This window comes from Bacillus sp. FSL R5-0439 (assembly GCF_038008805.1).
Lineage (GTDB): Bacteria > Bacillota > Bacilli > Bacillales > Bacillaceae > Bacillus > Bacillus safensis.
Genome location: NZ_JBBOZW010000001.1, coordinates 3,684,782 through 3,725,245 on the forward strand (window position 1 = coordinate 3,684,782; position 40,464 = coordinate 3,725,245).

A 40,464-nucleotide genomic window follows, 5' to 3' on the forward strand; every position below is an offset into this window, starting at 1 on the left:
TCCGAAAAGTGTTCAGCCTGAACTCCATGTCACAGCTTCAACCGATCAACAAATTGAGAGTCAGTTAAACGAAGCCATTCGCTATAGCTTTAAAATTGAAGAAGAACCTGCACTGCGAGCAGAGTTATTCACGCTTGATGCAAACCGATCCGTCCTGCTTCTATTGCTGCATCATATCGCTGGTGATGGCTGGTCACTTGCACCATTGACGCGAGACTTAGCTGCTGCTTACGAAGCCCGTATACAAGGAAAATCCATCTCCTTGCCAGCAGAACCTGTTCAATATGCTGACTATGCTATTTGGCAGCAGAAGCTGTTGGGTAGTGAAGAAGAGACGGATAGTCTATTTGCCAAGCAGCTCAGCTATTGGAAAGGTGCCTTACATGACTTGCCTGAAGAACTTGAACTTCCCTATGACTTCCCGCGTCCACAGGAAGGAAGCTTCAACGGTGCGACGATAGACTTTACGATTGAACCCGCTTTACATCAGAACCTCCTTGAGCTTGCCAAGCAGCATCAAGTGAGTTTGTTCATGGTGCTTCAAGCATCACTTGCAGCATTAATGACACGCCTTGGAGCAGGGACAGATATCCCAATCGGCAGTCCGATTGCTGGACGCAATGACGATGCACTTGACGATATTGTGGGCTTGTTTGTGAACACACTAGTATTACGTACCAATACAGATGGTAATCCAACCTTTAGTGAGCTATTGAAGCGAGTGCGAGACGTTGACTTAGCAGCCTATGAGCATCAGGATCTGCCATTTGAACGGCTAGTCGAAATCCTAAATCCTACCCGATCCAGATCACGAAATCCATTGTTCCAAGTCATGCTTGCCTTCCAAAATACACCGAAGGCAGAAATGAAGCTGACACAGCTTGACTCAGACCTTTACGTGAAACCAGTAGGGTCAGCTAAATTTGATCTGACCATCGAATTGACAGAACAAAGAACTGAAACTGGATCAGCAGCAGGATTAACAGGTTTGTTTGAATTCAGTACAGATGTGTTTAAAGAAAGCACCATTCGAGCAATCGCTGACAGAATGAAGCGCTTTTTAACTGAAGTGACTGAGCGCCCACACGTGCCGATTGGCCAAGTGAACATTTTATCAGATAAAGAACGGCAAACATTTCTCCCTGATAAAAAGACATTCGCTCAGTTAGATCAAGCACATAGTCTCCCAGCCTTATTTGAAAAAACGGCACAGCAATATCCTGATCGAGTGGCTGTAACGTATGGCAATAAGCAGCTTACCTATGGTGAGTTAAACTACAAAGCCAATCGTCTTGCTCATTTATTAATACAAAGAGGCGTTGGACCAGAACAGTTCGTTGCACTTGCCCTGCCTAGATCAATCGACATGCTCGTAAGCTTATTAGCCGTTCATAAAGCAGGCGCAGCCTATGTTCCGCTTGATCCTGACTATCCAGCAGACAGGCTGGCATACATGATACAAGATGCCAAACCAGTTTGCAGCATCACAACAAAAACAGATGCAGTGCATCTCCCTGCTGATTGCGATTTGATTTTGTTAGACGAAAAAGAAACGAGCGATCAATTGCTGACTATGCCAAATCATAATCCGGCTGATATAGACAGAATTGAACCGCTATCTTCTCTGCATCCGGCCTATATTATTTATACATCCGGTTCTACAGGGAAACCAAAAGGAGTGGTCATCCCACATCAAAATGTCATCCGTCTTCTGACATCTACTGAACATTGGTTCCATTTTGATGAAGAGGATGTTTGGACAATGTTCCATTCATATGCCTTTGATTTTTCAGTATGGGAAATATGGGGACCACTTTTATATGGCGGCAGGCTTGTCATTGTACCTCATACCATCTCTCGCTCTCCTGAAGAGATGCTGCAGCTTCTAGTCGAGGAAGGTGTGACTGTGCTTAATCAAACACCTTCTGCCTTCTATCAGCTCATGCAGATAGACAAGGAACAACAAACACTAGGCCAAGCATTATCACTCCGCTATGTCATCTTTGGCGGTGAAGCATTAGAGCTTAGCAGATTAGAAGATTGGTACAGCCGTCACTCAGACTGTAAGCCAAAGCTAATTAACATGTACGGCATTACAGAAACCACCGTACACGTTACGTACAATGAACTCAATCGAGATATGATCACAAAGAACTCCAGCAGTTTAATAGGTGAACCGATTCCTGATTTACACGTTTACGTACTTGATGAATACCTGCAGCCTGTTCCCCCTGGGACAACAGGTGAAATGTATGTAGCTGGAGCTGGCCTTGCAAGAGGTTATCTAGGCAGACCTGACCTGACATCAGATCGATTCCCTGCCGATCCATATGGAGCACCTGGCACAAGGATGTATCGTACCGGCGACCTTGCGCGCTGGACAGAAGAAGGGGCGCTTGATTACATTGGCAGAGCTGATCATCAAATTAAAATACGCGGATTCCGTATTGAACTTGGAGAAATCGAAGCCGTTCTGGCACGCCATGATGCAGTTGCACAAGTGGCCGTCATAATGCGAGAGGATCAGCCTGGCGACAAGCGCTTAGTCGCATATATCGTCACAACGGAAGAAGACCATTTCGATACTGAAGCCCTTCGTCATTTTGCAGCAGCCAGTCTTCCTGATTACATGGTGCCCGCAGCATATGTACAGATTGACGCCATGCCGCTTACAGCAAACGGGAAGCTTGATCAAAAATCACTGCCGGCCCCTCAATTGCATTTACAGCAAGCGGATGGGCGCGGCCCAAGAAATCCGAAAGAGGAAATCCTATGTCATCTCTTTGAAGAGGTGCTTGATTTGCCTAAAATCAGCATAGACGATCGCTTTTTTGACATTGGCGGACATTCACTGCTTGCGGTTCGTTTAATCAGCCGCATTCGTGATGCACTTGGTGTCAAACTAAGTATCGGAACATTGTTTGAAGCACCAAATGTAGCAAGTTTAGCAGAGAAACTAGAAACAGGAAGCGATGAAAATGCACTAGAAATCTTACTGCCGCTGCGAACAAATGGAGAAAGGTATCCTCTCTTCTGTGTTCACCCAGCAGGTGGTCTTAGCTGGTGCTATGCCGGCCTCTTGAATACATTAGAGAAAGACATCCCTATTTATGGATTACAGGCACGAGGAATCGCAAGAAAAGATGACTACCCGCACACACTAGATGATATGGCTGCGGATTACATCAAGCACATCCAAACAATTCAGCCAAAAGGCCCTTATCATCTTCTTGGCTGGTCATTAGGTGGAAACGTTGTACAAGCAATGGCTACACAGCTCCAGCAGCAAGGTGAAGAAATCGCACTCGTTGCGATGCTGGATGCCTATCCGAACCATTTCTTACCGATTAAAGAAGCACCTGATGAAGAAGAAGCACTAATCGCTCTTCTTGCGCTCGGCGGTTATGATCCAGATACCTTAACAGGTGAACCGCTCACGATGAAAAGTGCCGTCGACATTTTGAAAAAAGATGGCAGTGCACTAGCAAGCTTAAGTGAAGATGCCATTAGAAATCTAAAAGAAACCTATGTGAATTCAGTTCGATTGCTCGGAGAATATCAGCCAAAAACTTATCAGGGAGACATATTATTCTTTAGATCTACCATTATCCCAGATTGGTTTACACCAATTGATCCCGAAGCATGGGCACCTTATATCAACGGAACAATCGAACAGCACGACATTCATTGCCGGCACAAAGACATGTGCCAGCCTAAACCCCTAGCAGAAATTGGTGTCATCTTAGACAACGCACTGCATCGGGTCAAACAAAAGCACTAAGAATAAAGGAGAGATGACAAATGACAAATCCCTTTGATCGTGAAGACGGTGTATTTCTTGTGCTGGTCAATGAACAAGGACAGCATTCACTTTGGCCATCATTTGCACCAGTGCCAGATGGATGGGAAAAGGTCTTTGGTGAAGACACTAGAAATGCCTGCATCGATTATATCCAGACACACTGGCAGGACTTGCGGCCATTAAGCTTAACAAAAGAACCTGCACTAGCACATGGAAAAACGGAATAAATCATTGCACCCTGATCTCCATCAGGGTGCTTTTTTGACAGAATAAACATCACCATCTTTCAGCTCTTTCTGCTACAATTTAATTGAGAATGTTTATCAATCAATAAGAGATCAGGTGGTTTTATGGGAAACAACAATCAATTACGTACATTGGCAAATGCCGAACAATTCATCTATCGATTAACATATACTGAAAAAATAAATAATGCAGAGCTTCCACATACAGAGCAGCAGCTATCAGATACATTCTGCCTCCTCTTCAGCATAAGCGGCAGCGGTTTACTCACATTGAACGATCAAAAATGGCGATTGAAACATCTGACACTCTATACGATCATGCCTGGGGAAACATTTATGTTGAAAACAGAGCCTTATCAAAAACACGAGCTCTATCTGTTTCGCTTTCAGCTCTACACGCTGCAAGATCAAAACATAGGAGAAGTATCAACGGAACATGCCCGTTCTTTACTGAATAAATGGCAATTTATCGATATTAGTTCGATTGAACAAATTCATTCTTTACTGTCCGATATGACAGAGGAATGGCAAAGACCTGAATCCATTAGCTTTTTTAGAAGCCAAACTCTTTTTCAGCAGCTCATTATGCAGCTTTTCACACTGCATAAAGAAGATATTTGTGACACGGCACATGCCCTTTTCAAAACAAAACAATATATCGATCAACATTCCGAAGAACCTCTCAGCCTGACAAGTCTATCTCATATGGCTGGCATCAGCTCTAATCATTACAGTGAGCTATTTAAAAAGCATTTTGATGTGAGTGTCACTGATTATATCACCAAGAAAAGGATGGCTAGAGCGAAACAATTAATGGCAAAGGGCAACGCAAAGCTCAAAGACATTGCACTTGAAATCGGCTATCAAGATCCGTATTACTTCAGCCGCATCTTTAAGAAAAAAACGGGAATGACCCCTTCTACTTATATGAAAAGCCGGCAGCGGAAAATTGCAGCCTATGGCCATTCCATACTCGGCCAGCTCACACCCATTCATATCATCCCATATGCTGCCCCTCTTCACCCTAAATGGACAGCACATGATTTTGAGCATTATGCAGAAGAAATTCCGATTCACCTGAGTGCACATCGGATCAACGAGCACGCTGAAGCCAATTTACAGCTATTAAAGGAAACAAAGCCTGAGCTGATCATTGCCAATGATCATGTGACAGAGGAAGAAAAACAAGTGTTAAAAACCATCTGTCCTGTTCACTTTGTTCCATTCACACAATTGGATTGGCGCACTCAATTCAGACAAACAGCTATGTTCCTAAACGAAGCGAAGGAAGCAGAAGAATGGCTGATTCATTACGAGGAACTCGTCATTCAAGCGAAAAAGGCATGCCTTTTTGATCATCCACCAAAAACCGTCCTGCCTCTTCGTATCTTTCAAGATCAGCTCTATTTGTCTGTGAATCGCACCATGTCAGAAGTGATTTTTCAAGACATTGGTCTTCAGCCAGCTTTTCAGAATGACGGCCAGCTAATAGAAAAAGAAATCAGCATTCGATCTATACAACAGCTAGATCCAGATACCATCTTCCTTTTCCTGCATAAGGAACCAAAAACCATTGCTTTTTATCAAAAATTAAAGCAGCAGGAGGCTTGGCAAAATCTCAAAGCTGTTACGCAGCAAGCAGTCTATCCACTTACGTCTGACCCTTGGCGTGAATACACAGCAGCCAGTCATCAACGAGTCATTCAGGACCTTTTATCTTTTTTTCCGTAAAAAGTCCATCATTTGACAGATCATTGTCTATGGATAAAAGGACGAAAGACTACTACAATCTTTAATTGAGAACAATTATCAGTTAAAGGAGAAAACAAATGAAAAAATGGTTCGCATTGCTTATCCTTTGTATCATGACGATCATCGCAGCAGCCTGTGGTGCTTCAGAAAATAAACCTGCTTCAAACACAACCAAAGGCAAGTCAGCTGAAGCAGCTGAAACAAACATCAAATACTTAGAACAAACGTACAAACTCAAAACACCAGTGAAACGAATCGTCATTGCTGGAAGCCTAGAATCAATGGAAGATGCAAAATTACTTGGTATCGAGCCTATTGGTGCTTCTACTGTAGGCGGCACTTTCCCTGAATTATTTAAAGACATCACAGCAAAAACTGAAGGCATCGGGGAAAAAACAGAACCGAACCTAGAAAAAATCCTAAAACTAAAACCAGATGTGATACTTGGATCAACCAAGTTCCCGCCTGCAACAATTAAAAAACTAGATAAAGTCCAAAAGACGATCCCAGTATCACATGTCTCTTCCGACTGGGAAAGCAATCTTTTATTACTCGGTGAACTGACTGGAAAAAGTAAAGAAGCCAAAACCATCATCTCTGATTATCAGAAAGATCTTAAACACGCGAAAGAAACCCTGAAAGACAAAAGCAGCAACAAAACAGCTGTCATTTTACGCATTAGACAGGGCGACCTGTACGTATACCCTGAAGACGTATACTTCAACTCTACTTTATATGGAGACTTAGGTTTTACAGCACCAAGTGATATCAAAAAAGCCAAAGCACAAGCATTGATTTCATTGGAGCGCCTAGGAGAACTCAATCCTGACTATATTTTTGTTCAGTTCTCTAAAGAGGAAAACTCATCGAATCCGAACGCATTGAAGGACTTAGAGAAAAATAAAATTTGGACAAGCCTAAAAGCTGTGAAAAATGGGCACATCAATGAAAATGCCGTTGACCCTATGCTTCAAGGAGGAACAGCACTAAGCAAGACAACCTTCCTTGATAAGGCCGTGAAATGGTTAGATCAAAACAACTAAAAAAGATGTGACGAATGACAAAGGGCTAAAATGATCTTTATTTTTAGCCCTTTGTCTTCTTTTCAGCGGAGCTTGAAAACTTGGAGGAGAGATGACACATGAACGGAACGTTTCTATATGACGAGTTTAACGGGCGTCAGCTTGATATTTACCTACCACCGGACACCTCTATTCATGTTCCAGCTGTCTTTGTACAAGATGGCTCTTCTTTGTTTAGAACACACCTGCTAGAAATCGAAAGAATGATCGAAACCAAAACCATCTCGCCAATCATCATTGTCGGCATACATCCCTTCAATCGTCTTGACGAATATACCCCATGGAAGGCGTCATCACTGCGATCTGGGTTCCCTGACTTTAAAGGCGAGGCACAGACGTATGTGTCATTTTTAACGAATGACTTGCTCCCATATATCAAAAGAGAATACCCAGTTCAAGAGACCTGTCATGAGCATAGCCACGTAGGTGCTTCATTAGGCGGGCTATTTGCTATTTATACTTTATTCATGCACCCTGATCTTTTTAAAAATATCGCATCGATCTCCGGGTCATTTTGGTATGAAGATTTTCTACCGTTTGCTAAACAACAAAGCATTCAGTTTGTGGATCACCTTGTCTATTTGTCTGTAGGCAGTGAAGAAGGGAAAGGCAAAACATCGGTTCAACAGCACATGCCGTTATTCACCAAACAACTGCATGATCTTGTATTACAGAAAGGGATGCAGGAATCGCAGCTGCACTATTACATTGAACAAGGAGAGGGCCATCATCTGAAACAATTTCAAAAAAATTTCTTATCGGCTCTAATGTGGTTTTATAAAAGAGAATGCTAATTTTTTATCAGCATGGCACATCCGATATGATATATTGGAACGTATAGATTGAAAGGGAGGGATTTGCGCATGAGACCTTTACAAATCTCAGCCGATACCGCACAAAAGCTTGCTGCATCACTCAATGTACCGTTAGAACAAATTATGCATATGCCGCAGCATATCTTATTAGCTAAATTAGCGGAGCTTGAACAGAAGAAAGATCGTTCTTCTTAAAGACATAAAGGAGTTTACATTCATGGAACAACAACTAGAAAAATCAACATTACATCCTCGCAGTACAGGACAAACCATCCTGCTGATTGCTGGGATTTTGCTCATTGCATTTAATCTGCGGCCTGCCATTACGTCCGTTGGCCCTGTTATCGGCGCGATTCGTTCCGATTTACAGCTTTCAAATGGACTGGCAGGTTTTCTTACGACATTACCACTGCTTTCATTCGCATTGCTTTCTCCAATTGCACCTAAAATCGGAAAACGCCTTGGCAATGAACGAACCCTCTGGCTTGGACTTGCTGTCCTTCTGTTTGGGATTGTGATTCGCTCGTTTGGCACCATCACCTTCTTAATGATTGGAACGGCGCTAGTCGGCGTCGGAATTGCGATTTGTAATGTGCTCTTACCGGGGCTTGTGAAGCATAAATTTCCTGCACATGCAGGTTTGATGACAAGTGTATACACGACTTCAATGTCCGTCTTCGCTGCACTTGCATCAGGTGTCAGTGTTCCGCTTAGTCATACGATGCCTGGCGGCTGGAATACATCATTCCTTGTATGGGCTGGACTTGCCCTTCTCGCCATGATGGTTTGGGCGCCGCAGCTTCTTCATCAGAATACAGCGGCCGTCAAAACCATTTCTCTTACAGAGCAGCCAATATGGCGCTCACGTGTCGCATGGCAAGTGACCTTTTTTATGGGCTTGCAATCATTCCTTTTCTATAGCAGCATCGCTTGGTTTCCTGATATCTTAACATCACATGGAATGAACCTATCAACAGCTGGATGGATGCTGTCCATTATGCAGTTCGCTGGTCTGCCATCCACCTTCTTAACGCCCGTTCTTGCAGAAAAATTAAAAACGCAAAGACCGCTTGTCGCCGGCCTTGTCCTTGTGTATTTACTAGGCATGATTGGACTTCTTCTCGGAGGATCGACACCTATTCTTGTCATCTCTGTCCTATTGATCGGCATTGGACAAGGTGCTAGTATCAGTCTAGCGCTCACCTTCATTGGATTGCGGACAAGACATATGGAACAAGCAGCTGCCCTCTCTGGAATGGCGCAGTCACTCGGTTATTTATTAGCTGCTGTTGGTCCATTCATGATCGGTATCCTTTTTGATTTCACACATACATGGACACCAGCAATTATCATCTTTATCATCATCCTATTTTTCATGTTTTTATCCGGTATGCGTGCCGGACGCAGCGTCTATATTTCAGATCCTTCATAAAAAAGAACCCGCCTCCTCGTGAGACGGGTTCTTTTCTGCTTATGCCTGCTCTGTCACATGTACCTTTAACGTTGCTTGTACCTCTGGATGAAGCTTTACCGGTACATTTGTGTAACCTAATGCACGGATGGCATCATTCAGCTCGATTTTGCGCTTATCGAGTTTAATTTGATGATCTTTTTGCAATTTATCAGCGATTTGTTTGCTTGTAATGGAGCCAAACAAACGGCCGCCTTCACCTGATTTTGCAGTGAGTTCCACTGTTAACGCCTCAAGTGTTTCTTTTAATTGTTTTGCTTGTTCAAGCTCTTGGATGGCATTCTTTTTCTCTTTGTTTTTCTGCCCTTCCAATGCACTTAGGTTCGTTGGAGTTGCTTCAACAGCTAACCCTTGTTTGATGAGAAAGTTGTGAGCGTATCCGTCAGCTACATTCTTGACTTCGCCTTTTTTCCCTTTGCCTTTTACGTCTTTTAGAAAGATGACTTTCATCTTTGAACCCCTCCTTCGAAATATTCGTCTATGGCAGCCTTTAACTTCCCTACCGCTTCTTCAATGGTTATACCATAAATCTGGGTAGCAGCGTTAGTCAAATGACCGCCGCCGTCTAGTGCTTCCATAATAATTTGAACGTTGATATCCCCTAATGATCTGGCACTAATGCATACCGTATCGTCATCTCGTCTAGCGACAGCAAATGACGCTTCTACTTCACTCATTGACAACAGGGAATCAGCCGTCTGGGCAATCGTAATTTGATCATAATACTCCGACCTATCAGACGGTAATGAAGCAATGGCCACCTGATTTTGATACAGCTCTGTATGCTGAATGAGTTTTGCCCGTTTGATGTAATGATCGACTGTTTCTTTTAAAAACTTTTGCACAAGGACAGGATCTGCTCCCTTTGCACGAAGGTAAGATGCTGCATCGAACGTTCTTGACCCCGTTCTCAGAGAGAAACTCTTCGTATCCACGATGATCCCAGCAAGAAGCGCAGTCGCCTCAATCATGTTAATCCGCAATTTCTTCGGCTGATACTCTAAGAGCTCTGTCACAAGCTCTGCTGTAGATGAAGCATACGGCTCCATATAAACAAGTAAAGGATCACGGATAAATTCCTCGCCTCGTCTATGATGGTCAATGACCACGACGTTTTCAATCTTATTCAGTAGTCGTTCCTCCATGACGAGAGACGGTTTATGTGTATCCACGACGACAAGCAATGTGTCATCCTTTGCAAGCTCCATTGCTTCCTCTGGCGTGATAAAACGTGACCAAAGCTCTTCATAATTTTTAATTTCACTAATTAAGCGTTGAACACTGTCGCCAATCTGGTTGGCATCAATGACAATATAGCCTTCTTTTCCATTGGCCTGAGCGACCTTTAAAATCCCGATGGATGCACCGATTGAGTCCATGTCTGGGAACTTATGACCCATGATCATGACATTACCGCTTTCAGATACAATTTCTTTTAAAGCATGAGAAATGACCCGTGCGCGTACGCGTGTCCGTTTCTCCATTGGGTTCGTTTTTCCACCGTAGAACTTCACTTTTCCATTCGGCTGTTTAATGGCGACCTGATCCCCGCCTCGTCCGAGGGCAAGGTCAAGACTCGACTGCGCTAGTGCTCCAAGCTCTTTCAAAGAAGGAACGGACGCACCAATCCCGATACTCAAAGTAAGCGTCGCACTATGTGCCCCTGTTTTCTCACGGACCTCGTCTAAAATGGAGAATTTCGACGCCTCAAGCTCAGCTAAAATGCTCTCATTTAGGACCGCCATAAATCGTTCAGACGAAATTCTCTTCAGGAAAATTCCGTATTCTTGTGCCCAATTGTTGAGCAGAGACGTCACTTCACTATTAATCGCGCTGCGCACTTGATCATCAAGGCCCTGCGTGACATCGTCGTAGTTGTCTAAAAAGATATAAGATAACACCGTTCGTTCATTTTCGTACTGTCGTTCAATCTGCACCTGTTCCGTGACATCAAAGAAATATAAAAGGCGCTCTGATCGTTTAATAATGACTTTGAATTTCCGGTCATTCAGCGTTACATTTTCGGTCTCGACCTCTTGTTTAATAAGAGGCACAATGGACTCGAATGTATCGTACAAGGATCTGCCGACAAGTGTGCTTTCATGAAAGCATGAAGCGAGAAATGGATTCGTCCATTCGATATAATACTGGTCATTAAACAGCATAATACCAATTGGCATCTCCATTAATGCTTCTTCTCCAACCTTTTTGACTCGATAGGATAATGTTGAAATATATGAATCAATCTCTTTCTGCACTTGCGTATCTGCCCACTTTAAGAAGTAGAGCACACCTGCAAGGACGAAAAGACCAACCGCTCCTATGATCCAATTAAAATAAAGGTTGAGGAGGACTGTGACCACCGCAAGGACAATTAACGCGATGATCGGATACTTGATGACAGGTTTTCTATAGAAGCTTGGCACTGATATCAACTCCTCAACATTCAGAGTGAATTATTTGTTTTTTACTTTTTCTCTTAAATCAAAGCCTATGTCAGCAATCCCTATAATTCGTACAATCACACCGATCGGTGGAAAGAAAACCGTTAACACGACAGCGAAAATGGGTACCGCTTTTGAGATGTTTTTTTCGTGGCAATAATAGAAGAGAAAAGAAAATCCCTGAATAAGCACCAGTATAAATAAAATTTGAAACGCACTCGTTTGAACGAGCCATAAAAAGCTGCCTTTTTCCGTCTGAATCAGCATCAAAAGCAATGTGAGTAAATAATACCATACCATGCTTTTTGGCAGCCGCATATCCTTAAATTTCTTCAAAACCGGCATGTCTGAAACAAACCGTTTGAGCAAAGGCCGAACGAACCAATGATTCACAAAAGCCATCAGCGTGACCAAAATCAATAACGCTATAGGTAAAGCACTTAATGCCGTATCCTGCAACTCTCTGAACTGCTTCAGCTGCTTCGCAATGTCCTTCTCAGACGCGCCGGATTGCTTTAAAGTACTCTCTACCATCGGCATCATTTGCTCAATCGACTCTTTCGCAATATTCATAATATCGATTTGAAAGAGCTGAACACTGACAACAAAGGAGATGAGAAAACTGAATAAATAAATCAGCGCACCTGTTATGATGGCATTCCCGGGCTGCCTTCTGCTGTAGAAAACACCCATGCCTAATCCGGCGGCAATCAATATTGGTGCAGTCATAAGACCATTTATAGACCCAATTAAAAAGCTGATCACTATGCCAATAGCGCCAGCAACAATTCCTTTTTTCAAGCCGTGTCTAATTGTATAGAGGATGATCGGAATCGGAGCAGATAGAAAAAAAATAATGGATAATAGCGGCACATACAAATAAAACAACGTCATGACCGCGAAAATACTCATCATGATTGCGCCCTCTACTAACGCTTTTGTTTGTTTCACACCTTCACCTCTATCCAATCCTTTTGTCTATATCTTGCTCAATGTGTACTTCTATGTATACGTATGATGTCAGCTCCATCATGTCTTGCCCCAACCTTTATTTTACCATAGCGGCAAATCTCAAGTAAAATGCAGGCTATTCTGGGAGCGTTTCACGTGGAACACCGATATGGAATCGTACATGCAAGTTTTCAAACAGCATGTTACAATTTTTAAGATAATTCTTAGCTATAAACCCTGAATTCAAGGTCAAAAGCTGTTAGAATAGAAACATCATCAATAAAAGTAAGAAGGAGAATTCACATGGGAAAAACACTCGTATTCGGACACAAAAATCCTGACACAGACACGATTTGTTCTGCTATTGCTTACGCTGATCTGAAAAACAAAATCGGCGTTCAGGCAGAAGCCGTCAGACTTGGAGAAATCAATGGAGAAACACAATACGCATTAGATTTCTTTAAACAAGAAGCACCTCGTTTCATTGAAACGGCTGCAAATGAAACAAAGCAAGTCATTCTTGTTGATCACAACGAATTCCAGCAAAGTGTAAGCGACATTGATCAAGTACAAGTAACTGAGGTCATTGACCATCACCGTATTGCCAACTTTGAAACAAGTGAACCTCTTTACTATCGTGCTGAGCCTGTAGGCTGTACAGCAACGATCTTAAACAAAATGTATAAAGAAAACCAAGTGACGATTGAAAAGGAAATCGCTGGTTTGCTTTTATCTGCGATCATTTCTGATTCCTTACTATTCAAATCCCCAACATGCACACAGCAAGATATTGATGCTGCGCATGAGCTTGCAAAAATCGCAGGGGTAGATCCAGAAGTTTATGGCCTAGACATGCTGAAAGCAGGCGCTGATTTAAGCCAAAAAACGGTTCAAGAATTAATTACACTTGATGCAAAAGAATTCGCACTAGGCAAAAGCAAAGTGGAAATTGCGCAAGTCAATACAGTAGATATCGCTGAAGTGACAGCAAGACAGGCTGACATTGAAGCGAAAATCAATGAAGTCATTGCAGCAAAAGGTCTTGATCTATTTGTTTTAGTCATCACAGACATTTTAGAAAATGACTCCCTTGCTCTTGCACTCGGTGCAGAAGCAGCAAAAGTAGAAAAAGCATTTAACGTCACGCTTGAAAACAACACAGCTTTACTAAAAGGTGTTGTATCAAGAAAGAAACAAGTCGTACCTGCATTAACAGACGCACTTTCTTAATAAAACAAGACAAGACTGCTGAATCATTCAGCAGTCTTTTTTGTCTGTCTTCTTTTTAATGAATGTACGTATCACTCACGAGAATATCCTTTAACACACTTGTTGGAATCGTGAATTCAACTACGCCCATGTAACCAGGTGCCACATCATATTCATTAAAGGAAATCACCAGTTTGCCTTTTGAATTGATATAGAAATTTTGATCCGGCTTAATTTTCTTAAATGGATCCGCCATATCTTGCTTGCCAATCCAATATATTTTGTTTGAATCCTCTTTCATCTGTTTCTTCATCTGCTCTTTAATATTTTCACTAATCACATCTATATACTGGTTATCTTTAAACAGACTTGGCAATGTAATGAGGACATGATTTTTCTTATCCACCGTATCATATGTCATTTCCTCTGCCGCAGAAGCCTGAGTCGTCACCTTGTATCGACCTAGTGAAAGAACTTGGTCATTGTTTGTTTTTACTTCATATCCGCTCTCTACACTCAAATGACCATTTTTATAACCCTTTGTTTCCTTTTCAAAATCTTGATACAGCTTTTTGTTTTCAGCTAAATATTTTTCATTCAGGCTGTCTTGTAATGTTCCGTCCCCAAGTCCTGAAACGTGTGGTGTTTTAAGATCAATATTCGTTCCTTGATCGCTCTTTTTAAATTCTGTAAACGTCACGACTTTCACCAGCTCGCCAATGATAGGTACTTCTGAAATCGCTCTTGCTGCCTGTGGACTGACATTAACAGTTGTGACAAAAAGAGCAGCCGCTGCAACAAGTCCGATGGTCCATTGCTGAAAATGAGGTTTTTTGTTTTTTCTTTTTAACGTTCGTTCAATCATCGCATCATATTCCGGTGGTATAGGGATTTCTAAATATTCATCTTTTAAATGTTCCAAATACTTATCCATTTATATTTCCTCCTGTGATAATTCTACTTTTAAAAGCCGCAGCGCCTTATATAATCTTGTTTTAATGGTGTTTTCATTTTCATCGAGAATCTGGGCGATGTCCTCTAATTTTAGATCTTCAAAGAATCTCAAAATAATGATGACTCGATACATCTCAGGCAAATCTTCTATAGCCCGTTTGACGTCTTGATCCTCGTATACATCTGATTCGCCCTGTGATAAGAATTCAAGCGTATCATCATCTGTCACCTGCACCCGCTTCTTCTTTCGTAAAAAGTCTAGGGCAGCGTTCACCACGATTTTATAAAACCAGCTATGCATCTTGCTCGTATCCTCTAATCGATGAACAGATTTGAGTGCTTTATGAATAGCCTCCTGAACAACATCCATAGCATCTTCTGGGTTTTTGACATAACTATAGGACAACCGATAAAAACTGTGTTTATGCTCCATGACGTAATCCGCAAATTGATCGTCTATTTTTCGTTTCTTCATTTTACAAAGAGCTCCTTTATCTTAAATGCGCATCTGTTATTTCTTACATTGGATAGACGCGCGCCTTTTAAAAATAGTTTGCGCTCGGTTATTTTTTTAACATGTCATCGCATTTGCATTCCTATACAAAAAGAGCGAACCTGATGGGTTCACTCTTTCCAAGCGGATAGTGTTTGATGGACAAACTGTTTTAGTGGAGAAAGCGGATGAATGATAGGAACGCCTGTCTCCCGCTCCATCTGCTGTGCCGCATGAACCATCGAAAGCTGCATCACACAAATATCTCTGCCTTTTTGCTTCATACATTTTCTCAGCTGCTCCATGATTTGTTCATCATAGGCTTGCATATCACCGTTTAGGCAAAGATGAAAGACATCCTCCATCACAACCATTTCTACTTCAACCTGTTTACCCCGCTCTGTTGCATATGATTCAAGCCGCTGCATCGTTCCCTCCACTGTATTTGGGTTGGAAAACACAAGCTGAAGAGGCCCTTTTTTCTCACAAATCAGCTCAAATAACGGTTCATCGATCGGAACAATCGGTTGTTTAAAAAGGTGCTGCTGATCACCTAGAGCAGCAATGTATTGTGTACACGTGAGCAGAATGAGATCGGCTTCACTTTCTTGCTTTAATCTGTTGATAGCATACGTTTGCTGCTTGTGTTGATCAAACGAGGGATCTTGAGTGGCGCGTTCTATAAATGATGAATCGACTGTGTGATGCAAATCAACATCTGTATCACCAAAAACATCTTCTATATATGACTGATTGGACGGATGGGCGTGAAGGCAGTGTAATCGAATCATCAGGCTCTCTCCTCATGAAAGTTTTCAATCATTATATCAATCCTTGTATGAAATAGGGAGCAGCATGACCATATTGTTAAGGAGATATTGAAGGAGGGATTTGAATTGAAAGAAGATCAACAGCCTAAACCATCTTCAGAGTCAGAAGAAACCTTAACGAATCGGCAAGGTCATCCCGTCACAGACAATCAAAATATGAGAACTGTTGGGAATAGAGGACCCACTACACTTGAAAACTACGATTTCCTAGAGAAAATCAGTCATTTTGATCGTGAACGCATCCCTGAACGTGTTGTGCATGCACGTGGTGCCGGAGCTCACGGTTATTTTGAAGCCTATGGAACATTCGGCGATGAACCGATCTCCACCTATACGAGAGCGAAATTGTTTCAGGAGAAAGGAAAAAAAACGCCTGTTTTCGTTCGTTTTTCTTCTGTGATTCACGGCGGGCATTCGCCAGAAACATTACGCGATCCGAGAGGGTTTGCAATTAAATTTTATACAGAAGAAGGCAACTGGGATCTCGTGGGGAACAACCTGAAAATTTTCTTTATCCGTGATGCTTTAAAATTCCCTGATTTGGTTCATGCCTTTAAACCAGACCCCGTCACCAATCGTCAGGACGGCGAGCGTATCTTTGATTTTGTCTCACAATCACCTGAAGCGACGCATATGGTGACATTTCTCTTTTCACCGTGGGGCATCCCAGCAACATACCGGCATATGCAAGGCTCAGGTGTCCATGCGTACAAATGGGTGAATCATGAAGGAAAAGCGGTGCTGGTTAAATATCATTTTGAACCGAAACAAGGCATTCGCAATCTGACCCAAGAACAGGCGCAAGCGATTCAGGGAGAAAATTTTAACCATGCCACACAGGATTTATATGAAGCCATTGAGCAAGGAGATTATCCTGAATGGGAGGTATATGCACAGATCATGGAAGATGATGCCCACCCTCACCTCGACTTTGACCCGCTTGATCCGACAAAGCTTTGGTACAAGGATGACTATCCATGGAAACCAATCGGACGGATGGTATTAAACAAAAATCCAGAAAACTATTTCGCAGAAGTCGAGCAGGTTGCCTTTGGGACTGGTGTACTCGTAGATGGTTTGGATTTCTCAGATGATAAATTGCTTCAAGGCCGTACCTTCTCCTACTCTGACACACAGCGATATCGTGTAGGACCAAACTATTTACAGCTGCCGATCAATGCACCGAAAAAGCAAGTCGCCACCAATCAGAGAGACGGCCAAATGGAATACCATGTCGATCAAGGCAAAGGGCAAAATCCCCATGTGAATTATGAACCATCGATCCTCGGGGGATTAAAAGAAGCCAAACAGGATGGAAAGGATCATACGCCTTTTGTAGAGGGTGAAGTCAAACGAGAAGCCATTGACCGCCCAAACAACTTCGGACAAGCGGGAGAAACGTATCGCCGTTTTAATGATTGGGAGCGAGAGGAACTGATTAAGAACTTAGTCAACACCCTTGCGACATGTCAAAAGGACATTCAAGACCAAATGATCGAAAACTTTACAAAAGCAGACCCTGATTACGGAAAGCGTGTCGCTGACGGTTTAAAAGCCTTTAAACAAGAGCAGCCAAGCGGACCTATCGGCTCTACAGGCGCTGCTCAAGCCGTGGACGAAGCCATCAACAACAGCACACCATCAGATCCTTATTAATGAAAAAAAGAATGCAGCGGCGAGGCTGCATTCTTTTTGTATACATCTATTAAGCGTTTTGACCTTTTTTGATCCATTCTGCCACATTCACTGTACGTTTTGCCTGATGTTTCACAGCTGCTTCTGCATCCTCTTGGATTTTTCCATTTTGGTCAACGGTCACACTCACACCGTAAGGGTTGCCCCCTGCACCGTATAAGGAATCATCTGTGTATCCAGGAGCGGCAATAATTGCTCCCCAGTGGAACATTGTCGTATAAAGGCTGAGAACCGTCTGCTCCTGTCCGCCATTTGCATTTTGAGCTGAAGTCATCGCACTGACTGCTTTGTTTGCCAATTTACCTTGGAACCACAAGCCGCCTGTCGTATCTAAGAACTGCTTCATTTGAGCTGGCAGGTTACCGAAACGTGTCGGCATGCTAAAGATGATGGCATCTGCCCACTCTAAATCACTTAATTGAACCTCTGGCACATCCTTTGTTTCGTCTAAATGTGCTTTCCATGCTGGATTTGAAGCTACAACTGCTTCTGGTGCCAATTCAGCAACCTTTAATACTTTAACTTCTGCGCCAGCTTCTTTTGCTCCAGCTTCAGCCCATTTCGCCATCTGATAGTTTGTACCTGTTGAACTATAATAAATAATCGCTAATTTTACGTTTTCCATTTGATCCATCTCCTTTTGTTTGTTTTGCCCAAAAAGCTTCTGTAAAAATCCCACCTGTATTCCCCACCTTATTTAAAATTGACGACGATACCATAAAGCCGCAGCATCGACTTCTTCTCTCGTTAACTGATGTCCGCGATTTTCCCAATGAAGTGTAACCGATGCGCCTGCACCCTGCAGCAATTGCTCCAGCTCCTGCGATTCCTCTGGACGGCACATTGGGTCATTTTCACCAGCTGCTATAAAGACTTGTTTCCCCGCTAATGAAGGCAATGAAACCCCGCGTCTTGGAACCATTGGGTGATGCAGGATGGCTCCTTTTAAAGCATCCCCATAATGGAATAACAAGCTTCCAGCAATGTTTGCCCCATTGGAATATCCGATAGCCACCACATTGTGACGATCAAACCCATATTCATCGGCTGCTTCTCCGATAAATGTATACAGCTCCTCTGTACGAGCAATCAAATCCTGCTCATCAAATACGCCCTCTGCCAAACGTCTGAAAAACCGCGGCATGCCGTTTTCTAATACATTCCCTCTCACACTAAGAACAGATGCGTCAGGATCTACTATCTGTGCAAGCGGCAATAAATCTTCTTCCGTCCCGCCAGTTCCATGCAGTAATAGCAGAACAGGTCTTTGTTCATTCTTTCCTTTTCGAAAAAGATGCTTCATCATGAATCTCCTTTCCCTTTAACTTCTCTCACTTCAATTGGCAGTACAATTTGTTCAATCTGACTGCGCTGCGCCTCATATTGCGGTGGCAGTTTCAATGCTTCACCCATTGTTTCCACTGATTCGTCATGTGCAAACCCTGGAGGATCAGTGGCAATCTCAAATAATATGCCCCCAAGTTCTCTAAAATAAATGGCATTGAAGTAATTTCGGTCTTGCACAGGTGTCACTTGATACCCACTTTGTGCAATATGCCTTTGCCAATCTAATTGGTCTTGATCATCTGTTGCTCTCCATGCAATATGGTGCACAACTCCAACACCCATACGTCCTCGTGGAACAGGTGTGATGTTCACATCAATGACATTGCCTATTTCGCCAAACGAACGGAATCTCACATAGTCTCCTTCTGCTCCGACTCTTTCAAGTCCCATCGTTTGCTCTAGCAGCTGCATCGTTTGTTCCGGCTGCGAAGTTAATAAAACAGCTCCGCCAAAACCTTTAATCGCTACATCTGGTGTGACACCGTTAAATGTCCACTCGTTTTGCTTTCCTTCCGCACGCTCTACTAGCTCAATCAATAAGCCGTGTGGATCTTCAAATGAGAGAAAAGCTTCACCAAAACGTTCAACCATTTCATAAGAAACATTAAACTGCTCAAGACGATCCTTCCAGAAAGAGAAAGCGCCTGTCGGTACGACATATGTCGTCACGCCCACTTGACCTGCACCAATTTGACCTTTTTGTGCTCCCGGCCAAGGGAAAAATGTAATAATGGTCCCTGGAGAGCCGCCTTCATTTCCAAAATATAAATGATATGTGCCCGGATCATCAAAATTCACGGTCTTCTTCACGAGACGAAGCCCTAAAACACCTGCATAAAAATCAACGTTCTCCTGAGGATGACCCACAATAGCTGTAATATGGTGAATTCCTTCTGTTTTTTTCACTTCTAATGACCTCCTAATCATGAAGTAATAAACCTCTATTCATTATGTCTTTACTGACGTCTTTATATTATCTCGAATTCGAGATATTAAATCAAAAAAATATATTTATCTCGAATTAAGGATATGATGTTTTTAAGTAAATGTCAATGATTTTTGTTTTTTCTTTTAAAAAAGCAGAGCTGCTTTGCCATAAACAGCCCTGCTTTGCCTTGATTATTGCAGCAATTTTTTCTTTTTTAAATAGGCTTTCGCTACCTGAAATGCATCCTTCCCCTTCACATTGACTTCATAATTCATTTCTCTCATCTCATCGTCTGTGATTTGACCCGCAAGTTTATTGAGAGAGGTCTCAATCTCAGGGAATTCAGTTAATGTCTCCTGCCTGAGCAGCGGTGCTCCTTGATATGGCGGGAAAACATGCTGATCATCATCAAGCACCTTTAATTTGTATTGTCTCAATTCACTATCTGTCGAATACGCATCGACCAAATTGATATCTCCTTTCCGAATTGCTCGATAACGAAGCTTTGGCTCCATCGTCACGACATCATCAAAAGAAAATTGATAGGCTTTTTGAATGCCGCGATACCCATCCTGACGATCAGAAAACTCTAAGGTGAATCCAGCTTTTATACGGTTTTTGATCTTACCTAGATCTGAAATGTTGGACACCTTATATTGATCAGCCAGTGACTGCGGCACGGCTAAAGCATACGTATTGTTGTATGACATGGGCTCAAGAAGGCGGAGCTGAAAGGATGTTTCCAATCCGCGTCGAGCTTGCTCATACACTTTTCTTTTATCTGTGCTTTTTGCTGTTTCCTTGAGGAATTCAGAAATCGCTGTACCCGTAAACTCAGGATAAATGTCAATATCACCAGAGCGTAAAGCCTGGAAAACAAAGGACGTCTTACCAAGACCGGGCTTCAGGTTCACTTGAATATCTGTATCCTGTTCAATTAAAAGCTTATACATCGAGATCAAAATCTCAGGCTCTGAACCTAACTTTCCGCCAATGGTGATTTCTTTCTTTTCTTGCTGAAACAGCACGGGGGAAGCGACAACTGCTCCTGCAATCAGAGCAAAAACAGTCACAGAGATCACCGTCTTTTTAAAGGAAATCTTCTCAAAGGTTCGCAGCACCACATCAAATAAGAGTGCGAGTAAGGCAGCTGGTATCGCGCCAATGACAATGAGCGACATATCATTTCGATCAATTCCCAGCAGGATTAAGCTTCCTAATCCCCCAGCCCCGATCAGTGCTGCCAGAGTGGCGGTTCCCACAATGAGAACCATCCCGGTTCGGATACCCGCCATGATTACTGGCATCGCAAGAGGGAGCTCCACCTTTAATAACCGTTTGCGATGATTCATCCCCATAGCAAGCGCCGCTTCTCTCAGGGAAGGATCAACCTCCTGAATGCCTGTATATGTATTTCTTAAAATAGGGAGTAAGGCATAGACCACAAGCGCAATAATCGCAGGCACTTGCCCAATCCCCACGAGAGGAATCAGCAAGCCAAGCAGTGCGAGCGACGGAATTGTTTGCAAGACAGCCGTCACCCCGATGACCCACTCCGCTAGCTTTGGAACCCTTGTTAAATAGATACCTAATGGAATGGCAATCAAAATCGCTAAAAATAAAGCAATAAAAGAAATTTGAATATGCTCAAGTAAGGCGTGTCCCAATTGTTCTTTTCGTTCCCATAACACATGGGTCCAATCATTCATGTGAATCGCCCCTCTCTCTAGGAGAATCAGCTAAAAACTGAATCACTGCTTGACGGTTCACTAGACCTATCCGATCTCCATTCTTTTCTACAGCCAATTCCTCGTGCCTTGCCAATTGAGATAAGACTTCATCCAGTGTGGCATGTGCTGAGACCGCCTCATAGGATAAAAGAGCTTCGTGAGCCATCGGTTGCGCCAAGGTTTCCAGCTCAAATGCTTGATGTCCTACATGATGGGCAGCCCCTGAGACAAACTCCTGTACAAAGGCATTGGCTGGTTGCTGAACCAATTCCTCAGGACGTCCGATCTGCACTACTTTTCCTTCATTCATCACACAAATTCGATCACCCAGCTTCATAGCTTCCTGCATATCATGCGTCACAAAAACAATGGTTTTTTGAATACGACGCTGCAAATCGAGCAGATCATCCTGCAATTTCTCCCTCGTTAGTGGATCTAACGCACTAAAAGGCTCATCCATCAGGACAATCTCAGGATCAGCTGCAAGTGCCCGTGCCACACCGACACGCTGCTGCTGGCCACCAGAAAGCTCTGCTGGCTTTCGATGACGATACTTAGCAGGATCAAGCCCGACCATCAACATGAGTTCATCGACACGCTGATTGGTCTCATTCCGGCTCCATTGTTTAAGCTCTGGCACCACAGCAATATTTTCTTCTATGGTCATATGAGGAAAAAGCGCAATTTGCTGCAAAACATAACCGATATCCCAGCGCAGCTCATACATATCATAATCACTTATTTTTTGACCTTTTATGTAAATCTCACCTTCTGTTGAAGAAATGAGACGATTGATCATTTTCAATGTCGTCGTTTTCCCGCTGCCACTAGGTCCAATCAATACAAAAAACTCACCTTGCTGAATCTCCAAATCAACAGATTGAACGGCATAGCGCTCATCAGAAAATTGCATCGATACCTTTTTAAATTCAATCATCTTCCCACGCCCTGACTGCAATTATTTTCTAGACTACCAATATGACAGATCAACCTCATATTTGTATAGAATAAACTGTCACTTTAACATACTTCCCCTCGGTTGACTGCAAAAAACAGTTCTAGCAAAAATAGATGAGGTTCTTAGTGAGGCAAATAAAAAAAGCGAAGAGCTCGGGGCTCTCCGCTTTTTAAGTCAACGACTTACTCACCAGTAACGTATGGAAGTAATGCCATTTGACGTGATCTTTTGATCGCTAATGTCAATTTACGTTGATACTTAGCGCTAGTTCCTGTTACACGACGAGGTAAAATTTTACCACGCTCAGAAACAAACTTTCTAAGAAGATCAACATCTTTGTAATCGATGTGCGTGATACCGTTAGAAGTAAAGAAACATACTTTACGACGTTTCGCACGACCGCCTCTGCGTCCACCTGCCATTTGTTTTCACACCTTTCCTTTAGTCATTTTTTCAGATCAATTAGAATGGCAAATCATCATCGGAGATGTCAATCGGTTTACCATCGTTCGCAAATGGGTCATCATTGAAGCTATTTCCCTGATTACGATTTTGGTTGTTTTGATTGCCATATGGATTTTGACTTGGTTCATTTCCAAATGGATTCTGATCGTTTTGGCTGCCGCCATAATACTGGCCTCCGCTATTGCCACCGCCGCTGTATCCACCTGAACCAGCACCGCCGCTCTTAGGCTCAAGAAATTGAACACTTTCAGCTTGAACTTCTGTCACGAAGACACGCTGTCCTTGCTGATTTTCATAGTTTCTTGTCTGCAAACGACCGTCTACACCGGCAAGACTTCCTTTTTTCAAGAAATTAGCCACGTTCTCGGCTTGTCTTCTCCAAGTAACACAGTTAATGAAATCGGCTTCACGCTCTCCAGATTGATTCGTAAACGTACGATTCACAGCTAGAGTAAACGTGGCTACAGCCGCACCATTAGGCGTGTAGCGAAGCTCAGGGTCTTTTGTTAGTCTTCCGACCAATACAACACGGTTTAGCATATTGAAAGACCACCTTTAAATATATATTTCAATGATTTATACTTCTTCTTTAACAACAATGTGGCGAATGATATCGTCACTGATCTTAGCTAAGCGGTCAAATTCTTGAACTGCTGCAGCGTCAGATTGAACGTTTACGATTTGGTAGAAACCGTCACGGAAATCGTTGATTTCGTATGCAAGACGACGTTTACCCCAATCCTTTGTTCCAGTGATCTCCGCACCGTTAGAAGTTAACACGTTATTGAAACGCTCGATAACTGCTTTTTTAGCCTCATCGTCAACTGTTGGGCGGATGATGTACATAACTTCGTACTTTCTCATCTGATTGCACCTCCTTTTGGTCTAAGCGGCCCTAAACGGGCAAGGAGCAATAAATTATATTACTCACAATTGTATATTATAACAAATCACTTGGCCTATGACAAGAACCTATACGTTAAAACGGAAATGAATGACGTCTCCATCTTTCACTACATATTCTTTACCTTCTAGACGAACTTTCCCTGCTTCTTTAGCAGCAGACATGCTTCCGCCAGCTAGTAAATCCTCATACGCAACCGTTTCAGCACGAATAAATCCACGCTCGAAGTCTGTGTGGATGATTCCAGCACATTCTGGCGCTTTCATTCCTTTTTTAAATGTCCAAGCACGTACCTCTTGCTCACCTGCTGTGAAATACGTAGCTAATCCTAGAAGAGAATAAGATGCTCTAATTAGCTGATCAAGCCCAGACTCATTAATACCAAGCTCTTCAAGGAACATTTGCTTCTCTTCTCCTTCAAGCTCTGCAATTTCAGACTCGATCTTCGCACAAACGACGATGACTTCAGCGTTTTCACCAGAAGCAAACTCACGGATTTGCTGCACATATTCGTTGCCGTCATGATCCGCTACTTCATCCTCACTCACGTTTGCTACATAAAGAACTGGTTTAGATGTGAGTAAATGGAGCTGTTTCACAAGCTTTTGCTGCTCATCTGTAAATTCTACAGATCTTGCCGATTTCCCAGCTTCAAACGCGGTCATTAGCTTCGACAAAATCTCAAATTCAGCTACTGCTTCCTTGTCCTTTTGTTTTGCAAGCTTGCTCACACGAGCTAAACGCTTTTCAACTGTTTCTAAATCAGCCAAAATCAATTCGAGATTAATCGTTTCAATATCTGCAACAGGATCAACCTTACCAGCTACGTGTGTAATGTTATCGTCTGCAAAAGCTCTGACCACGTGACAAATCGCATCTACTTGACGAATATGAGAAAGGAATTTATTCCCTAAACCTTCACCTTTAGATGCACCTTTGACAATACCCGCAATATCAGTGAATTCGAAAGCAGTGGGAACTGTCTTTTTCGGCTGCACCAATTCTGTTAGCTTTTGTAAACGCTCGTCTGGAACTTCTACAATTCCGACGTTTGGATCAATGGTACAAAACGGATAGTTAGCAGACTCCGCTCCAGCCTGTGTAATTGCATTAAATAGCGTTGACTTCCCGACGTTAGGTAAGCCAACAATACCAGCTGTTAAAGCCATTCTTTCATCTCCTCTATATCAAACGTGCTCGTTATACTGCGTAATATGAACCTAGAGCAATTATAAGTAGGTTTACATGAAAAGACAAGCTAACCATCATGCATTTTCAATAGAAGAAACATCGTCAAAAAGAATAAATCAATGCTTCAAAACGGGAAATTGCACCTGGCTTTGCTGTAAAAAAGACAAATTTAATAAAAAAAAGCATGAGGCCTACTTACGCAGTTGGCTCCTCATGCTTGACGAGAATTTTCTTCATTTTTCGTTCAAAATCTCTTCTTGGGATCATCACGCTGTGTCCACAGCCTTCACATTTAATACGGATATCCATGCCCAAACGAATGACCTTCCACCGATTGGCACCACATGGATGGGGCTTTTTCATTTCAACAACATCATGTAACCCAAACACTTTGTCTGCCATCAGCCTTCACCTCTCTTGCTCACTTCATTGCATCTATTGTACAAAAAAACGGCGATGGAGGGCAATGCACAAAACAAAGAGTCTCTTTCAATCGTTCATCCTATTCTTTTTTAAAGAAAAAACCCTTCTTTTAGATCATTTTATTTGTGACCAATAGTTACTTAAATTCCGCTTTTTTTCAATATTGTCACAAACACTGTAGGTCAAAAGGTTTTTATTGGTAGAACGCGGTGGTTTTTCCATATTTTTTGATTTATGATATCTGCATAAATGTTATGTGAGGGAGCAGGTACGATGGTCAATCGAAAGGATAGATTAACTGATAAAGAATATAAAATCATATCCGATCATGCTGGAAATATCGACAATTACCAGCAGCACCATACGATAGAAATAGGTCAGCAAACACTCACTGTCCACGATTTTCTAAAAATCGATCAAAAATTATATGGTTTAACGATGCAGCCGGAACAATCAGACGAATTCATTGTCGCTTTTCACTGTCCGCTGCCACATCAAATGACGGTGACATCTAAGCAAGATGTACACAACGCTGCACAGTCATTGCTCAAAACAGATTATGCCTATCCAATTGAAAGAAAGTCCCTTGACAGCAATCAAGAACATGTCTTTTTTAAAGGGAAGGAATACATAGAGAAAGTCTGTCAGAAGCATCCGAATGCAGGTATACATCTCACTGGACAAGCACTTGCCGGTGCTGTTTGTGCTTATGTTGCAACAGAACAGCCAGCTGTCAAAAAAGCCGTCACTTTTGACAGCCCAAATATATGGAGCAGTCTATCGCCTTCGATTCAGCAAAAGGCGCAGCAAGGTCAATATACACACATGTTGACTGAATATATTCAGCCTAGTCATTACGTCGGTTTACTCAATCGTCATGATCAAGGGGTTGGACAAGTCAAGTACACCGTACCGCCAAAGCAGCAAGGCTCAGTCCAAGAATCCGTTAAATACAAAAAAAGAGAAATAGACACCTTTTTAAAATCAGCTTTTGCATCTATGAATATAGAATGGAACGAATCCTTTGATACAAATGCTTTTTTAGCTCTCGTTTCAGGAGAATTTAAAGAAAATGGATATTCATTCCATCCGAATGGATCTGCCCGTATTTTAGATGAACAGCTGGATCATAATACAAGTTTTACAGCCATGCTGCTGCAAGAAATTCATTCTGGACGTGCATATGCACAAAGCGGACTTGAAATTATCATAAAATCCCATTTATTGAAAAATTCATCCTATGATCTGCAAAGTATTATTGAACATGAAGTACACACTGTATTTGAAAAAATCGATGGAATTGATGAAAGCGTAAAAGACGCCGTTCATCATGTAAAACAAGAGCTCAAAGGACTCGTCGGCTTTGGCCACTATGATTTATTAAGTCATAGTGATGTGGAAGCACTCGTAGAGGAAGTGAGAATGGAACAGACCCATTCCTCCTTTTATTCACACGAAAAACAACTGAATGCCTTGTACACCCTGAGAGATTACGAACAAGAGCTTTCTACCCTTTCAAGACATATGTACACAATGGGTGATGACTACGCCAAGGCAGATAGACGCCTTGCGGTGCAAATGGGTATTCATTAAGAAAGGAGTCATCGCATGATCAATCAAAATAAACCTCCTAGTGACGCCCAGCGTTTCTTGCAAAATGTGAGTGCCCGCCGCTCCATGTCTGTATTTGAAAATCAATCGGCACCACACACACAAACACAGTCTCCTGAAGAAATTGCCGCCATTCAGGCCATGCGCAGAGAAGGCCAGCGTAAGGATTTAAAACGGCTGCTCAAAATGCGGCTGCACGACGAATTAGCAAATACACGCGTGCACTTGGAGTATCAGTTGGCTAAAACAGAAGACATGATAAACCAGACGACCATTGTCAAACAACACATTTCCCAGCATTTAAAGGGACAGGCCATTTCTGAATTAGAGGATCGCCTCCAGCGTCTTAAACAAATGCCTGTCTACGATGACATCAAAGAAGCTATTGATTCAATTCAGATCAAATAAGCACAGCTCTTAAAAAGAGAGGTGCTTATTTTATTTTATCAATATAATTTTTAGGGCGAGAAAATATCTTTTTACTTAAAATCGGATACAGCATTAAACAGACGAGCAAATAAAGATTCAACAAACTATAAATTGGATACAAGAAAGCAATCAAATCAGCAAATCCAAGAGATGTTAAAGGTGCCATCAAAAGAAGCATTACCAATACAACCAGCCAGCGGGGTATTCGTACAAAAGAAAGCATCCGGCTGGATAATCCAAATAAACCTGCTGCCGTCGTCGTATAAATGGCTAGACAAAGGACAACCGTCATAAACACAAACAAAGACGCCGGCGCCCCTTCTAATACTGTAAACAAAGGAATTCCCTCTGCTGAAAGGCTTCCAGAAATATCAACCAGTATTTCGTTATACACATACGAGATGACACCAAAAATGAGACCGCTTAATATACTCGCCACTTTGGCTTCCCCAAGCCCCTTCATTTCTTTCCCAACCGAAGACAGCACTGCCACAACGGATAATATATTCAAAGAAGCAAAGACAATGCTGGCAGGCCAATTGTACTGCTGTCCAAAATCAATCCGCCACATATGATCATGGTTCATATAATAAAAAACAAACGCATAGATGAGCCCTGCCACCAAAATTGGTATAATGAAAGCATTCACAGATAAAAGCCCTTTCACATCCCAGAAAAAAATCATAAACGAAAACAAACAGAACGCGCCGATGCCAATCCAAAAAGGCACATGATACATCTCAAGAGTCACCCCGCCGCCGGCAATCATGACCGTCGTTGTCGTGAATAAATAAAGGACAATTAACACGTCATACACCTTAGCCAGCCATGGACCGACAAGCCGCTCCAGCACTGGCACAAAGTGATCGGCACGCACCTCATAACTGATTTTTAACACCACATAGGTAGACAGCATAAACATCAATGTAAACAGTAGAATGGCTAGTCCGCTATCAATGCCAAAAAACTGCCAAATTTCCTGGCCGGAAGCATATCCCGCTCCTATTAAGCTTCCTAAAATTAAAAGCGTCCACCTTGAACCAGCCTTCCACACAATCATCACCTCATAGGTATAGAATTAAGCTTGTTTCCGTATACTGTTACTAACTACTATGACAAGGAAGTGAGACCTATGAATAGCAAGAACGGTCTTTTTTTTAGAAATAGGGTGAAAGAATACGTGTCCCATACGGATACAAATGCCATTCAACAGCTTAAAAGTATTTTATTCTCGCATCTTCAGAAAGCAGGAAAAAGACCCGTTGCCATCGTTTGTATTGGAACAGACCGCTCAACCGGCGACTCTCTAGGTCCACTTGTTGGTACAAAGCTTTCAGGTCTGAATTTGAAAAAGCTTCATGTATATGGAACACTCTCTGATCCAGTGCATGCAGTCAATTTAAAAGAAAAACTCGCTGAAATTGAACAAGCTCATAAACACCCGTTTATTGTAGCGGTTGATGCCTGTTTAGGAAGAGTGAAAAGTGTCGGTTCCTTCCAAATTGGAGATGGACCGTTAAAGCCCGGGGCTGGTGTGCAAAAAGAACTGCCAGAGGTAGGAGATATTCATATTAATGGAATCGTCAATGTGAGTGGTTTCATGGAATACTTCGTTCTCCAAAACACACGTCTTCATCTAGTCATGTCTATGGCCAATACACTTTCTGAAAGTCTATCTCACATTGACCAAATGGATTGGACAAGAGAAAAAAGCCGGTCTCTTTTCACCCCTATTCAAAATATCACTGGGCGAATATAAAAAAGACCATCCTGTATCAAGATGGTCACTCTGATGATTCCCTCGTAGAAAGCAATTCAAGGATTCTTTCTAAATCTTCATTGGAGAGAAATTCAATCTCAATTTTCCCTTTTTTCTTCTGTTTCTTGATCGTCACGGAAGTACCAAAGTAGTTCTGTAAGAAAGACTCTCTTTCTTTCAACACTCGATCCTTTGGTGCTTCTTTTTTCTTTGTTTCACGTGGAACATTTTCGTTTAACTGCTGCACAAGCTTCTCAACCTGGCGTACGTTTAATCCCTCATCCACGATTTTCTTTACTAAAGGCGCAAGCTTCTTTTTGTTTTTTAAGCTAAGCAATGTCCGGCCATGTCCCATTGATAACGTTCCATTTGCAATCAGCTTTTGTATGTCATCCGGTAAAGTCAACAGACGGAGATGGTTCGCAATATGCGGTCTGCTTTTCCCTAATCGCTTCGCTAATTCCTCTTGCGTCACACTTAGATGATCCAGCAAGGAAGCATACGCTTCGGCTTCCTCTAGTGGAGATAGATCCTCGCGCTGCAGGTTTTCTAAAAGGGCAATTTCTCTCATCAGCGTTTCTGAAAACTCTCGAACGATCGCAGGAATTGTTGTCAGACCAGCTTGTTGTGCCGCTCGAAAACGGCGCTCCCCTGCTACAATGTCATATCCTTTAATCGATTTACGAACAATGATTGGCTGTAAAACACCGTGCTGCTGAATCGATTCTTTCAGATCAGACAACGCATCATCATCAAACGTTTTCCTTGGCTGATACGGATTCGGGCGCAAATCCTTTAGTTTGATTTCTTCAACCGTTTCTTCATTTGAGTCTACGTTGTTAAATAGTGCATTAATACCCTTTCCAAGACCTTTAGCCATTCGCATCCACTTCCTTTGCTAAGTCTAAATAGACATCTGCACCTCTTGAACGTGGATCATACAAGATAATCGGCTTTCCATGACTTGGCGCTTCACTCAGCCTCACATTTCTAGGAATCACGGTTTGATAGACTTTATCTCTAAAGTACTTCTTCACTTCTTCGATAACCTGAATCCCAAGATTTGTTCTGGCATCAAGCATTGTCAGTAAGACACCTTCAATGGCTAAATCGGTATTTAAATGTTTCTGCACGAGACGAACTGTGTTTAACAATTGGCTCAATCCTTCAAGCGCATAATATTCGCACTGAACTGGTATTAAAACGGAATCAGAGGCAGTTAACGCATTAATCGTCAGTAGTCCAAGTGATGGCGGGCAGTCAATAATCATATAATCATAATTCTGCTTAACAGATTCAAGTGCTCTCTTCAGCCTCACTTCACGTGAGATTGTAGGCACAAGCTCTATTTCAGCCCCTGCAAGCTGTATCGTCGCAGGAATGACATCAAGATTCTCGACCTCTGTCGTCTTAATCACATCAAGAACATCTGCATCATCAACTAAAATATCGTACACACACTTCTCTACGTCGGCCTTCTCAATCCCAATACCACTCGTGGCATTGCCCTGCGGATCAATATCAACTAACAACACTCGTTTGCCTATGTATGCTAAACACGCACCCAAATTAACAGAAGTTGTCGTCTTCCCGACGCCGCCCTTCTGGTTGGTAATCGCTATGATTTTTCCCACGATGTCACCCACTTTCAACTTAACAAGTTTCTCATTCATTCATACTTCCTATTCTATCAAAAAAAGTATGAAACGTTTGCTTTTTTTGTTTCCCTATTATAAATTCGTCGGTGAATGTGCCTTTTCGTACATAAAAGGATGAATGAAAACACACCCAAAAAGTATATCGATATAGCTTTTTCAAGAAATAGACATGCTCAAAACCCTCACTTTCATCAAAAGTGAGGGTCACATGTCAAAAGTTTAATTCACCTATTTTACGGCCTTCACTCACAATGACCTTAGGAGTTACTGTTTTATAGCTTTTCTTTTTTAAAAATCCGTAGGGTGTCTTAATGGTAAAGTTCGCATGTCCCAATGCGTCCCCTGTTTTGCCATAGGCCTGCCACACAATCTTTGAACAATAAGTCGGATCCAGTGATTGAATGGACATGGTGATCGAGTAGCGAGCCTTCGGATGACCTTTCACATAATCGTGTGCCCATTCTCCTGCTAAATCTGCCTTTTCCTCTTGATTAATCCGAATTACCTTTGTATTGGCACTATAGCGAAACCAGTTATGAATGGAATCTAGTTGCGGATGCTGCCGTAACCCTGGAATAGAAGCATAGCTTTTCTCATTAATGACGATACCTGCATGTCCAACCAACCCCTTCACAGCATCAGTGGTTGTCACCAAAATATCTCCTTTTTTAGGGATAATATCGGTACCAGGATACGGCTTTCCTAAAAGGAGCTTGAGGGTGTGCGGCTTCTCATCCGTCACCAGCTCATCCTGCTTATTTTGTCGTAATCCATAGTTCTTCAAATCATCGTCAGCTGTAATCAAGTCGATCGAATCGTCGGAAGACACATAGTCTTGATTGAATTGCTGTACAGTCACATCTTTAGAAACAGCACCTTGCTCCTTCAGAACGTTCAATTCTTCGTTGGTCATCAAACTTTCATCCGCATGATGAGCCGTTGACGATTTCACAGCGTATATTGTCGCTTCATTTGAAAAAAGAGAAAAAGAAAATAGTAAATAACAAATAATGGCGAAAGTAGTCTTCTTCATTTTCATCAAGTAGTTGTCACCTCCTTTACACTTCTAAAATCATATTTTACCAATTTATAAATATAATGTATATTGAATGTGTGCTAGAAATAAGACAAAAAAAAGCTGACGAGTGGCGCTCATCAGCTTTTTTCTATTTAGGGATTCGAATTGTTAATTGGATATATTCCTCAAACTCTTCTTCCTCGGTATTTATCTTAAGTCCGCTGTCTTCTACCATGTGGAGAGACTGACGAATGGTATTCATCGCAATTCGTGTATCACGACTAAACGCCTTACGTTTTGGCTTCGGTTTGCGATCTGTTTTTTGTTCAAGCATCTTCACTACACGCTCTTCAGTCTGTTTCACATTCAACTGCTTTTCGATGATTTCCTGCAATAGCGCGATTTGTAATTCTGGAAGCTTTAGGGGCACAAGTGAACGTGCATGCCTTTCAGAGATTTTTTTCTCTAAAATGGCTTGTTGTACCTCTTCAGGCAACTTTAAAAGTCTTAATTTGTTTGCAACAGTTGATTGTCCCTTGCCTAAACGCTGAGCAAGCGCCTCTTGTGTTAAATCATGGAGCTCTAAAAGACGTGCATAAGCATGAGCCTCCTCAATAGCAGACAGCTCTTCTCTTTGCAAATTTTCAATCAATGCCACAGATGCCGTTTCCGTATCAGTAAAATCTTTTATAATAGCGGGGATTTTCTCCCATTGAAGAGTCTGTACCGCTCTCCAACGTCTTTCGCCGGCGATCAGTTCATATTTTCCTTCTTCTTCTGTTGGTCTAACAACAATCGGTTGGATAATGCCATGGGTATGAATCGTCGTGGCCAGCTCTTGTATCTTTTCTTCTGAAAAAATGGTGCGTGGCTGAAAACGGTTTGGCATAATTGTGTCGACCGGGAGCTCCTGTATCTCTTCCTTTAATGTATCATGCTCAGCAATCTCTGCCTCTATTTCGGTTTCACGCTCAGGATGTTCTTTGTCACCAAGCCCGAAGAAGCGTGAGAGTGAATGCTTCATGAACCTACACCACCTTTAAAAACTACCTTTTTATAATTCTATTTTCTCATGTTTTTTCCTTCTGTAAAATCATAAATATTGAAGAAAAACCGACCTTTTACATGATCAACCTTCTATTGGTGATTTATTAGGTGTTCCTGGTTTTCTAGGATATTTTTTTGGTGTTTGCTTTTTCTTTTCAATGACAATGATGTTCCGTTCGCTTTCTTCTAAAGGCAGAACAAAGGAATGCTTCTCAACAACCTCTCCTCCGAGGACTGTGACGGCTTTTTTCCCTGCTTGCATTTCTTCGTCAGCGGCAGATGCTTTTAAGGCAACAAACAATCCTTCCTTTTTCACTAGAGGCAGACAAAGTTCGCTCAAGACAGATAAACGTGCAACTGCTCTAGCAGTGACAAGATCATAGCTTTCACGCTTTTCCTTACGTTGTCCAAACGTTTCCGCACGATCATGATAAAAAGTAGTATCTTGTAAGTTTAATCCTTTTGCTAACTCATTGAGAAACGTAATTCGTTTCTGAAGAGAATCAACAATGGTCACATGTAGATGAGGGAAACAAATTTTAAGAGGAATGCTTGGAAAACCAGCACCAGCTCCAATATCACAAATCGTCGTCACTTTGTGAAAATCAATAAAAAATGCTGCTGATATTGAATCATAAAAATGCTTTAAATACACTTCTTCCTTTTCAGTAATGGACGTTAAATTCATTTTCTCGTTCCATTCTACAAGCATGCGGAAGTAGGTTTCAAATTGTTCAAGCTGCACAGGAGAAAGAGTGATCCCTTTCTCCTCTAGTGCTGCTGTAAATTGTTCAATGTTCATGCCGACATCCTTTCTATTCTGCTATCTTCGCAATACGCCCCTGCTCTAAATATACTAAAAGGATAGAAATATCAGCAGGGTTAACGCCTGAAATACGAGAAGCCTGTGCAACAGAAAGCGGTCGGACTTCTTTCAGCTTTTGTTTCGCTTCAGTTGCAATTCCTTTGATGGCGTCATAATCAATTCGGTCAGGAATCTTTTTGTTCTCCATCTTTTTCAGTTTTTCAACTTGCTGGAGTGACTTTTCAATATAACCTTCGTATTTAATTTGAATCTCTACCTGCTCACACACATCAGAAGGAAGCGGTGTTTCAGCAGGAGCTAATTTCACAACAGATTCATAGTTCATTTCTGGACGCTTCATCAAATCGCTTGCACGAATACCGTCCTTCAGCTCACTTCCACCGAGTGAACGAATAAATTCTTGAGTCTCTGCTGTTGGTTTAATGATGACAGAATATAAACGTTTTTTCTCTGCTTCGATGGCTTCTTTTTTCTGCTGGAATGACTGGAATCTTTCTTCAGAAATTAATCCAATTTGATACCCAAGTTCAGTTAATCTTAAATCAGCATTGTCATGACGTAGAAGTAGACGATACTCAGCACGTGATGTCAAGAGACGGTACGGTTCATTTGTTCCTTTTGTGACAAGGTCATCGATGAGAACACCGATATATGCATCAGATCGGCTTAAAATGACTTCTTCTTTACCTAATGCTTTTCTTCCTGCATTAATACCTGCCATAATCCCTTGACCTGCTGCTTCCTCATAACCGGACGTACCATTAATTTGGCCGGCTGTATATAATCCAGAAATTTTCTTCGTCTCAAGTGTAGGCCACAATTGAGTAGGTACAATCGCATCATACTCGATGGCATAACCCGCTCTCATCATTTGTACATTCTCGAGTCCTGGGATGGTTGAAAGCATGCGCTGCTGTACATCCTCAGGAAGACTTGTAGACAATCCTTGAACATAAACTTCCTGTGTATTACGACCTTCTGGCTCTAAGAAAATTTGATGTCTCGGTTTATCATTGAAACGCACCACTTTATCTTCGATGGACGGGCAGTATCTAGGGCCAGTTCCTTTAATCATACCTGAATACATTGGAGAACGGTGTAGATTCTCATCAATTATTTGATGAGTCTCTAAACTCGTGTATGTTAGCCAGCATGGCAGCTGGTCAGTAATATATTCAACCGTTTCATAGGAGAATGCCCGCGGGACATCATCACCTGGTTGAATTTCTGTTTTACTATAGTCAATCGAGTGACTATTCACTCGAGGAGGTGTTCCTGTTTTAAAACGAACCAAATCAAATCCTAGTTCTGCTAAATGATCCGATAATTTAATAGAAGGCTGCTGGTTATTTGGACCGCTTGAATACGAAAGGTCTCCTAAAATAATGCGGCCTTTCAAGAAAGTCCCTGTTGTTAATACAACAGACTTCGCACGATAGTTCGCCCCTGTTTGAGTAACAACACCTTTACATTCATCATCTTCTACAATTAAATGATCTACCATACCTTGCAGCATTGTCAGGTTTGGTTCATTTTCCATTGTTTTTTTCATTTCATGCTGATATTGGAACTTATCTGCTTGCGCTCTTAACGCACGGACAGCAGGTCCTTTCCCCGTATTCAGCATGCGCATTTGAATATGCGTCTTATCTATATTTCGTGCCATTTCTCCGCCTAGAGCATCAATTTCTCTGACGACAATCCCTTTTGCGGGGCCGCCTACGGACGGATTACATGGCATAAAAGCAACCATATCGAGGTTGATAGTCAATACAAGTGTTTTGGCGCCCTGTCTTGCAGATGCAAGAGCAGCCTCAACTCCAGCATGACCGGCACCCACGACGATTACGTCATAATTGCCAGCTTCATAACCCATTTCTTATGTTCCTCCCTTTACTTTCCTAAACAGAATTGAGAGAATAACTGATCAATCAAGCTTTCATGAACAGCATCCCCAATAATTTCACCCAACTGTTCCCAGCAGCGTGTTAAATCTATTTGAACTATGTCGATCGGTACGTCCATTTCAATTCCTTCAAGAGCATCCTCAATTGATTGTTTTGCTGCCTGAAGGAGCGCAATATGCCTTGTGTTACTTACATACGTTAAATCTCCACTTTCAATTGAACCCGTGAAGAATAGTGATTGAATCGCAATTTCAAGCTCATCAATCCCCTTTTCTTGTAATAATGATGTCGTAACCACCGGACGATCCTTCGCTAACTGCTTGACCTTTTCGATATCAAGCTTAGGCTCAAGATCTGTCTTATTCACGATCACGATGATATCCATGCCTGAGACGGCCTCAAATAGTTTGATATCCTCTTCTGACAATTCCTCGCTATAATTGAGCACAAGTAAAATCAGGTCAGCTTCTTTTAAGACCTGTCTAGATCGTTCAACCCCTATACGCTCAACAATGTCCTCCGTCTCACGTATACCCGCAGTATCGACTAAACGAAGCGGTACACCTCTAACATTTACATATTCCTCAATGACATCTCTCGTTGTTCCAGGAATATCCGTTACAATCGCTTTTGTTTCCTGTACAAGACTATTCAACAAGGAAGACTTCCCAACATTCGGTCTTCCAATAATGACAGTGGATAAGCCCTCGCGAAGTATTTTCCCCTGCTGAGACGTCGTTAACAGTGACTCAATTTCCTTTTTCACTGATGTTGCCTTTTCAACTAAGACCCGATGCGTCATTTCTTCAACATCGTCATACTCAGGATAGTCAATATTGACTTCAACATGGGCCAAAGTTTCCAATATCTCGCCGCGAAGTCGTTTAATCAAACCGGAGAGGCGTCCCTCCATTTGAGTAATCGCTACATTCATCGCACGATCTGTCTTTGCGCGAATCAAATCCATTACCGCTTCAGCCTGTGAAAGATCAATTCTTCCATTTAAGAAAGCTCGTTTTGTAAACTCACCTGGCTCCGCTAATCTTGCTCCTTCTCTTAAAGCAAGCTGCAATACTTTATTGACCGTTACAATTCCGCCATGGCAGTTAATCTCAATAACGTCTTCTCTCGTAAATGTTTTTGGCGCTCTTAATACTGACACCATGACCTCTTCTATTACTTGCTCAGTGCTAGAATCCACAATATGACCATAATGAATCGTATGAGAATCCACCGATATAAGTTTTTTCTCCTTAGGACCTTTATACATCCGATCAGCAATCTGTACCGCATCAGGCCCGCTTAAACGAATAATCGCAATTGCTCCTTCACCCATCGGCGTAGAAATTGCTGCAATTGTATCCATCACTCATTCACCTCTTTCTCTACTGAATAAACAGTCTGTTATCTATTAAATGGACAATGTCCATCTCTATATCAAAAACGCTTAATCCAAAATTTAAAGATACCATAAATGAAAGCGAAGTGAAAGTATCCCATATCTAATTATCCACAGCTTTGCATCTTATCTATTTTAACACTTAACTTATCCACATGTGAATAACGACGTTTGAAACTTGTCTTCACATCTTACACCTAAATCCAATAAATTTAAACGCCCTGACCCCTTTACTTACTTGTTAAAATGGCGTTTTACACTCATATCTCACACTTAATTTTTAGAAATAAAGGATGAATCATCTATAAAAAGCAATTTTTCAATAAAAAAAGACTAAAATCCAGCTTTGCTGAATCTTAGCCTTTCTGCTATTTTTTATACAACACCACAACATGACGCTTGCTGCCTGTATCTTCAGATGCCGTTGCAAGTTCTTTAGAGAATGCAGCAATCGCATCATGGACAATTTTTCGTTCATTCGAAGGCATTGGTTCTAAATGAACCTTTCTCTTCGTTTTTAAAACCCGATTTGCTGTTTTGACGGCATATTGTTCAAGTGCTTCTTGTCGTTTCTTCCTATAATCGCCAATATCAATTGTTATATGATGATACTGATCAGAATAACGATTAAACACTAGCTGTACCAACGTTTCTAAAGAGTACAATGTTTGGCCTCTTTTTCCAATCATTAATGACGTTTTATCTCCATCAATGTGGAAAGAAATCTTTTTCGGTTCCTGTTTGGAAATAATCTTTGCTTTAGGATCAATAGACTTAACAATTTTATCTAAATACTGTGTAGCTAATTTAAGTGCATTTATCTTTTCTACTAACTTGACCACAGCTTGTCTTTTACCAAATAATCCTAAAAACCCTTTATTTCCTTCATCTACTATTGTGATTTCTACTTCTTCTTGTAGTAGCTGAATTTGTTTAAGTCCGGAATCTACTGCTTCTTCGATTGTGCGACCGACAGCAGTTATTTCCTTCATTTTTTATTCCCGCCAGCTTTTTCTTTTGTATCTACTTTTACTTGAGGTGTTTTAATCACCAATGTTTGAATGATCATGAAAATGTTACCTACAACCCAGTACAATGAAAGTGCTGCTGGGAAACTAATTGCAAACACAACGATCATAATCGGCATCACCCATAACATGATAGCCATTTGAGGGTTGTCCGAAGGATTTCCAGCCATCATCAGCTTTTGCTGAATGAAAGTAGCTACACCCGCAATAATTGGTAATAGGAACAATGGATCTGGGCTACCTAAGTCAAACCATAAGAATGTATGCTTTTTAATTTCTGCTGTTCTCATAATTGCATGATAGAAACCAATAAGGATTGGCATTTGAATTAAAATTGGGAAACAGCCTGCTAACGGATTGACGCCATTTTTTTGAAAAAGGGCCATTGTTTCCTGCTGAAGCTGCTGCTGTGTTTTTTGATCTTTAGAGCTATATTTTTCACGAAGCTTTTTCAATTCAGGCTGCAATGCTTGCATCGCTTTTGTACTTCTTAACTGTTTAATCATTAATGGTAAAATAAGCAAGCGAATTAGCAGTGTCACAATAATAATCGCTACACCATAGTTTTCACCAGTTAAGTTTGCCATGTACGTGATTAATTGAGATAGCGGGTAAACAATATAAGAATTCCAGAATCCCTTACTATCTGATGTAATTGGTTCATTGATCTGTGTACACCCTGCCAATAAAACCAATACGCCAATCAAGCTAAATATTAGTAATAATCGCCTTTTCAACAAGATTCCTCCCATTACTTCAAACTTTATTTAAGTTGGAATTGATTAAGAAAGTGACTCACCTAATCAGTATGGTAACATTTTTTCTTTGCAAAGTGGTGGTTTCATTTTAATTCACTAGATGAAGGAAGCGCTTTTAAAATTGATTCAACGAAAGTTTCTATTACGAAGACTTTTTCGGTTGTTGTTGATAAACAGCGGATTTTCTAAATAAATGTTGGAGAGACTTCTTTGTTTCTTCAAAGGTCAATTCACTCGCTGGTTTTCGTGCAATGACTATGTAGTCTTTTTCTTGCTTTAACTTATGACCTTCCTCTAAAAACACCTGACGGATCAGTCGTTTAATTCGGTTTCTTATCACTGCATTACCAATCTTCTTACTGACAGACAATCCTAAACGCAGTTCATCTTGATTTGGCTGATCCAGCTGGTAAATAACGAATTGGCGATTTGCCATTGATTGACCTTTTTTGAACACCTTTTGAAACTCTTCATTTTTTTTTAGCCTGTTTCGCTTCTTCATGTTTTCTTCCACTCCGATAAAAACTGACAGTTCATTTACGATTCTATGTAAAAAAGACCACTGACATTATTCAGTGGCCTAAGCTGATAATTTTTTTCTACCTTTGCTGCGGCGTCGCTTTAAAACTAGACGTCCGTTTTTAGTACTCATACGGCTGCGGAAGCCATGAACTTTACTACGCTTACGGTTATTTGGTTGAAACGTTCTTTTCATTTATGACACCTCCCTGAGGAATAGCTGTTTAAGACAGTCTAACTCATTATATTTGTGTAACCCATCGATTGTCAATATCAATGATAAAACTCTTATTATCAACCTTATAAGCATAACATAAGTTATCAAACGAAGAAACCTTCTTTTTTAGTTTCCAGCATTTTATTCTTTTTTTCCTCCTAAAAGACCTTCAAAACATGGATGTGGATATTTTTCCGGCATATTTAGACTATCCACACCCATTATCGACATTTTTTTCACACAAATAACCGATGTGGATAATTATTTTTCAACAGGATGTAAAGTGTGTGGATAAGTTTGTGACACCCATTGCACCATCTTGTTTATTTTGATATTATATTTGTGTTTTAACTCTTAATTACTTATCTGGCCCATTTATATTATCCACAAATTGTGGATAACCTGTGGAAAGTTATTACACAGCCTGTTGAATTGTTTATCCACAGCTTGTGTAATTTGTCGAAAAGACGTTTTTCTACTATATTAATTGTTTTCAACAATGTATGTGCACGAATGGTGATGACCATTTGCTCTTTTTCGTGTTCTATAACAGTTTGATACTGGTCATTTTAAAAAGAAAAGGAGGGGGGAGAGGCCTT

40 protein-coding genes (1 of these 40 running past the window's edge) are annotated in these 40,464 nt (G+C 41.5%); 12 read left to right on the top strand and 28 right to left on the bottom strand.

Annotation, left to right across the window (positions count from 1 at the left end; all coding sequences use genetic code 11):
* The 7 genes from NST59_RS18925 to NST59_RS18955 all read left to right on the top strand — a co-directional run.
* A protein-coding gene (locus NST59_RS18925; RefSeq protein WP_327841996.1) for a non-ribosomal peptide synthetase crosses the window boundary here: on the top strand, positions 1-3,781 show its 3' portion. Its footprint begins 3,368 nt before the window's first position; 3,781 of the gene's 7,149 nt are visible here — the last part of the coding sequence; its start codon lies off the left edge, out of view; the stop codon is at positions 3,779-3,781.
* Between the two features lie 20 nt (positions 3,782-3,801).
* A complete protein-coding gene (locus tag NST59_RS18930) occupies positions 3,802-4,029 on the top strand; it encodes an MbtH family protein (RefSeq protein WP_025093680.1) in 228 nt (75 codons plus the stop codon).
* A 123-nt stretch (positions 4,030-4,152) separates the two neighbouring features.
* On the top strand, positions 4,153-5,778 hold the full coding sequence (locus NST59_RS18935; RefSeq protein ID WP_039182879.1) for an AraC family transcriptional regulator: 1,626 nt from the start codon (positions 4,153-4,155) through the stop codon (positions 5,776-5,778).
* A 98-nt stretch (positions 5,779-5,876) separates the two neighbouring features.
* Positions 5,877-6,842, top strand: a complete 966-nt coding sequence (locus NST59_RS18940; RefSeq protein ID WP_341040976.1) for an iron-hydroxamate ABC transporter substrate-binding protein — start codon at positions 5,877-5,879, stop codon at positions 6,840-6,842.
* Between the two features lie 98 nt (positions 6,843-6,940).
* Positions 6,941-7,675, top strand: a complete 735-nt coding sequence (locus NST59_RS18945) for an alpha/beta hydrolase (protein WP_327841995.1) — start codon at positions 6,941-6,943, stop codon at positions 7,673-7,675.
* 69 nt (positions 7,676-7,744) lie between these two features.
* A complete protein-coding gene (locus NST59_RS18950; RefSeq protein ID WP_064498621.1) occupies positions 7,745-7,891 on the top strand; it encodes a YycC family protein in 147 nt (48 codons plus the stop codon).
* Between the two features lie 22 nt (positions 7,892-7,913).
* Positions 7,914-9,128 carry a CynX/NimT family MFS transporter gene (locus NST59_RS18955; protein ID WP_039182887.1) on the top strand — a complete coding sequence of 405 codons (1,215 nt, stop codon included), beginning with the start codon at positions 7,914-7,916 and terminating at the stop codon, positions 9,126-9,128.
* A gap of 39 nt (positions 9,129-9,167) precedes the next feature.
* Here NST59_RS18955 and rplI read toward each other — a convergent pair whose 3' ends face one another.
* The 3 genes from rplI to NST59_RS18970 are packed head-to-tail and all read right to left on the bottom strand — an operon-like array spanning position 9,168 to position 12,562.
* Positions 9,168-9,617 (bottom strand): 50S ribosomal protein L9, encoded by a 450-nt coding sequence (rplI, locus tag NST59_RS18960; protein WP_008359128.1) that lies wholly within the window; start codon positions 9,615-9,617, stop codon positions 9,168-9,170.
* Entirely contained in the window at positions 9,614-11,593 is a 1,980-nt protein-coding gene (locus tag NST59_RS18965; RefSeq protein WP_039182890.1) for a DHH family phosphoesterase, read from the bottom strand. Before NST59_RS18965 ends, rplI begins: the two co-directional genes overlap by 4 nt.
* A gap of 30 nt (positions 11,594-11,623) precedes the next feature.
* Positions 11,624-12,562 (bottom strand): YybS family protein, encoded by a 939-nt coding sequence (locus tag NST59_RS18970; RefSeq protein ID WP_327841994.1) that lies wholly within the window; start codon positions 12,560-12,562, stop codon positions 11,624-11,626.
* Positions 12,563-12,865: 303 nt separating this feature from the next.
* On the opposite strand from NST59_RS18970, the gene NST59_RS18975 reads away from it, so the two are divergent.
* A complete protein-coding gene (locus tag NST59_RS18975) occupies positions 12,866-13,792 on the top strand; it encodes a manganese-dependent inorganic pyrophosphatase (protein ID WP_024424048.1) in 927 nt (308 codons plus the stop codon).
* 55 nt (positions 13,793-13,847) lie between these two features.
* Here NST59_RS18975 and NST59_RS18980 read toward each other — a convergent pair whose 3' ends face one another.
* The 3 genes from NST59_RS18980 to NST59_RS18990 all read right to left on the bottom strand — a co-directional run bounded on the left by NST59_RS18980 (position 13,848) and on the right by NST59_RS18990 (position 16,009).
* A complete protein-coding gene (locus NST59_RS18980; protein ID WP_268501861.1) occupies positions 13,848-14,705 on the bottom strand; it encodes a DUF3298 and DUF4163 domain-containing protein in 858 nt (285 codons plus the stop codon).
* Positions 14,706-15,200 (bottom strand): RNA polymerase sigma factor, encoded by a 495-nt coding sequence (locus NST59_RS18985; protein ID WP_039182900.1) that lies wholly within the window; start codon positions 15,198-15,200, stop codon positions 14,706-14,708.
* Positions 15,201-15,349: 149 nt separating this feature from the next.
* Entirely contained in the window at positions 15,350-16,009 is a 660-nt protein-coding gene (locus NST59_RS18990) for an aspartate/glutamate racemase family protein (RefSeq protein WP_106025365.1), read from the bottom strand.
* Positions 16,010-16,204: 195 nt separating this feature from the next.
* Here NST59_RS18990 and katX point away from each other — a divergent pair, with 195 nt between their 5' ends.
* Positions 16,205-17,704: a catalase KatX gene (gene katX, locus NST59_RS18995; protein WP_235354832.1), complete on the top strand. Its 1,500-nt coding sequence runs from the start codon at positions 16,205-16,207 to the stop codon at positions 17,702-17,704.
* A gap of 49 nt (positions 17,705-17,753) precedes the next feature.
* Here katX and wrbA read toward each other — a convergent pair whose 3' ends face one another.
* From wrbA to NST59_RS19045, 10 genes are all read right to left on the bottom strand, one after another.
* Positions 17,754-18,368 (bottom strand): NAD(P)H:quinone oxidoreductase, encoded by a 615-nt coding sequence (wrbA, locus tag NST59_RS19000; protein WP_034283654.1) that lies wholly within the window; start codon positions 18,366-18,368, stop codon positions 17,754-17,756.
* 72 nt (positions 18,369-18,440) lie between these two features.
* Positions 18,441-19,049: an alpha/beta hydrolase gene (locus NST59_RS19005; protein ID WP_039182909.1), complete on the bottom strand. Its 609-nt coding sequence runs from the start codon at positions 19,047-19,049 to the stop codon at positions 18,441-18,443.
* Positions 19,046-20,017: a ring-cleaving dioxygenase gene (locus tag NST59_RS19010; protein WP_039182911.1), complete on the bottom strand. Its 972-nt coding sequence runs from the start codon at positions 20,015-20,017 to the stop codon at positions 19,046-19,048. The genes NST59_RS19005 and NST59_RS19010 overlap by 4 nt, the downstream gene beginning before the upstream one ends.
* A gap of 192 nt (positions 20,018-20,209) precedes the next feature.
* A complete protein-coding gene (gene opuFB, locus NST59_RS19015; protein ID WP_126682586.1) occupies positions 20,210-21,727 on the bottom strand; it encodes an osmoprotectant update ABC transporter permease/substrate-binding subunit OpuFB in 1,518 nt (505 codons plus the stop codon).
* Positions 21,720-22,685, bottom strand: a complete 966-nt coding sequence (locus tag NST59_RS19020) for an ABC transporter ATP-binding protein (RefSeq protein WP_144489683.1) — start codon at positions 22,683-22,685, stop codon at positions 21,720-21,722. The genes opuFB and NST59_RS19020 overlap by 8 nt, the downstream gene beginning before the upstream one ends.
* Positions 22,686-22,888: 203 nt before the next feature.
* A complete protein-coding gene (gene rpsR / locus NST59_RS19025; RefSeq protein ID WP_008359105.1) occupies positions 22,889-23,128 on the bottom strand; it encodes a 30S ribosomal protein S18 in 240 nt (79 codons plus the stop codon).
* Positions 23,129-23,168: 40 nt separating this feature from the next.
* Positions 23,169-23,711: a single-stranded DNA-binding protein SsbA gene (gene ssbA / locus NST59_RS19030; RefSeq protein WP_007497456.1), complete on the bottom strand. Its 543-nt coding sequence runs from the start codon at positions 23,709-23,711 to the stop codon at positions 23,169-23,171.
* A 36-nt stretch (positions 23,712-23,747) separates the two neighbouring features.
* Entirely contained in the window at positions 23,748-24,035 is a 288-nt protein-coding gene (rpsF, locus tag NST59_RS19035; RefSeq protein WP_024424058.1) for a 30S ribosomal protein S6, read from the bottom strand.
* Between the two features lie 108 nt (positions 24,036-24,143).
* Positions 24,144-25,244, bottom strand: a complete 1,101-nt coding sequence (gene ychF, locus NST59_RS19040) for a redox-regulated ATPase YchF (RefSeq protein ID WP_058837887.1) — start codon at positions 25,242-25,244, stop codon at positions 24,144-24,146.
* 217 nt (positions 25,245-25,461) lie between these two features.
* Positions 25,462-25,668, bottom strand: coding sequence for a DUF951 domain-containing protein (locus NST59_RS19045; protein WP_025093670.1), 207 nt, complete (start codon positions 25,666-25,668; stop codon positions 25,462-25,464).
* Between the two features lie 294 nt (positions 25,669-25,962).
* Here NST59_RS19045 and NST59_RS19050 point away from each other — a divergent pair, with 294 nt between their 5' ends.
* A complete protein-coding gene (locus NST59_RS19050) occupies positions 25,963-27,282 on the top strand; it encodes a hydrolase (RefSeq protein WP_144489682.1) in 1,320 nt (439 codons plus the stop codon).
* Positions 27,283-27,297: 15 nt separating this feature from the next.
* On the top strand, positions 27,298-27,708 hold the full coding sequence (locus NST59_RS19055) for a hypothetical protein (RefSeq protein ID WP_039182926.1): 411 nt from the start codon (positions 27,298-27,300) through the stop codon (positions 27,706-27,708).
* Between the two features lie 25 nt (positions 27,709-27,733).
* Here NST59_RS19055 and NST59_RS19060 read toward each other — a convergent pair whose 3' ends face one another.
* Positions 27,734-28,789, bottom strand: a complete 1,056-nt coding sequence (locus NST59_RS19060) for a YkvI family membrane protein (RefSeq protein WP_081258489.1) — start codon at positions 28,787-28,789, stop codon at positions 27,734-27,736.
* A 72-nt stretch (positions 28,790-28,861) separates the two neighbouring features.
* Here NST59_RS19060 and yyaC point away from each other — a divergent pair, with 72 nt between their 5' ends.
* Positions 28,862-29,488: a spore protease YyaC gene (gene yyaC / locus NST59_RS19065; RefSeq protein WP_058837885.1), complete on the top strand. Its 627-nt coding sequence runs from the start codon at positions 28,862-28,864 to the stop codon at positions 29,486-29,488.
* 25 nt (positions 29,489-29,513) lie between these two features.
* Here yyaC and NST59_RS19070 read toward each other — a convergent pair whose 3' ends face one another.
* From NST59_RS19070 to rpmH, 11 genes are all read right to left on the bottom strand, one after another.
* Positions 29,514-30,368, bottom strand: coding sequence for a ParB/RepB/Spo0J family partition protein (locus NST59_RS19070; RefSeq protein ID WP_024424064.1), 855 nt, complete (start codon positions 30,366-30,368; stop codon positions 29,514-29,516).
* On the bottom strand, positions 30,361-31,122 hold the full coding sequence (gene soj / locus NST59_RS19075) for a sporulation initiation inhibitor protein Soj (protein ID WP_008360890.1): 762 nt from the start codon (positions 31,120-31,122) through the stop codon (positions 30,361-30,363). The genes NST59_RS19070 and soj overlap by 8 nt, the downstream gene beginning before the upstream one ends.
* Positions 31,123-31,357: 235 nt before the next feature.
* Complete coding sequence (locus tag NST59_RS19080) at positions 31,358-32,185, bottom strand: orthopoxovirus pf05708 family protein (protein ID WP_106025640.1); 828 nt, start codon at positions 32,183-32,185, stop codon at positions 31,358-31,360.
* A 127-nt stretch (positions 32,186-32,312) separates the two neighbouring features.
* A complete protein-coding gene (gene noc, locus NST59_RS19085) occupies positions 32,313-33,188 on the bottom strand; it encodes a nucleoid occlusion protein (RefSeq protein WP_039182930.1) in 876 nt (291 codons plus the stop codon).
* Between the two features lie 105 nt (positions 33,189-33,293).
* Positions 33,294-34,013, bottom strand: coding sequence for a 16S rRNA (guanine(527)-N(7))-methyltransferase RsmG (rsmG, locus tag NST59_RS19090; protein ID WP_024424068.1), 720 nt, complete (start codon positions 34,011-34,013; stop codon positions 33,294-33,296).
* Positions 34,014-34,026: 13 nt separating this feature from the next.
* Positions 34,027-35,913 (bottom strand): tRNA uridine-5-carboxymethylaminomethyl(34) synthesis enzyme MnmG, encoded by a 1,887-nt coding sequence (gene mnmG / locus NST59_RS19095; protein WP_039182934.1) that lies wholly within the window; start codon positions 35,911-35,913, stop codon positions 34,027-34,029.
* Between the two features lie 17 nt (positions 35,914-35,930).
* Positions 35,931-37,310, bottom strand: a complete 1,380-nt coding sequence (mnmE, locus tag NST59_RS19100; protein ID WP_039182936.1) for a tRNA uridine-5-carboxymethylaminomethyl(34) synthesis GTPase MnmE — start codon at positions 37,308-37,310, stop codon at positions 35,931-35,933.
* A gap of 401 nt (positions 37,311-37,711) precedes the next feature.
* On the bottom strand, positions 37,712-38,335 hold the full coding sequence (gene jag, locus NST59_RS19105) for an RNA-binding cell elongation regulator Jag/EloR (RefSeq protein ID WP_039182938.1): 624 nt from the start codon (positions 38,333-38,335) through the stop codon (positions 37,712-37,714).
* Complete coding sequence (gene spoIIIJ, locus NST59_RS19110; RefSeq protein ID WP_087976621.1) at positions 38,332-39,114, bottom strand: YidC family membrane integrase SpoIIIJ; 783 nt, start codon at positions 39,112-39,114, stop codon at positions 38,332-38,334. The genes jag and spoIIIJ overlap by 4 nt, the downstream gene beginning before the upstream one ends.
* 157 nt (positions 39,115-39,271) lie before the next feature.
* Entirely contained in the window at positions 39,272-39,631 is a 360-nt protein-coding gene (rnpA, locus tag NST59_RS19115) for a ribonuclease P protein component (protein ID WP_008360906.1), read from the bottom strand.
* Between the two features lie 78 nt (positions 39,632-39,709).
* On the bottom strand, positions 39,710-39,844 hold the full coding sequence (gene rpmH, locus NST59_RS19120; RefSeq protein ID WP_073208224.1) for a 50S ribosomal protein L34: 135 nt from the start codon (positions 39,842-39,844) through the stop codon (positions 39,710-39,712).
* Positions 39,845-40,464: the final 620 nt, after the last annotated feature.

Excerpts from the sequence above, each read along its gene's own strand:
- mnmE (WP_039182936.1), bottom strand. The coding sequence starts at position 37,310 with ATGGATACAATTGCAGCAATTTCTACGCCGATGGGTGAAGGAGCAATT.
- NST59_RS18935 (WP_039182879.1), top strand. The coding sequence starts at position 4,153 with ATGGGAAACAACAATCAATTACGTACATTGGCAAATGCCGAACAATTC.
- yyaC (WP_058837885.1), top strand. The coding sequence starts at position 28,862 with ATGAATAGCAAGAACGGTCTTTTTTTTAGAAATAGGGTGAAAGAATAC.
- ssbA (WP_007497456.1), bottom strand. The coding sequence starts at position 23,711 with ATGCTAAACCGTGTTGTATTGGTCGGAAGACTAACAAAAGACCCTGAG.
- wrbA (WP_034283654.1), bottom strand. The coding sequence starts at position 18,368 with ATGGAAAACGTAAAATTAGCGATTATTTATTATAGTTCAACAGGTACA.
- NST59_RS18940 (WP_341040976.1), top strand. The coding sequence starts at position 5,877 with ATGAAAAAATGGTTCGCATTGCTTATCCTTTGTATCATGACGATCATC.
- NST59_RS18930 (WP_025093680.1), top strand. The coding sequence starts at position 3,802 with ATGACAAATCCCTTTGATCGTGAAGACGGTGTATTTCTTGTGCTGGTC.
- noc (WP_039182930.1), bottom strand. The coding sequence starts at position 33,188 with ATGAAGCATTCACTCTCACGCTTCTTCGGGCTTGGTGACAAAGAACAT.
- rnpA (WP_008360906.1), bottom strand. The coding sequence starts at position 39,631 with ATGAAGAAGCGAAACAGGCTAAAAAAAAATGAAGAGTTTCAAAAGGTG.
- rplI (WP_008359128.1), bottom strand. The coding sequence starts at position 9,617 with ATGAAAGTCATCTTTCTAAAAGACGTAAAAGGCAAAGGGAAAAAAGGC.
- NST59_RS19070 (WP_024424064.1), bottom strand. The coding sequence starts at position 30,368 with ATGGCTAAAGGTCTTGGAAAGGGTATTAATGCACTATTTAACAACGTA.
- NST59_RS19050 (WP_144489682.1), top strand. The coding sequence starts at position 25,963 with ATGGTCAATCGAAAGGATAGATTAACTGATAAAGAATATAAAATCATA.
- NST59_RS18975 (WP_024424048.1), top strand. The coding sequence starts at position 12,866 with ATGGGAAAAACACTCGTATTCGGACACAAAAATCCTGACACAGACACG.
- NST59_RS18950 (WP_064498621.1), top strand. The coding sequence starts at position 7,745 with ATGAGACCTTTACAAATCTCAGCCGATACCGCACAAAAGCTTGCTGCA.
- ychF (WP_058837887.1), bottom strand. The coding sequence starts at position 25,244 with ATGGCTTTAACAGCTGGTATTGTTGGCTTACCTAACGTCGGGAAGTCA.
- NST59_RS19005 (WP_039182909.1), bottom strand. The coding sequence starts at position 19,049 with ATGATGAAGCATCTTTTTCGAAAAGGAAAGAATGAACAAAGACCTGTT.
- NST59_RS18945 (WP_327841995.1), top strand. The coding sequence starts at position 6,941 with ATGAACGGAACGTTTCTATATGACGAGTTTAACGGGCGTCAGCTTGAT.
- rpsF (WP_024424058.1), bottom strand. The coding sequence starts at position 24,035 with ATGAGAAAGTACGAAGTTATGTACATCATCCGCCCAACAGTTGACGAT.
- NST59_RS19010 (WP_039182911.1), bottom strand. The coding sequence starts at position 20,017 with ATGATTAGGAGGTCATTAGAAGTGAAAAAAACAGAAGGAATTCACCAT.
- NST59_RS19060 (WP_081258489.1), bottom strand. The coding sequence starts at position 28,789 with ATGATTGTGTGGAAGGCTGGTTCAAGGTGGACGCTTTTAATTTTAGGA.
- NST59_RS18985 (WP_039182900.1), bottom strand. The coding sequence starts at position 15,200 with ATGAAGAAACGAAAAATAGACGATCAATTTGCGGATTACGTCATGGAG.
- rpsR (WP_008359105.1), bottom strand. The coding sequence starts at position 23,128 with ATGGCAGGTGGACGCAGAGGCGGTCGTGCGAAACGTCGTAAAGTATGT.
- NST59_RS18955 (WP_039182887.1), top strand. The coding sequence starts at position 7,914 with ATGGAACAACAACTAGAAAAATCAACATTACATCCTCGCAGTACAGGA.
- NST59_RS18990 (WP_106025365.1), bottom strand. The coding sequence starts at position 16,009 with ATGATTCGATTACACTGCCTTCACGCCCATCCGTCCAATCAGTCATAT.
- jag (WP_039182938.1), bottom strand. The coding sequence starts at position 38,335 with ATGAAGGAAATAACTGCTGTCGGTCGCACAATCGAAGAAGCAGTAGAT.
- NST59_RS19020 (WP_144489683.1), bottom strand. The coding sequence starts at position 22,685 with ATGATTGAATTTAAAAAGGTATCGATGCAATTTTCTGATGAGCGCTAT.
- rsmG (WP_024424068.1), bottom strand. The coding sequence starts at position 34,013 with ATGAACATTGAACAATTTACAGCAGCACTAGAGGAGAAAGGGATCACT.
- NST59_RS19080 (WP_106025640.1), bottom strand. The coding sequence starts at position 32,185 with ATGAAAATGAAGAAGACTACTTTCGCCATTATTTGTTATTTACTATTT.
- rpmH (WP_073208224.1), bottom strand. The coding sequence starts at position 39,844 with ATGAAAAGAACGTTTCAACCAAATAACCGTAAGCGTAGTAAAGTTCAT.
- NST59_RS18980 (WP_268501861.1), bottom strand. The coding sequence starts at position 14,705 with ATGGATAAGTATTTGGAACATTTAAAAGATGAATATTTAGAAATCCCT.
- NST59_RS19045 (WP_025093670.1), bottom strand. The coding sequence starts at position 25,668 with ATGGCAGACAAAGTGTTTGGGTTACATGATGTTGTTGAAATGAAAAAG.
- mnmG (WP_039182934.1), bottom strand. The coding sequence starts at position 35,913 with ATGGGTTATGAAGCTGGCAATTATGACGTAATCGTCGTGGGTGCCGGT.
- opuFB (WP_126682586.1), bottom strand. The coding sequence starts at position 21,727 with ATGAATGATTGGACCCATGTGTTATGGGAACGAAAAGAACAATTGGGA.
- katX (WP_235354832.1), top strand. The coding sequence starts at position 16,205 with ATGAGAACTGTTGGGAATAGAGGACCCACTACACTTGAAAACTACGAT.
- NST59_RS19055 (WP_039182926.1), top strand. The coding sequence starts at position 27,298 with ATGATCAATCAAAATAAACCTCCTAGTGACGCCCAGCGTTTCTTGCAA.